General features: G+C 34.8%; 51 protein-coding genes. 23 read left to right on the plus strand and 28 right to left on the minus strand.

Going from position 1 to position 40,839, the window contains the following annotated elements; genetic code table 11:
• The coding region (locus tag ABX784_RS03740) for a hypothetical protein (RefSeq protein ID WP_372652727.1) at positions 1–1,530 on the minus strand (1,530 nt) is incomplete at its 3' end.
• A 173-nt stretch (positions 1,531–1,703) separates the two neighbouring features.
• Here ABX784_RS03740 and ABX784_RS03745 point away from each other — a divergent pair.
• The gene (locus ABX784_RS03745; RefSeq protein ID WP_372652729.1) at positions 1,704–2,735 is read left to right on the plus strand and encodes a serine/threonine protein kinase; all 1,032 of its coding nucleotides are present in this window, start codon (positions 1,704–1,706) and stop codon (positions 2,733–2,735) included.
• On the opposite strand, the gene ABX784_RS03750 is transcribed toward ABX784_RS03745, so the two are convergent.
• Positions 2,732–3,754, minus strand: a complete 1,023-nt coding sequence (locus ABX784_RS03750) for a hypothetical protein (RefSeq protein ID WP_372652731.1) — start codon at positions 3,752–3,754, stop codon at positions 2,732–2,734. The genes ABX784_RS03745 and ABX784_RS03750 overlap by 4 nt on opposite strands.
• A gap of 89 nt (positions 3,755–3,843) precedes the next feature.
• Between ABX784_RS03750 and ABX784_RS03755 the strand changes: the two genes are divergently transcribed.
• Entirely contained in the window at positions 3,844–4,296 is a 453-nt protein-coding gene (locus tag ABX784_RS03755; RefSeq protein ID WP_372652734.1) for a GNAT family N-acetyltransferase, read from the plus strand.
• Between the two features lie 22 nt (positions 4,297–4,318).
• On the opposite strand, the gene ABX784_RS03760 is transcribed toward ABX784_RS03755, so the two are convergent.
• Positions 4,319–4,879, minus strand: coding sequence for a peptidylprolyl isomerase (locus tag ABX784_RS03760; protein WP_372652736.1), 561 nt, complete (start codon positions 4,877–4,879; stop codon positions 4,319–4,321).
• 11 nt (positions 4,880–4,890) lie between these two features.
• A complete protein-coding gene (locus tag ABX784_RS03765; protein ID WP_372652738.1) occupies positions 4,891–5,526 on the minus strand; it encodes a 2-hydroxychromene-2-carboxylate isomerase in 636 nt (211 codons plus the stop codon).
• 209 nt (positions 5,527–5,735) lie between these two features.
• On the opposite strand from ABX784_RS03765, the gene ABX784_RS03770 reads away from it, so the two are divergent.
• Complete coding sequence (locus ABX784_RS03770; RefSeq protein ID WP_372652741.1) at positions 5,736–6,632, plus strand: HD-GYP domain-containing protein; 897 nt, start codon at positions 5,736–5,738, stop codon at positions 6,630–6,632.
• The gene (locus tag ABX784_RS03775; RefSeq protein ID WP_372652745.1) at positions 6,622–6,930 is read left to right on the plus strand and encodes a hypothetical protein; all 309 of its coding nucleotides are present in this window, start codon (positions 6,622–6,624) and stop codon (positions 6,928–6,930) included. Before ABX784_RS03770 ends, ABX784_RS03775 begins: the two co-directional genes overlap by 11 nt.
• Here ABX784_RS03775 and rapA read toward each other — a convergent pair.
• Genes rapA through ABX784_RS03795 form a run of 4 tightly spaced genes read right to left on the minus strand, consistent with a single transcriptional unit; the run spans position 6,920 to position 11,271 of the window.
• A complete protein-coding gene (gene rapA / locus ABX784_RS03780) occupies positions 6,920–9,625 on the minus strand; it encodes an RNA polymerase-associated protein RapA (RefSeq protein ID WP_372652747.1) in 2,706 nt (901 codons plus the stop codon). The two genes, ABX784_RS03775 and rapA, sit on opposite strands and share 11 nt — an antisense overlap.
• 18 nt (positions 9,626–9,643) lie before the next feature.
• Positions 9,644–9,802 carry a hypothetical protein gene (locus ABX784_RS03785; RefSeq protein WP_372652750.1) on the minus strand — a complete coding sequence of 53 codons (159 nt, stop codon included), beginning with the start codon at positions 9,800–9,802 and terminating at the stop codon, positions 9,644–9,646.
• 18 nt (positions 9,803–9,820) lie between these two features.
• A complete protein-coding gene (locus ABX784_RS03790; RefSeq protein ID WP_372652753.1) occupies positions 9,821–10,186 on the minus strand; it encodes a hypothetical protein in 366 nt (121 codons plus the stop codon).
• Positions 10,177–11,271, minus strand: coding sequence for a ParA family protein (locus tag ABX784_RS03795; RefSeq protein ID WP_372652757.1), 1,095 nt, complete (start codon positions 11,269–11,271; stop codon positions 10,177–10,179). Before ABX784_RS03795 ends, ABX784_RS03790 begins: the two co-directional genes overlap by 10 nt.
• 169 nt (positions 11,272–11,440) lie before the next feature.
• Between ABX784_RS03795 and ABX784_RS03800 the strand changes: the two genes are divergently transcribed.
• The 3 genes from ABX784_RS03800 (at position 11,441) to ABX784_RS03810 (ending at position 13,136) form a co-directional block, all read left to right on the plus strand.
• Entirely contained in the window at positions 11,441–12,052 is a 612-nt protein-coding gene (locus tag ABX784_RS03800; RefSeq protein ID WP_372652759.1) for a zinc-dependent peptidase, read from the plus strand.
• 32 nt (positions 12,053–12,084) lie between these two features.
• Entirely contained in the window at positions 12,085–12,597 is a 513-nt protein-coding gene (locus tag ABX784_RS03805; RefSeq protein WP_372652761.1) for a GNAT family N-acetyltransferase, read from the plus strand.
• 80 nt (positions 12,598–12,677) lie between these two features.
• A complete protein-coding gene (locus ABX784_RS03810) occupies positions 12,678–13,136 on the plus strand; it encodes a M23 family metallopeptidase (protein WP_372652763.1) in 459 nt (152 codons plus the stop codon).
• Here the strand turns inward: ABX784_RS03810 and ABX784_RS03815 are convergent.
• Positions 13,100–13,261: a hypothetical protein gene (locus tag ABX784_RS03815; protein WP_372652766.1), complete on the minus strand. Its 162-nt coding sequence runs from the start codon at positions 13,259–13,261 to the stop codon at positions 13,100–13,102. The two genes, ABX784_RS03810 and ABX784_RS03815, sit on opposite strands and share 37 nt — an antisense overlap.
• Positions 13,262–13,358: 97 nt before the next feature.
• Here ABX784_RS03815 and ABX784_RS03820 point away from each other — a divergent pair, with 97 nt between their 5' ends.
• Positions 13,359–14,087, plus strand: a complete 729-nt coding sequence (locus tag ABX784_RS03820) for a hypothetical protein (protein ID WP_372652770.1) — start codon at positions 13,359–13,361, stop codon at positions 14,085–14,087.
• On the opposite strand, the gene ABX784_RS03825 is transcribed toward ABX784_RS03820, so the two are convergent.
• A complete protein-coding gene (locus ABX784_RS03825; RefSeq protein WP_372652772.1) occupies positions 14,079–14,720 on the minus strand; it encodes a response regulator in 642 nt (213 codons plus the stop codon). The genes ABX784_RS03820 and ABX784_RS03825 overlap by 9 nt on opposite strands.
• Positions 14,721–14,808: 88 nt before the next feature.
• Positions 14,809–16,077 carry a serine--tRNA ligase gene (gene serS / locus ABX784_RS03830; protein ID WP_372652775.1) on the minus strand — a complete coding sequence of 423 codons (1,269 nt, stop codon included), beginning with the start codon at positions 16,075–16,077 and terminating at the stop codon, positions 14,809–14,811.
• A 133-nt stretch (positions 16,078–16,210) separates the two neighbouring features.
• Here serS and ABX784_RS03835 point away from each other — a divergent pair, with 133 nt between their 5' ends.
• The 3 genes from ABX784_RS03835 (at position 16,211) to ABX784_RS03845 (ending at position 17,520) form a co-directional block, all read left to right on the plus strand.
• A complete protein-coding gene (locus tag ABX784_RS03835) occupies positions 16,211–16,558 on the plus strand; it encodes a response regulator (RefSeq protein ID WP_372652777.1) in 348 nt (115 codons plus the stop codon).
• Positions 16,559–16,566: 8 nt separating this feature from the next.
• Positions 16,567–16,770: a hypothetical protein gene (locus ABX784_RS03840; RefSeq protein ID WP_372652779.1), complete on the plus strand. Its 204-nt coding sequence runs from the start codon at positions 16,567–16,569 to the stop codon at positions 16,768–16,770.
• Between the two features lie 78 nt (positions 16,771–16,848).
• Positions 16,849–17,520 carry a hypothetical protein gene (locus ABX784_RS03845; RefSeq protein ID WP_372652782.1) on the plus strand — a complete coding sequence of 224 codons (672 nt, stop codon included), beginning with the start codon at positions 16,849–16,851 and terminating at the stop codon, positions 17,518–17,520.
• Here ABX784_RS03845 and ABX784_RS03850 read toward each other — a convergent pair.
• Positions 17,517–18,524 carry an AI-2E family transporter gene (locus tag ABX784_RS03850; RefSeq protein ID WP_372652785.1) on the minus strand — a complete coding sequence of 336 codons (1,008 nt, stop codon included), beginning with the start codon at positions 18,522–18,524 and terminating at the stop codon, positions 17,517–17,519. The genes ABX784_RS03845 and ABX784_RS03850 overlap by 4 nt on opposite strands.
• A gap of 126 nt (positions 18,525–18,650) precedes the next feature.
• Here ABX784_RS03850 and ABX784_RS03855 point away from each other — a divergent pair, with 126 nt between their 5' ends.
• A complete protein-coding gene (locus ABX784_RS03855) occupies positions 18,651–20,360 on the plus strand; it encodes a hypothetical protein (RefSeq protein ID WP_372652788.1) in 1,710 nt (569 codons plus the stop codon).
• Here the strand turns inward: ABX784_RS03855 and lgt are convergent.
• Genes lgt through ABX784_RS03870 form a run of 3 tightly spaced genes read right to left on the minus strand, consistent with a single transcriptional unit; the run spans position 20,352 to position 22,556 of the window.
• Complete coding sequence (gene lgt, locus ABX784_RS03860) at positions 20,352–21,143, minus strand: prolipoprotein diacylglyceryl transferase (RefSeq protein ID WP_372652791.1); 792 nt, start codon at positions 21,141–21,143, stop codon at positions 20,352–20,354. The genes ABX784_RS03855 and lgt overlap by 9 nt on opposite strands.
• Positions 21,144–21,171: 28 nt before the next feature.
• Positions 21,172–21,636: a DUF2489 domain-containing protein gene (locus tag ABX784_RS03865; protein WP_372652794.1), complete on the minus strand. Its 465-nt coding sequence runs from the start codon at positions 21,634–21,636 to the stop codon at positions 21,172–21,174.
• Between the two features lie 11 nt (positions 21,637–21,647).
• Positions 21,648–22,556, minus strand: coding sequence for a radical SAM protein (locus tag ABX784_RS03870; protein WP_372652797.1), 909 nt, complete (start codon positions 22,554–22,556; stop codon positions 21,648–21,650).
• Positions 22,557–22,608: 52 nt separating this feature from the next.
• Here ABX784_RS03870 and ABX784_RS03875 point away from each other — a divergent pair, with 52 nt between their 5' ends.
• Together ABX784_RS03875 and ABX784_RS03880 are read left to right on the plus strand one after the other, a co-directional pair.
• Positions 22,609–22,902, plus strand: a complete 294-nt coding sequence (locus ABX784_RS03875) for a hypothetical protein (protein WP_372652800.1) — start codon at positions 22,609–22,611, stop codon at positions 22,900–22,902.
• Complete coding sequence (locus ABX784_RS03880; protein ID WP_372652803.1) at positions 22,902–23,729, plus strand: pseudouridine synthase; 828 nt, start codon at positions 22,902–22,904, stop codon at positions 23,727–23,729. Before ABX784_RS03875 ends, ABX784_RS03880 begins: the two co-directional genes overlap by 1 nt.
• On the opposite strand, the gene ABX784_RS03885 is transcribed toward ABX784_RS03880, so the two are convergent.
• Positions 23,715–23,873: a hypothetical protein gene (locus ABX784_RS03885; protein ID WP_372652806.1), complete on the minus strand. Its 159-nt coding sequence runs from the start codon at positions 23,871–23,873 to the stop codon at positions 23,715–23,717. The genes ABX784_RS03880 and ABX784_RS03885 overlap by 15 nt on opposite strands.
• Positions 23,874–23,949: 76 nt before the next feature.
• Positions 23,950–24,405, minus strand: a complete 456-nt coding sequence (locus tag ABX784_RS03890) for a methylglyoxal synthase (RefSeq protein WP_372652809.1) — start codon at positions 24,403–24,405, stop codon at positions 23,950–23,952.
• A gap of 131 nt (positions 24,406–24,536) precedes the next feature.
• Here ABX784_RS03890 and ABX784_RS03895 point away from each other — a divergent pair, with 131 nt between their 5' ends.
• The 3 genes from ABX784_RS03895 to ABX784_RS03905 are packed head-to-tail and all read left to right on the plus strand — an operon-like array spanning position 24,537 to position 26,621.
• A complete protein-coding gene (locus ABX784_RS03895; RefSeq protein WP_372652811.1) occupies positions 24,537–25,556 on the plus strand; it encodes an NAD(P)/FAD-dependent oxidoreductase in 1,020 nt (339 codons plus the stop codon).
• A gap of 13 nt (positions 25,557–25,569) precedes the next feature.
• The gene (locus ABX784_RS03900) at positions 25,570–25,998 is read left to right on the plus strand and encodes a hypothetical protein (protein WP_372652814.1); all 429 of its coding nucleotides are present in this window, start codon (positions 25,570–25,572) and stop codon (positions 25,996–25,998) included.
• Complete coding sequence (locus tag ABX784_RS03905; RefSeq protein WP_372652816.1) at positions 25,998–26,621, plus strand: HAD family hydrolase; 624 nt, start codon at positions 25,998–26,000, stop codon at positions 26,619–26,621. The genes ABX784_RS03900 and ABX784_RS03905 overlap by 1 nt, the downstream gene beginning before the upstream one ends.
• Here the strand turns inward: ABX784_RS03905 and ABX784_RS03910 are convergent, their stop codons facing one another.
• The 3 genes from ABX784_RS03910 to ABX784_RS03920 form a co-directional block, all read right to left on the minus strand.
• Entirely contained in the window at positions 26,622–27,518 is an 897-nt protein-coding gene (locus tag ABX784_RS03910; RefSeq protein WP_372652819.1) for an alpha/beta hydrolase, read from the minus strand.
• 159 nt (positions 27,519–27,677) lie between these two features.
• The gene (locus ABX784_RS03915; RefSeq protein ID WP_372652821.1) at positions 27,678–28,379 is read right to left on the minus strand and encodes a response regulator; all 702 of its coding nucleotides are present in this window, start codon (positions 28,377–28,379) and stop codon (positions 27,678–27,680) included.
• A gap of 12 nt (positions 28,380–28,391) precedes the next feature.
• Positions 28,392–28,850, minus strand: coding sequence for a CBS domain-containing protein (locus ABX784_RS03920; RefSeq protein WP_372652824.1), 459 nt, complete (start codon positions 28,848–28,850; stop codon positions 28,392–28,394).
• A 112-nt stretch (positions 28,851–28,962) separates the two neighbouring features.
• Between ABX784_RS03920 and ABX784_RS03925 the strand changes: the two genes are divergently transcribed.
• The gene (locus ABX784_RS03925) at positions 28,963–29,358 is read left to right on the plus strand and encodes a hypothetical protein (protein ID WP_372652827.1); all 396 of its coding nucleotides are present in this window, start codon (positions 28,963–28,965) and stop codon (positions 29,356–29,358) included.
• Here the strand turns inward: ABX784_RS03925 and ABX784_RS03930 are convergent.
• Positions 29,355–29,597, minus strand: coding sequence for a hypothetical protein (locus ABX784_RS03930; RefSeq protein ID WP_372652829.1), 243 nt, complete (start codon positions 29,595–29,597; stop codon positions 29,355–29,357). The two genes, ABX784_RS03925 and ABX784_RS03930, sit on opposite strands and share 4 nt — an antisense overlap.
• A gap of 175 nt (positions 29,598–29,772) precedes the next feature.
• Here ABX784_RS03930 and ABX784_RS03935 point away from each other — a divergent pair, with 175 nt between their 5' ends.
• On the plus strand, positions 29,773–31,128 hold the full coding sequence (locus tag ABX784_RS03935) for a M14 family zinc carboxypeptidase (RefSeq protein ID WP_372652831.1): 1,356 nt from the start codon (positions 29,773–29,775) through the stop codon (positions 31,126–31,128).
• 100 nt (positions 31,129–31,228) lie between these two features.
• A complete protein-coding gene (locus ABX784_RS03940) occupies positions 31,229–32,140 on the plus strand; it encodes a RimK family alpha-L-glutamate ligase (RefSeq protein WP_372652833.1) in 912 nt (303 codons plus the stop codon).
• 1 nt (position 32,141) lies between these two features.
• Here ABX784_RS03940 and ABX784_RS03945 read toward each other — a convergent pair whose 3' ends face one another.
• Entirely contained in the window at positions 32,142–32,681 is a 540-nt protein-coding gene (locus ABX784_RS03945) for a YceI family protein (protein WP_372652837.1), read from the minus strand.
• 198 nt (positions 32,682–32,879) lie between these two features.
• Between ABX784_RS03945 and ABX784_RS03950 the strand changes: the two genes are divergently transcribed.
• Both ABX784_RS03950 and ABX784_RS03955 read left to right on the plus strand, forming a co-directional pair.
• Complete coding sequence (locus ABX784_RS03950; protein WP_372652855.1) at positions 32,880–34,370, plus strand: SulP family inorganic anion transporter; 1,491 nt, start codon at positions 32,880–32,882, stop codon at positions 34,368–34,370.
• Between the two features lie 148 nt (positions 34,371–34,518).
• Positions 34,519–34,815, plus strand: a complete 297-nt coding sequence (locus ABX784_RS03955; RefSeq protein ID WP_372652839.1) for a hypothetical protein — start codon at positions 34,519–34,521, stop codon at positions 34,813–34,815.
• A 30-nt stretch (positions 34,816–34,845) separates the two neighbouring features.
• Here the strand turns inward: ABX784_RS03955 and ABX784_RS03960 are convergent, their stop codons facing one another.
• The 6 genes from ABX784_RS03960 to ABX784_RS03985 are packed head-to-tail and all read right to left on the minus strand — an operon-like array spanning position 34,846 to position 38,702.
• Complete coding sequence (locus ABX784_RS03960) at positions 34,846–35,559, minus strand: Bax inhibitor-1 family protein (protein WP_372652841.1); 714 nt, start codon at positions 35,557–35,559, stop codon at positions 34,846–34,848.
• 9 nt (positions 35,560–35,568) lie between these two features.
• Positions 35,569–36,186, minus strand: a complete 618-nt coding sequence (locus tag ABX784_RS03965) for a TPM domain-containing protein (protein WP_372652843.1) — start codon at positions 36,184–36,186, stop codon at positions 35,569–35,571.
• Positions 36,186–36,905, minus strand: a complete 720-nt coding sequence (locus tag ABX784_RS03970) for a YgcG family protein (protein ID WP_372652845.1) — start codon at positions 36,903–36,905, stop codon at positions 36,186–36,188. Before ABX784_RS03970 ends, ABX784_RS03965 begins: the two co-directional genes overlap by 1 nt.
• Complete coding sequence (locus ABX784_RS03975; RefSeq protein ID WP_372652847.1) at positions 36,906–37,481, minus strand: LemA family protein; 576 nt, start codon at positions 37,479–37,481, stop codon at positions 36,906–36,908.
• Between the two features lie 24 nt (positions 37,482–37,505).
• Entirely contained in the window at positions 37,506–37,949 is a 444-nt protein-coding gene (locus tag ABX784_RS03980; RefSeq protein ID WP_372652849.1) for a GyrI-like domain-containing protein, read from the minus strand.
• A 21-nt stretch (positions 37,950–37,970) separates the two neighbouring features.
• Positions 37,971–38,702, minus strand: a complete 732-nt coding sequence (locus tag ABX784_RS03985) for a YebC/PmpR family DNA-binding transcriptional regulator (protein WP_372652851.1) — start codon at positions 38,700–38,702, stop codon at positions 37,971–37,973.
• Between the two features lie 439 nt (positions 38,703–39,141).
• On the opposite strand from ABX784_RS03985, the gene ABX784_RS03990 reads away from it, so the two are divergent.
• Positions 39,142–40,674, plus strand: coding sequence for a GH3 auxin-responsive promoter family protein (locus ABX784_RS03990; protein WP_372652853.1), 1,533 nt, complete (start codon positions 39,142–39,144; stop codon positions 40,672–40,674).
• The last annotated feature ends 165 nt before the right edge of the window (positions 40,675–40,839 follow it).

Genomic DNA, 40,839 nt, shown 5'->3' on the forward strand with positions numbered 1-40,839 from the left:
ACAAAGTTGTTCATAATTTTTCTGAAAGCTTGTAATCATTTTTCTTCTATGAGGAGTCATAATAAGGTCATCCTCTGTAGCATAAGAAGATTTAATAACTTCTATAAAGTCTTCATATGAAAGGTACTTCCCTCCTCTTGCGAGAAGAAGTTGAGGAAGCTCTCTTAAGATATCTCTCATGCAAAATATTGCGGACCAATTTATTCCATCTGCAACTTCGTGTACACCTTCTTTAGACTTTGATCTCTCAAAATAAGAAAATGCTTTAAGGTATTTTTCTACCGCCTTATGCTCATTCTCTATTAAATACTGAACATCAACTCTTTTAAATCCTGTTTTAAAAAGAAGATTCTCTAACTTTTTTTCAACAAAGACCTTATCAAAGTTCTTAACTGCAGATGACTTTGCAAACTTTCGAATAGACTTTCTCTCTCCAGTTTTTAAGAAGTCTACAAGTTGAGCAAATGTTTGAACTGTGTACTTTGCTTTATTACGCTGCTCTAAAATACTTGTAGAGTATCTTTCGACGTCATCATACCTATAATCACTATGAAATAGACCGAACTGCCGAATTGAGCCATAGTCAATAATTCCACCATTCATTAGAATGTTATCTCCATCCCAATCTAGCCAACAAAAGATATACTCATCTTCTAGCCTGGCAGACATACTAGCAAAAATCTCAGATTGCTTAGTTAGGAAGTAATCTAATCTCTTTGCTCGTGTTTTTGGAACATCAGTAAAGACACCATTACTCTCTTCACGGTCAATATAGTAGTTTACTATTTTTTCAAGATTTTCAAAATCACCTTGCTTTAAATAGTTAAACATATGAGAAGGTCTCAAAAGATTCTTCTGAGCTCTAATATTTATAGCTATACCTTTTTGAAACTCTATAATTCCAAGAACTCTCTCTGTCTCAATATGGTTTTTATGAAATATTTCACTAAAAAATAAAGTTCCCATTCCCTCATCAATTTCAGAATAGCCGCATCCATATGAAATTGTAGGGTCACCTGTTTCCCAGAATTTCCCATAGATGTGAGTTGCAGGACTTAAACATGTCGCACCTGTACCAGAGCTTGAGATATCCCACCTCTGCCCCTTATTGGAGATAGAACCATTCCAAATACTTCTTCCATCCCCTGAGGTCTTACCTTGTTTATTTGGATGTTGTAATTGAAGATACCTAGTGGCCATATACTTATGAGGTTTTATTTCTTCTTCTGGATATTCAATCTCATTAATTATATCAAACTCATTAATGATAACGAGGCTAAATGTCTCAAGAATCTTTTCCTGTAATTCATCAGTCATCTCATCTGGATGACTCTTAGAAATGAGTCCCATATCTCTAGCTAGATCGAAATTAAAAAAAGAGACCTTTCCGCCCTTTCTAGTTCTAACTGCATAATTGACAGTTGAGTCAGGGACTTCTTTTTGTAAAGGATGCCTTCCATCAATTTGATTGAACTTCTTATAATTAAATTCTGTGGAATCATTCTTTTTTATTTTCTTTATACTTGTCATAATTCGCCTAGCTTCTTGCCTGATGACAAAAGTTTTGTTGACTAAATTATATCAAATTACCATAACCACCTATTTTTAAAGGACAATTTTTCCGATAGCTGGAGTATTAATAAAGGACAAGTACTTAATTTCAGGGTAAAATCGACCAAACCGATCAACTAAAGAGAGATGAAATGGCCACACATACTTGGGGTGATAAAGAGACTCAATTTTTTTATGAACTCAGTCCTGAGAAGATTCTCTCGTGTGTAGATAAGCTTGGCTTTAAAACAACCGGTCGCGCGATGGTTCTAAACTCAATGGAAAATAGAGTTTACGAAATTGAAATCTATACAGATTCACCTAATCCTTCAGAGCACTTTCTCATAACAAAGTTCTATAGGCCTGGAAGATGGTCTAAAGATCAAATTCAAGATGAGCATGACTTTCTATTAGAGTTAGCTGAAAATGAGATACCTGTAATAGCTCCCATTGTTGTAAATGGAGAAACAGTCTTTTTGGATGAGAATTCTGGACTACTCTACTGCCTTTTTCCTAAAAAAGGAGGAAGAGCTCCAGATGAAATGAATATAGATGACCTTGAGATACTTGGTCGTACACTTGCTAGAATGCACTCTGTAGGGGCCTCTAAAAAGGCCGAGCATAGACTGCATATAACTCCTGAAGTTTATGGCAGACAAAATTTGAATTATCTACTTAACTCTAAAGTTATCCCTTCTCATTTAGAGAGTACCTATAGAGATCTTGTAAATGAGGTCTGTGATATTAGTGAGCCTCACTTCAAAGACAATAAATTCATAAGAATTCACGGAGACTGTCACCTAGGTAACATTATAAGAAGAGGAGACGCTTCTTTTCATTTAATTGATTTAGACGATATGGTAATGGGACCAGAGGTTCAAGATATATGGTTAGCAATTCCAGGTAATGATCAATATGCAATTCAGGATAGGGCCATTCTACTAGAGGCCTATGAGACGATGAGACCTTTTCCAAGAGAGCAACTAAAGCTTATCGAGTCTCTTCGTACCCTAAGATTCATACACTTTAGTGCTTGGATTTCAAAGAGATGGGAAGACCCGGCCTTTAAGCTTCACTTTCCACAATTTTCTGAGCACCACTACTGGGAGATTCAAATTCAAGACCTAAGGACTCAGTTAATTCTTATTAAAAATGCTCTTAACCCTGTAGAAGAGTACTATTAATCAAGCTCTAATATATCATTCAAAGAAACATTCCCTCTTCGGTCATCTATTTCAATTACACAAAGATGGCCGTGAATTTCAAGTTCATTTTCTATAGAGGGAGCAAGCTCTAAGCACTCCATTAATTTATCAAGTAGTATTCTTTGTCCTTCTTGATTCTTATCTTCTCTCATAGAAATACAACCGGATGTTGTAACAAACGGATAGTACTTGGTATAGAACTTTCTATTCTTCATACCTGTTCCATGAATTCTTAGAAGTGATCTAGAGAGCTCATAGGCAATTACACCATTCTTCCACCAGTGGTGTTCAATCAGTGTTTGGTCAAAGCTATTTAATATTTCTTCTTTAGATACGAAGTCTATTTTCAACCTTCTATGCTTTCCAAAAAGATTTTGCTGATCTGCTTTTGGCATAACAGAGTCAATTGAATAGAAACCAGTAGGAGTATCTCCGTTTGGAAGATAGAATTTCTTATTCACTCTCCCCTTTGCCAGCGCTTCAACTGACCATACTAAATTATTTTCAGTGACCAAGTTCCCCTCATCACTTAATAGACATAGACGTCCTTTATATTGACGATCTTTTCTAACAAAGAGTACGGCCTTCACACCTTTAAAGTTCAATAGATTTTTCTTTAGTGTTTTCCAATGATTCTTATTAAAGCTTGTAAAGTCTTGTCCTAACTCAGCAAATTTCCATCTATCAATTAACTTATCTCCAGCAGATGACTTTAATAGTTCAATGAACTTATCTGAGAAAAACTCTTTAAAGTAAAAAATTAGATAGAGTTCGGATTCATCAAAATCATCATCTTGAAAAGACTTTAACAGTTTTACTTCGGAATCAAGTAGCTCAGATGTAGATAAGTTATAAATATGTGCAAGAATAAAGTATTTAAGAAGGTCTTCATTTGAAGAAATTTTAGGATAGATTTCTTTTAATAAGTACCTACGCTTAGAGGACTCTATTACACCAGTTCTCCAATTATCTTCCCACATTTTATTTAGTTCTTTCATAACTCGCTGCTCTCACCTTAACAAATACTTACGACTTCAATTATACTAGAGTCTACATATGATACAAGTAACAGTCAGGATATTTTTTTATGATTATTGAACAAGCTAATATTGAAAATCACTTAGACATAATTGCGTCCTTTCAAGTTGAAATGGCAAAAGAAACAGAAAATCTAGACCTAGACCTTGCAACAGTACAAAGAGGAGTTAGAGCCGTCTTTGAAGACCCTAGCAAGGGGAAGTACTTTGTTGCTTTAAATGAAAAAAGAGAATGCGTCGCCTCTCTCTTAACTGTAAATGAATGGAGTGATTGGCGTTGTCAAAATGTTCTATGGATTCATTCTGTCTTCGTTATTTCTGAAATGAGAGGAAAGAAGGTTTTTAAAGAAATGTATAACTACCTTAAAGGCCTAGTAAATAATAGCGATGACTTGGCAGGACTGAGACTTTATGTAGATAAGACAAATATAAGTGCTCAAAATGTATATGATAAATTAGGAATGACAAAAGAACACTATGATTTATACGAGTGGTTAAAGTAGGCCCTGTGAAGGGCCTTTTAGATTACTTTTTTCTGTAAACTTTTTTAATTATAATATTCTCTACAGGAACATCACTTAAGTGACCTTTACGAGTTGTGCTTACTTTTTTCATTTTATTCACAATACTCATACCTTTAACAATACTACCAAATACTGCGTACCCATACTCACTATCAGAAGTACCTCTATGGTTTAAGAAGTTATTATCATTTACATTAATAAAGAATTGAGCAGTTGCAGAGTTAACAACATTTGTTCTTGCCATTGCTATCGTACCAGTGGAGTTTGATATCCTATTTGTCGCTTCGTTTTTAATACCTGCATGAGTGTCTTTTTTCTTAAGATTGATATCAAATCCTCCACCTTGAACCATGAAGTTATCGATTACTCTATGAAAGACAGTTCCCTCATAAAACTTTTCATCTACATAAGTTAAGAAGTTTTTTACTGAAATTGGAGCAGACTCATCAAAGAGCTTTATTTCTAAATTTCCCATAGATGTCTCCATAACAACTACAGTATTTTTCTTAGCAAATGAATTTAAACTAAAAAGTGTAAGCATTGTAATCAAAATGTATTTCATAATTCCCTCAATTAGTTAAATGGATGTTCTTTTAAAAAATTCTCATATTTATTCTGATCTAATGGATCTTTATTAGCAATAAATAATTCTAGATACTTTGTAGAATCATTCCCCCAGAAAAGCTCTTCTTTATGAATAAATGTCGGAAGCCCAAAGACTCCTTTATCTATTGCCGAACGTAGGACCTCTTTAAGCTTCTTTCTGACTTCTTTAGAAGTTGTCTCTTCCATAAGAGATTCAGGTAGATTAATTTCTCTTAGAACTTCTAGTAGGTCTTCTTCCTCACCTATTTCCTCTCCTCTGGCCCAACCTTTATTAAAAATTGAGTCAATGAGTTCAAATTTTTTACTCTCCTCACATGCCAGAACAAGTCTCAACGCGTAAAGAGAATTAAATGGAAGAGTTTTAGGTGTATTGAATTCAATATTATTCATATTTGAATAACGAACACAGTCCTTAAATAAGTAGTCTCGCTTACTTTTTATTTCGGCAGGACCTTTTGTTTCATAGCTATGAATAAGCTTACTTAAAATAGTCGGATGGTATCGAACTTCAATATTCAAGCTCTTTAGAAGAGTTCTGTTCTTCTTAATCCATTGAAAAGCAAGGTAAGAATAAGGTGATAAAAAATCAAAGTAAAAGTCCATTAGTAACCTATTTATAGAGAGTTATTTTTTATAATTTTAACAAAGAATACTCCCTAAGAGAACTCTTTTGCTCGGGTAACAAGATAGGTAAATAAAAAAATTGATGCATTTTATTCAATTCATTCATAAAATATAGGAAACCAAAACGACTGAGAATATATATGGCCTACACTCCTCTAAGAATAAGTACAATCAAACCAAATCGTAAATTGACATTTACGCTTTTTATTCACTTTAAGGAGCAGTACATCACCTACGCGCAGGTTGGTTCTGAAATAGAAGAAGAAAAATATAAGAAATTAAAAAAACAAAAAATAGCAAAATTTTATATCGATGAAAAAGATGAATTAAATTATCAAAGTTTTCTAGATGCACTACTACAAGATACAATGTCTTCTTCTACGGCGACAACAGAAGAGAAAGTTAATATTGTAGAGGGAGCATGCGGGTCTGCAATTGAAAGAATGCAGCAGGACCCAAGTAGTGAATCTTCATATAAAATGACAGAAAACGCAGCAAGAACACTTAGACAGTGTATCTCAGAAAATCCGGATGCCATGAAAGAGCTTTTTGGTAAGTCAGTTGAAAAACATGAGCTCATAGTAAAACACTCACTCAATGTCAGTGCCCTTGCTACAAAACTTGGTCAAAAAATGAAACTCTCTGAAGAACAACTTGATGAACTAGCTGTCGCTGGACTCCTTCACGATATAGGTTTAATGCAGTTGAGTGAAGAAACTAGAAATCTTTTTAGTAAGAATCGTAAAGACTTTACCAAGGAAGAGTTAACTGCTTATAACGCTCACGTGCAAGACTCTATATCTATTCTCATTGAAAAGCCCTACGTGAATCAAAACACAATGGAGCTCATTACAAATCATGAAGAATTAAAGTCTGGGTATGGACCAAATAAAAAAACAAAGCTTTCTCTTAGTGAGTACATTATCTCACTTGTGAATATTTATGATAAAACAATCATCACTACAGACTTAACACCGAAGCAAGCAATCAAAGAAATTCTTATTGATCAGATGGGAAATTTTGAACTTGATTTATTAAATAAGCTAAAAGAAGTTTTAACAGAAGAAGGTTTACTTGAACTTTAAATATCTATTATTAATTTCAATCCCATTCTTACTACTCTCTTGTAGTAAAACAGATTACACAAAAAATGAATGCGAAGATCTCTCTATAAAGAAATTCAAAGGCTATCAAACAGAATCATATAAATTTGATAACTACTGTATGCAATACAACTTGCATTACACTCAGTCTCGATGTAAGAAGGCCCTAAATCAATTAATTCTAGGTGCAAGTTTAGATAAACTCACCGCTGCTCATGGAGTGAGAATTAGTGAGTGTTTTACAAAGAATGACTTAAAGAAGTTTGGATCTAAAGAATAACTCTAAAGCTATCAAGCCTAACACTAGACTGCTCTAAAATTAGGAGTAGTTCATCCCTCTTCATCTCTAACCACTGTAGCTCTTCATCTTTAACTGCAGAGTTTATAGTCTTTAAGTAAGTTAACCTTGCTACATCAGTTGATATAGATTGAATTAGGTTTTCTTTAAAGTTCTCTTTTTCTGATAGAGCAATATTTGAAGCAATATTGTTTGCAGAAGTGATAATTTTGGAGATACCTGCTTTAGGAAACTTAGACACTTTTACGATATCTTCTTTGCTTGCTCCATTAACTTTAGAGTCAAGGAAGCTCTTATCCCATTTTGAAGAAAAGTCTTCACCTTTATTATCAAGGAGCACCCTTATAATTTTTGGAGGAAAGTACTTACTCGACTCAAGCTCTTGATTGTGAACTGTTTCAAAAACAAAGAAGAATTCAAAGAATATTTTATTCCCTTTAGACTCTCTTCTTTTGGCCACACTATATGATCCTAGTCCCTCACTAATAATGAGATCACTAATTCCTTGAACCATTGGATGGTCCCAAGTTAGGAAGCCAAATTCTTCCCTCTCAAGGGCCATTAATCGATTAAAGGTATAAGTTTTTCCTTCTTTATCTAGTTCTGGAAAATGAGGAAGAAGCATATTATCTGTAGGTATTAAAAAGAGAGTATCTTCATTAATATCATCAGAATCAACACCTAAATGATGAAAGACTGAATCTAGGTAGTTTCTAAGCTCTCTTGAGTTATCAATCTCTCTTATCTCAGATCTAATTTTAAAAGCTACACTTTCTTTATAAGAGTTCTTTTCAATTAAGACATCACGCCCCTCTTCTAACTCTTTAGTAACAAGCTTATACTCTTTTTGAGTACTTGAGATTAGCTCTTCAATATCTACATTCTCTATATCTTCTACACTTTCTTTATACTTTCTAAATAAAGTTCCTCCGCATTTAGCAGAGTCTGTAAATGCATTAAAACCTTCTTGATACCATCTAAAGAGAAGATGCTCACTTGAGTTTTCAACAAGTGGAACATGAATCTGAATATCTCTCTTTTGCCCTATTCTATCTAGACGCCCAATTCTTTGCTCTAGGTAATCAGGATTAGATGGAAGATCAAAGAGAATTAAGTTTGATGCAAACTCAAAGTTTCTCCCCTCTGAACCAATTTCAGTACAAAGTAAGATTTGAGCTCCTTGAGGTTCAGCAAAGTAAGCCGCTTGCCTGTCTCTCGCCATTAGAGTTAAGTCTGAATGAAATACGGCAGTATTTGTACTAACAGCATTTTCTCTAATAAATTTCTCTAGAGCTAGAACCTTTGCCTTAGACTTACAGATAAGGAGTGCTTTATCACCTTTTAAATCTTCAAGCTTTTCGAGTAACCAAAATGCTTTTGATCTGAAAATATTAACATCTAAATTATCAGTCTTATTATCTAAATCAATAATGGCTTCATTGAGAATTCTCTTTGGAAAGAAGTCAAAAACCTCTCTCATTCTCTCTCTAGTATTTCTAATATAAATACGTCCAGTACCATGTCTGTCTAAGAGATCTGTAATGATTTCTTCTTTATCTTTATTCGCGTCGATATCAACAGACGCTAAAAGCTCTCTCTCTTCAACGTCTAGCTCTGTATCAGATTCAATTTTTCTTACAATACTAGCAAAGTGCTCGAAGCCTTCATGCTCTTTAACAAAATCAATATATGAAAAGAACCTATCTGGATCTAGTAACTTCAAGCGACTAAAGTGGCCTTCTAGACCAAGCTGCTCAGGAGTTGCTGTTAAAAGTAAGACGCCATTTATTCTTGAAGCAAGACCCTCTACTAGATCATACTCAACAGATGATTTCTCTTGAGTCCATTTCAAGTGGTGGGCTTCGTCAACGACAAGCATATCAAAGTCTGCTTGATCTAAAAGCTCTCTAGCTTTCTCTGCACCTCTTAAGAGTCCTAGAGAAACAATAACGTTCTCACTATCTAAGAATGGATTTGTTCCAGCAATTAATTCAGTCTCTTGATTTACGACAGTAAATGATAAGGCAAACTTTCTATGTAATTCAATAAACCATTGAAAAACTAATGAGTCAGGAACAACAATCAGTATTCGTTGTGCTCTTTTAGTAATAAGCATCTGATGAATAATCATCGCTGCTTCAATTGTTTTACCTAGGCCAACTTCATCAGCAAGAAGAACTCTAGGGATTGGCCTATTAAAAACTTCCTTGGCGACATAGAGTTGATGAGGAATTAAGCTCACTCTTGGTCCAAGAAGCCCCTTAACATCTAAGGCGCTGTATTCATTTTTATATTTAATTGTTTCGTATCTAAGTTGAAAATGTTCGTGCGGGTCACAAAGGCCATTGAACAGTTTATCTTCAGGCTTATTAAATGACATTAAATCACTTAGGTCTAATTCAGAGATAATTCTTTCACCTGATAGGTAAAAGGCTAAACCATCTTGCTCGGTCACTTTATCAACAATTAACTTCTCACCTTCATCAATGAGGATTTCATCACCCTCAGAAAATAGAACTCTTTTAATTGGACAAGTTTTAATCCCATAATTTCTCTCAACTCCACTAGCTGAGAATATAATAGAGACAGTCTTATCAGTTAATTTGTTTAGTATCCCGAGACCTAGCTCTGGTTCCGCTTCACTGATCCATCTTTGACCAATAGTAAATTTACTCATTTAATTTGTTCCTAGAATTTAATTTCCGAGACCATAGAACAGTATTCCACAACCTGCAATAATCATTGCAAAAAGAATATATAGATTTGTCTTTCCTCTCTTGAGGTCAGTAGCTGTAGCTTTACTTGATAAAGGTTTTTTATTAGTTTTTGGCTTTCTAACTTTATTCTTACCCATCTTATCTCCCTAAACCTGCTAAGATTTAAACATTTCCTTAAAGAAAGAAATGACACCTGGCTTCGTATTAATTTTCTTCATCTCAGATGAAAGCTCTTTTATTTCTTGATCCAACTGAATCTGTTTATTATCAACAAAGTTATCCCAGTCTCTAGCTTTTTCAACTTCTACGAAACCTTCTCTAAGCTTATTGACGAGATCATTATTCTCTTGAACTTTACGCCTCGCATTCTTCACAGCTTCTCTTGCTGAGATAGTACGAGTCTGGGCACCTAGCTTATCAAACGTCTCCCATGGTCTAAGAACCCTTTGCTCTTCTACTTCTAGTGACTTTGCTTTAGTAGCTTTGTTCTTTGCCGTTACATCATTGAGTCTTAGCGCCATACATGTTCCTGCCCAGAAGTATTTTGAATGCGGTGACTGTTATGAATAAGTTGTTCGGTGTCATTTGTATCAATTAAATTATCAATTCTTTCATGAATCTCAACAAGTACCGAAGTCATCTCATCAGCAACATTTTTTCCAGGACAATGTTCAATTAAAGACTTATTCATTGCTGTCGCCTCTTCACCAGAGACACTCTCTCGAATAGCTCCAGAGATACAACCGTCAACATTTCCTCTGTACCACTCTAGAATATCCTGGCTTAGCTTTCTATTTAAACTATATTTTGTAGGAACAAAGATAGATTCAAAGTTCATTCTCATTTCACTTTTAAATTCATCTAAGAATGTAGAGAACACTTTGAAGTTTCTAAAATTATTAATCTTACACTCTAATGGTGAAACAAGGGCATCACATGCTACTAGAGCATTTGTAGTAAGTTTATTCCAATTTGGAGAACAGTCCATGATCACTAAGTCAAAATGCTGCTTAAGTGGATCAACGACTTTTTCTTTTAGCCAGAACTCTCTTCTATTAATATTACTTAATGAATCATTTAATGCTACGAGTTCAGGAGTCTCAGGAATTAAGAATAAATTTTCATTATCTGTAGAAACAATCGTATCATTTAATCTTACAGAGTTTGAAAATACGTCTGATAGACCTTTAGTACGGTTCAGCTTTTCTAGGATGTAATTTAAATCACTAGAGTCCTCAATTCCATCATCAAAACCAAGAGCAGTAGTAACATCACCTTGAATATCTAGGCCTACAACACATGTTTTTATTCCATGTAGAGCTGCTGTTCTTGCAAGATTTAAAGCGAGAGTACTTTTTAAAACACCACCTTTAGTAGTGAATACGCAAATGCTTACGGGACGTGAAAATTTCTTAAAAAAGCCAATCTTCTCACCTATTAATGGTAGATCGCTTTCTTTAAAGCCTTTTCTGTATAAAGCTCCAGATCTATATTTTTCTTGAGCAGGGATTGAGCCAGACGCTTCCAGTCTAGTAATCTCATCCTTGAGCTCTGGACCACCAAATATCGCGGCCACTTTCTTTAGAGAGTAGTATGTCTCGTTCACTCTTATCTTCCTGTTTTGAGTATCTTAAAATTATAGAAAACAAAGGGATAGAGTGTCAAAGTTTGTTCAAACTAATTCGGTCATATAATAAGACCACCAGTGTCATAGATAAGAAACTCTCCCAACTTTATAAAAGAATTGCTATTATCCATTCTAACCAGGAATAAATATGCACGCATCAGTTATCTTCGGGACAGTAGTTTGCCTTGCAATCTTTTTTTTAATTGCAAAGATTTTATATAATCTATTCACTAACTCTCATTTTTTAAAATATGAATTTCCATCAGGCTGGAGAAAAAATATAGAAGATAGATACCCTATATTTCAAAAACTTAGCGAAGAAGAGCAAGTGAGTATTTGTAAAAAAACTCAAATATTAGTAGCTCAAAAGAAAGTGAAAGGAATAGAAGGTCTTGAAATTAAAATAAACCTTAGGCTCTCACTTGCTTATGAAATCTCATTTTTAAATCAACTTAAGAAATCTGCTAATCTTTATAGTAAAATTTCACCAATAAGTGTGCTTCCATTCTCAAAGTATAATGAATTTAAGAATAGGAATGCCTTCACTCTCTACTGGGATGAAGAATTGAGTCGAATATACCTAGAAACACCTGAAAATGAGCTCTTAGAGAGTTCATACTACTTATGGCTTAAAGTAGATAAGAGATTTTCAGAGTTTAATGATCAGCAACTCCTAGAGATCCATAAAGAGCTGTCATCTGGAGTATGGCCTATCTCAAATGAAGAAGCACACAAAATTCTAAACAATAAATTATTGTGAGCTGAAACGACTTACGTGGTATATTTATACTCGTGATAGAGATAAAGTCCAAAAGTGGCGATCCTTACATTCTAAGACCATTAACAAAAGATGATAAAATCAACTTAGTTGAAGGTCTAAAGAAAATGTCCTCAGAGTCCATCTATAATCGCTTTCATGGCTTTAAAAAAGAATTTAATGAAAAAGAACTTACTTCCCTAACAGACCTTGATGGTGTGAATAGATTTGCTTTCGCAATCATTCAAGTCAAAGAGAATAATGAACTAGAGGGTGTCGGAATTGCTAGATACCATCGTACTCCAGAGTCCGATAGAGCTGAGTTTGCTATAACATTAATAGATAGAGTACAGGGACAAGGCCTAGCAAAAGTTGTGATCCTAGAGCTCATAAAAGTAGCAAAGGGACATAATATTAAGTTTTTTGATGGAACTCTCGAAAACACTAATATAAAAATGATTAACCTTATCCACAAGCTTGATGGATTCACAACCAAACGTCTCAGTGGAAACCTTCTTACCATGGAGGGGGATTTATCCTCCTACTAACCCTTCTATCAAGTATAAGCTTAGCCAATTGTTACTATTCACTTCCTTACAACCACGGTTCTTCCTATAGACTACTGCAGGTGTGGAACGGAAAGTATAGCCACAAACCTCCCCTAGAGTATGGGTTAGACTTTGACCTTAAGGTAGGAACTCCTATTCGAGCTGCTCGAAAAGGTATTGTCTTCAAAGTAAAGAGTGATTCTAATAAGTCTGGAGCTGATAGGTCTTACTTAAAAGACGCAAATTATATAAAGATAAAACATAGTGATAATACCTACGCTCTCTACGCCCATCTAAAATATCAAGGTGTAATTGTTAAAGAGAATCAAAAGGTAGAAGAGAATGAATTAATAGGATACTCAGGAAATACGGGCTTCAGTGACTCCCCTCACTTACACTTTGAAATCTATCAGGACGATGAAAACAAGTATAAAAGAAGGTCACTTCCTGTGACCATAGCGACACATATTGGGCCGCTTCTTGGCCTAGAACTCGCAAAAAGCTATAGGGCCGTTAAAAACGATAAGCCTTGCCCATGAACTACAACATTTAGTAATCCAAAAGGCAGCGCAACCGAAAAAGTAACAGGAATAAATATTCCCATTCCGATCCCTACTGCAAACGCCATCCATAGCATCTTCAAAAACTGAAGAATTGACTTCATTAACGACTCCATCCATTAATTAAATTGTTCTATATTATAATGGTAATGAAGTTACATTTACTTGTCATCAATACCTTTCTTAAATAGTATGTCATCTATGAGTATAAAATCTATTGATAAAATTGCCGTGATCGGTGCAGGATGGCTTGGTGGCCAAGTTAGTGATTATTTAAATTCGTTAGGACTAGATGTTCTAAGAACAAATACCACAAGTAAAAGTACTGATAACCATTCTAAGGTTCTTAGATTTCCAACTGACGATTACTCCTCAGTATCAGAAGCAAGTACATTTATAGTAAATATTCCTCCTTCAAAAATTGAGGAGAAAGACTTCCAAGACTTTAGGAACTTCTTTAAAGATAAAAGATTTATTTTTATAAGCAGTACATCTGTATTTGATAAATCTCAAGGAGAGGTCAATGAACAAACAGCTCCTAAACCTAGTACAGAACGAGGAAAAAAGAACTTACGCCTTGAAGAGATATTTAAAGATGACTGTATTATTCGTTGTGGAGGACTAATTGGTCCTAACCGTCATCCAGTGAAGAGCTTAGTAAATAAATCAATAGAGGGTGGCCACTATATTAACCTTATTCACAGTGAAGACGTTATCCAGATAATAAAGCTCTCTTTAGAAAAGAATTATAAAGGTATTATCCATGCGAGTTTTCCAAGTAGCATGACTAAAAAAGAATATTATCAAAAGTATGCTCAGAAATATGATTTAGTATCACCAAAGTTTCTGCACAGTGAAAATTGTGGTTTAAAAATTAATTCTGTTGTTTTAGAAGATTGGAATTATAAGTATAGAAATGATTTATTTTAATTTTACCATTTTTAAGTTATCAGCATAGCTCTCTCTTTTGACAGAACTCTCTGTTGAAACTCTTTCTATTTTTCTAACAATATCAGCAATTCTTTCGAGGGCATCGCTTACTTTATCGAGGTTATCTAACTCTCCAGTAAGCTCACATTTTTGGATATAACCCATAGCTATTGTAAGGGGGTTATTAATCTCATGGTTATAAGTAACAATCATAGCATTCGCAGTTTCAAGCTCACTCTTTTCCATATTCTCGATATTAAGGTCTTTAATCGAAAGATGAGTTTTCATCCTTGCTTCTAAAATATCCATATTAATAGGTTTCATGACATAATCATTAGCACCTAACTTAAGAGCGGAAACAATATCAGATGTCTCCTTCATAGAAGTTGTCATAATGATAGGAAGATCAACTCTAGAGTGGACCTTTCTAATCTCACTCATCACTTCGAGCCCACTAAGGTCTGGCATGATAATATCTAGAAGAATTAAATCAAATCTGTGGGTATTACTATTTACTAATTTTAAACAGTCTGCTCCACAATGAACGACAGAAGATTGGAAACCTCTTTTAAGAAGTCTCTTTTCAATTAATTTGGAAGTAATTTCATCATCGTCAACAATTAGGATATTCAAGATATTCTCCAGTTTGAACCAGAGAAATTATCTCAAATTAAGAAATCTTTAGTAAGGGGGAAGGAAATCCCCCTCTATCATTAGAAAATTACTTCCCAAGGTATTCTTGACCACCAAGGTAAGGTCTAAGCTTAACTGGAACCTTAATTCTTCCATCTGCTTGTTGATGACATTCTAAAAATGGCACTAAAGTTCTAGGAGTTGCTACAGCTGTGTTATTTAAAGTATGAACAAATTGAACTTTCCCATCAGCGTCTCTATATCTAGTGTTTGTTCTTCTCGATTGCCAATCGTGCAATTGAGAGCAACTATGAGTCTCTCTATACTTTTCTTCAGATGGAACCCAGCACTCAATATCGAACATACGAACTTTCCCAGTCCCCATGTCACCTGTACAGCATTCAACAATTCTATAAGGTAATTCAAAATCTTGAACAATTTCCTCAGAAGTTTCTAGAAGTATTTTATGCCACTTATCTGACTCTTCTGGTGAGTTTTTACAAATAACATATTGTTCAACTTTCATAAATTGGTGAACTCTAATTAAACCTCTAACATCTCTACCATAACTTCCGGCTTCTCTTCTAAAGCATGGAGAATATCCAGCATAAAGAATTGGAAGTTTATCTTCTGATAAAATATCTTTTGAATGTAGAGAATTAAGTTGGACCTCAGCAGTTCCTGATAAGTAGAGATCATCTTCTGGTAAGTAGTAAACTTGATCCTTTCCTCCAGGAAAGTGACCTGTTCCAACGAGGGCCTCTTCTCTTGCAAGCGAAGGAGTAGAAACTAAAGTAAAGCCTTTGCTCTGTAATTTCTCTAGAGCATATCTATGCATGGCCATCTCAAGAAGAACCATATCATTTCTTAAAGAGTAACTTCTTGAACCACTAACTGCTGCAATTTTTTCAAATTCTGCCCAGTTTTGTTTTTCTAAAATCTCAACATGATCAAGTGGCTTAAAGTCAAAATTAGGAAGTTCTCCAAACTTTTTTACTTCAACATTATCATTTTCATCATTACCAATAGGAGCTTGAGGAGATGGAATCATAGGAGCAGTTAAAAGAAGGTTTCTTAGCTCTGCTTCTTTTTCAACTAGAGAAGGTTTCATTGAGTCTAGCTCAGTACCAATAACTCTTCCCTCTTCTATTAATGCAGGTCTTTCCTCTGCAGTAGCTTTAGGAATCTTTTTAGAATGGCTATTTCTCTTCTCTTGTAACTCTTGAACTTTAACTTTTAAATCAGAGATATCCTTATCTAGACTTAATAATTGGTCAAAATCAAAAGCAATTTTTTTTACTTCTGCAGCCTTTTTAACTGTATCTAGATTTTCTCTAATGAACTTAATATCTAACATTTAAGGTACCTCTATTTTCATAATAAATTATATGATTCAATTTATTATAAAATTCCCTAATAATCAAAGGTTGGCACAGTACGCACACAGTCAAAGTAGTTGCAAAATCGCATACTCATGTAATAATAACTTTATGAAAAGAATCTTAATAGTTGATGATGAAGAAGTATTGGCAGATTGCCTCCGAGAAGAGTTTGAATTTCTTGGTCACTCTGTAGTTGTTGTTAATGAATCAAGTGATGCACCCGTCCAGATATTCTCAGATACCTTTGATATCATCTTACTTGATATAAAAATGCCAAAGGTCAATGGAGTTGAACTTTTTGAGCAGATTAGGCCTCATACAGATGCAAAAATAGTATTTCTTTCAGCAATTAGCGACTTAATGAGTCATGATCCTGTTCTAATGAAGGCAGATATGATACTAGAGAAGCCATTCTCTGTAGAAGATATAAGAAAGATTGTAGATTTAGCAAAATAGGATAAATAATGGCAAATTGTAAATTTTGTAGCAAAGATATAACTTGGTTAAAAGATGGAAGAAAGTTTACTCCTGTAGAAGGAGACGGAACGGTTCATAAATGTGACCAAATGATGAATTCAATGAAAAGTATCAAAAGTATGGAAAGATCATCTCTATCTCCAGAAGAGATCAAAAAATACGAAGAAGCAATCAATAAGAAGAAGAAGTAAGTCTTCTAACCTACCGTTAATACGGCCCTTCAACATTTTTGCCCTCTAGAGTCCAGTGTTCATGGTACGATATAGTGTATGAGCAACCTGGAGGCGCCTATTTATCGCTATTCACACCTCATCATTCTATTTGCCTTAAGCTTGAGTAGCTTCTCAAGAGAAATAGCTGAGCAGCAAGAAACTAAGTCACTACACTTTCAATGTATTCAAAAGATTTTAAACCACCAATTTACAAAAACTCATTACCCCAATCTCACAACAGATCAAACATCAAGTATGTATTATGAATTCCTCACCGAGATAGACACCTTTTGTAACTGTCAAAGCACAATAGAGAAAAATGAAAATAGAGAAAAAAGTAGAGACTTCTTCAGTTGGAGTTTTAAAGATAAGAGAGTTACATTTGAAAGAGAAGATCAGTGTATTTTAAAAAACTTTTCAGACCATGCTATTCATACAATTTATACTATCGCTTTAGACACTAGGCTCAGAAAGCATCTAAATCTGAGAATTAAGCATAGACTTCCAAATTCGGTTCATCACCTGGCCGCTGATGGTTCAGTAGAGGTAAAGTTAAACTGTATTGAGGAGAAGATACTAAGAAGGTGCTCTAAAATTAAGAGCTTGAGAACAACTTATAGCTGTATTCAAAGCTCTACAGACAGTCATATAGAGTTTAATTACTTTGAGCGCCAATGTCCTCAATTTCAAAATGAACACCAGCTAACTCAAACGGTTGAATTTATCTAAAGGTTTGCAGGTAACTTGCCACCTAAAAGCTCAGCTAATGTTTTAGTTGTCTCAATCTTAGAGAGTACAATTTTCATAACAGCTGTCATCGGTACTGCTAGGAACATTCCAGGAATCCCCCAAACAAGCCCCCAAAATAATAAGAAAAGTAAAATAACAATGGGATGAAGACCTAAGTTCTCCCCCATAATCTTTGGTTCAATTACGTTTCCAATGCAGAATTGAATAGCACAAGATATACTCATAACTGTTACCAGTTCCCAACCAGGCCCAAACTGAAGAAATAGAACGGGAAATGGTATTAAGACAGCAATGATAGATCCAACACTAGGAATAAAGTTTAATAGGAAAGTTAAAATAACAAACATAAATGCTAAATCTACTTTTAAACTAAATAATAAAATCCCTACTAGAACTGCTGTTGTCAAAGACATGAAAAACTTCGTCGCAACATATTTAGAAATTTTATAATGAACTTGTTTAACCATATTATTTTTTATTTTAGTAACCCCCTCTCCAGCAATTAGAAAGAGAACCATTATAATAATTAAAACTGTATTTGATAGGAATGTCATAATTCCACCAGAAAACTTCTTCACTATTGATAAGACGGGAATATTATTAATTGTAGTTTTAATCATCTCAGGATTAATTTCTATATTGTAAGAATTTAAAAAAGAGACGACAGACTCTAATGCAAGAGTAAAGCGAAGATGATAATCCCCTATTCCATCAATAAAAGTATTTAAACTTTTTGCAATAAAGAGACTTACAACTACAGATATAATAATAAAAATTCCCATAGTTAAAATGACGGACAAAAACCTTGGTGCCTTAATTTTAACTTCAAACCAATCAATAACTGGCCCAGAAACTGAGAATATAAAAAGAGAAATAACAAATGGAATAAGGATAGACTTTGTATAAATCAGAGCACCAGTAACAGCTATGAAAGTTAAAATAACCAAGCAAACATTGTTAATACGATCGTATGTATCTTTCAAGGAGACCTCCATTTATTGATCAATAAATAGTAGCGGTAATATTCTAGAAGTACAATACCTCTTAAAAAACAATAACTTACTAACAGACGTTAAAGTTTCTCCTTCGAATACCCGACAAGATAAGTTATGAAAAAGTATACTTATATAATTCTATTATCTCTACTCGTCTCTTGTTCAAGCACAACGATGAATACAGCTTTCAGGACCCCTGCAAGTACTGTAGAGGATAAAAATTGCAGCAATGTCGTTAGAAATTTTATTACAAAAGATTATGATGAAGTACTTTTAAAAGAAATTGAAAAAAAAGAGCTCATAAGTAGATCCACAAATAAAATGCAAATCCGACTTCCTAAACGGAGCTGGTGGAATAGGTTCAAAGACTCTTGGACTCATACATTTAAGAACTGGAACGACAATAAATATGTATCATTCTATATGTATGATGAAGAAGAAACAGTAGCAAGTGCAGCAGCCTATGCAAAAATATTAAACAAAACATTAGATAACGTAGAAACATCAAAAGACGAGCTAGATGTCCTAAAAACGATCGATACTTGGTTTGGAAAATATACAAACTATGAAAAAGAATTAAATGATCTCATCAATGAAAGAGTATCTACAATGTACAATAGAAACATTCTTAAGAAGTATCACTTTGAAGGAAATCGTGCTGAAGTAGAATTAACTTTTATAAAAGGTGGTAAAGAGATCCAAGAAAAGATGGTTTTTTACAAAGATGATAAGAACCTTCAGTATTACATCAAACAACTAGATAAAAGAATTACACAACTTGATGGTGGAATGTTTGATTGGTGGTTTGACGAGGGGCTTATCAAACAAAGAATTATTCAACAGGCAATGCTCCAAGACAAGTTAATTATTGCACACAGAGAGTTAGAGTACTTCATAAACAATACAGATGGACTAACAGATTCAGCAACAAAAGCTCTAACTCTTAAACTTAAAGAGTTTGAAGGTGCAATTGAAAAGGCAGATTTCAAACCTTCAAGATATGGAATAAATAAAGTAACAAATAAAGCAATTCAAAAAGAGCTAATGGCACTGCCTAAGACTGTAAACTCATATAAAAAACTGCAAGACGGTAAAAAGGTTATGAATGAACTCTTGTCTGACCAAGATAAGGATAGACTTAAGTTCTTTTCAAATGGCTACGCAAGAGTTTTCCAAGGAACTGCACTTGGTGCATTTGCGACAGGATCAGGAACTTCTATATGGTTAGGTCTAAAAGATTACTTTATGTGGGGGGAAAATAAGAAATACGCCTGTGTAAAGCTTACTCAAGAAAAAGAGTTTTTAGATTGTGTTCAACAGTATATTGAGGATAGATATCCTGTCCTCTTCCAGGCCTCTGTATTAAGTGCAAACTTTAACCCTTTTGATTATGAAAATATTCCAGCTGATCAAAAAGAGGAATACATGGAAGAACTCGAGCACATAAAAAGACTACGAGTGACTTTTAAAATACTAGAAGCTAGAAAAAAGAAGACTCAAGAAGATTTAGCAGAGTCCATAAAGACAATGTACGACTCTATTGTTATCAATGAAGAAGAGTTAAATTCATGTGCAAGACTAACACTGGAACTCTTCCCAGGGTGTATGATTGACTACCTTATGGGTAAATTCCCAGGAGTTTTCTCAAGTTATCAAGAAGGTGATTTAAAAGGTGGAGTCATTGATATTTATGACTTCAGTTCTATCCCAGAAAAGTATAGAGAGCTCTACAAGGTAGAAGTAAACCGTATCAGTGCACAAAGAGCAACTTACGAAGACTTCTATAGTGACTTCTCTAAAGATGCCATTTTCTTATTAGAGTGATAGTTTCCTATCACTCTTAAAGATTAAGACTAGACCAGCTAGAACCATCAAAGAACATAGTATTTGTCCCATGGTAAAGGCATTAAAATAAAGACCTATTTGTGGGTCTGGGTTTCTAAAGAATTCAATAAAGAATCGAAAGACTCCATAGAGAGATACGAATAGACCTGTACAAAATCCTAGGGAGTTTATCTTTTTTCTTCCATAAAAATATAAAATTAAAAATAGGACTAAACCTTCTAGTAGCGCCTCATAAATTTGAGATGGATGTCGAGGTTCACTATTATAGAATTTAGGAAAAACTACTGCCCAGGCCACATCTGTAACTCTTCCGGCCAGTTCTCCATTTATAAAGTTAGAAATTCGTCCCAAGAAAATGCCAATGGGTGCAAAAATACTTATAGCATCAGTGAATCTAAGAAAAGGTATCTTTTGTTTTTTAGATTGGTAAAGAGTGAATAAACCAATACCTATAATGGCCCCGTGAAAACTCATTCCTCCTTCCCATATAGCAAATATTTTTGCAGGATCTTCCAGGTAGTAATTTAAGTTATAAATAAGAATATAACCAAATCTTCCACCAAGAAGGAGAGAGAGAAATCCCATTGAAAGGTAATCGTGAATTGTTCTCTTACTTAGTTGAATATGTCCTGCAGAAGAAAACTTCATAAGGCCTAGGTAGACTATAAAAAAGCCTGCAATATAAGCAAGCCAGTACCATGGGAGAATAAACCAGCCCCACTCTATGGCCATAGGGGATAAATTATGTACGTAGTGATTCATGTCACTATCATATCATAATACTTTCTAACTAAAGAAGTTCTTTTACATCGTCGTGAAGAACCTTAACGGTACTTAAGAATTCGACTTGATACTTCTCTTCAACTTTAAAGCGTTTGATATCTTCATTCATTCTCTCTTGCTTTGAGAGACTATTTCTTTTCTCATGAGTTTTAAACTCTTTAAGCTCATCATACATATTAAAAAATAGTGTATACTCACTCTTTTTAGAATCTAGCATTTTAGAGTTATCTAATAACATTCTGATTCTAATACTTCCCTCAGAAATTTCACACTGCTCTTGAAGAACGGCCTTACAGATAATATCTAAGCTCTCTAAAATAAACTTTTCTTTCTCTCTAGTTTTTTTAATACTTTCTTTTATAACTCCGTTCTCTTTTTGAATCTTCTTTGCAAGAAAATAGATAAGAGTACCAAGTAATGAAATTGTGAATATTAAAGTTACAAGAATTTCAAAAAAATATTTATCTAACAAAATAACTACCTCTACAACATATGTGCTGGAACGTTTGGATATACACCATCGGGAATCTGCTCAATCCACTGATCCAGAGTTCTTAATATTGAATCTGTATCACAACTTAAACGTCCACCCAAAGGAAATTGATTAGACACATGGTTTGCTCTAAACAATATTTCTCCACGCTGGGGCTTAATTAGTGACAAAATACCTCTCATCTCTACAGTTAGCTCTTTAGAGGTTAGTAGTTCAAAGTTACCTTTATCGACCATTTTTCGAAGAGGAGTTCCCGATACAGCAACAGTGGTAAGTAATGAGAAAAATTTTGGAGAAATTCTACTGATTAGCTTTCCAGTCTCCTCTACGTGCTCATCACTAAACTTTCTTCCTCCAATTCCTAACATCCCGATAATTGAGATATCCCAACCTGAGTCATGTAACCTGTCACAGCCCTCAATCATGTCCTGAGCGGTATTCCCCTTAACTATTCGGTGCAATACTTTATCAGAGCCACTCTCAAGGCCTAAATAAGCAATACTTAGCTTGTGTGCCTTCAGTAGCCGTAACTCTTCAGGTGTCTTTTCTAGCATATTCTGAGCAGTGGCATAAATTCCCACTCTCTCAACACTTGGAAAGTACTTCTCAAGTAGTTTTAAAGAGCCAACCAGTAAATCTGTACTTGCCCCCAGAGCGTCCCCATCACAGAAGAAGACCCTCTTAGGAAGATGCTTAAGTCTTTGAAAGTATTGACTAGTCTTAATGAGCTCTGACTCAATTTCCTCTAAGCTCCTTTCTCGGTACTGCTTAGACCTGTACATATTGCAGTAAGTGCAAAGGTTGTGGGAGCAGCCTATAGTCACCTGTAAAAGGAAGCTTCTTCCCTCTGATGGAGGTCTAAATACTGGCTCATCGTACTCTATAGGAAAGTCATACATAGTTTTATCTCATCTCATTATATGGTATGTAGTCATGATGAATACCATAAACATGAATTTTAGAACAGACGAAAAAGAATATTGGATTACTTCTATAAGTAATGAGAAGCATATTATTGTTTTTGAAAATAAAGAAGAAGGACACCAATTTAAGCTATCTCTACTACTTGGAACTATTGATCCGCCATGGGAATCTCCTATGGACTATACTTTTATTAAAGACCAAGACGGTAAGTCATTTTATAAAGTAAAAGATAATATTGAAAAGAATGATGACTGGAAAGAAGAAGCCTGTTGTCAGTCAGGTTGTCCAGGTTGTCCTTGGACAATTTCGCAAGGACTCTAATGGAAATTAAAAAGTTTTCCTTCAGAGGAAAAATTAAAGATAAAGAAAACATCACACTTGTAGACTTCTTGGCTGAAGTTACACCACTCTCAAAGTCACTAATTAAAAAGCACGCAAATAATGGCGGGGTGTGGATCAAGAAAAGAGGTCTTGGCCCATTAAATAGAATAAGAAGAGTTAAGACAGTTCTTACTCCTGATGACTATATTGAATGTCACTACGACCCAAACTTACCAGAAGTAGATATGAGTTTAGTTGCTCAAATTCATGAAACAAAGGACTGGGGAATATGGTATAAGCCAGCTGGAATCCTTACAGAGGGAACAAAGTATGGTGATCAGGCCTCAATGATTAGGCACATAGAAAAAATCAAGCCTCATGCCTACCCCATTCAAAGACTTGACCGTGAAACATCAGGCTTAATGATAGTTGCCTATAAAGAAAAGGTGTCTAGAATTTTCACAAAATCTACAAAGAGTGGTTTGATTACAAAATCCTTTCAAGCAGAAGTGCTAGGTCAGTTAAGATCTTCAGAGGGAGATATATCTTTCAATATAGATGGTAGAAGTGCAAAAACAATTTATAAAGTTCACCAAGAACTAGAGTTTAGCTCTTTAATTGAAATAGAAATGCCCACTTCAAGGTTTCATCAGGCAAGACAACACCTTGCAAAGATTAAACACCCTATAATTGGGGACCCAAAGTATGGAAGACATAATAAGAATGATGATGGTTTGAAACTAGTTGCTCATAAGATAGAACTTAAGGATCCAATTTCAAAAAAGGATCACTTATTTGTTCTATCTGATGAATTAAGACTTTTTTGACTTTTTACTGAGTCCAGTGACTCTAATTCTTTTATTCTTAGGGGCCGCCTTTAGTGGTCCCACTTTTAAAATACCTTTTTGAACTGGATATAAAATCCCTTGTCCCACTAAAAATGCTCTTCCAACTTTTGCGATATGTGCCAAAATTACTCCGTGCTGTTTATTAAAGGTACGTTGTAGGCCCAAACACTTCATATTTCCATACGCTCCACATCAATGTCTAAGAGTCAGAAACAAGAATTTTTCTCCCCTTCTTATAGCGTTCTAAATGGTCTAGATCTCTATCATAGTCTTTATCCATAAGTGGAGATGATATTAAAAAATCTGCGGAAGTTTGATTACAAGCTAAAGGAATATTCCACACTGTCGCCAATCTAAGTAGTGCCTTCACATCGGGATCATGTGGCATACTCTCTAAAGGGTCCCAAAAGAAAATAAGTAAATCAATCTTTCCCTCAGAGATTTTAGCTCCAATTTGTTGGTCCCCACCAAGAGGTCCGGAGATAAACTTGGTGACTTTCAGTCCTAATTCTTTCTCTATCAGAGTTCCAGTTGTACCCGTTGTTGTGAGCTTATGTTTTTTTAATATTTCTATATTCTCACGACACCACTTAACGAGATTCGGCTTTTTCGAGTCATGCGCGACGAGAGCTATATTTTTTGTTACCTTTATCATTGTAATTCTCCATTATTTATTCACTCTATCTTAGCAAATAATCAAGTATTTAACTAATCTATCCACTCATAGACAATAACTATTAGATAGACAGCATTGATTGAAATAAACTATTTAAAAAGGAGTTATCTATGAATGACAAAATATATGAAACAACTGTTATAGGTGGTGGTTCTGCAGGAATTATGGCCACTTTAAGATCCGTATTAAATAATGATGAAACTCTATTCTTTCCCGGTAATCAAAAAGACAAAAAGAAGTCTCGTGCCATGTGGGTTAGAAAAGTAGAAAACATACCTGGATTTTTAGATTTTAAACAAGGTATTAATAATCCAAATAAGCAGGCCTATGACTACCTCTCTCAAGAGAAGTATGCTCATGCATTCTTTCCTCAAAAAAATATAGGCATTTCTAAAATAGAAAAAGATCAAGATGGGATTTTCAATTTAACTGACTCAAATGGAGATATTTGGAAAACTAAATACGTCATTCTTACTACAGGAATGATGGACGTTCAGCCATTTATAGAAAATGACATAAGAGCTATTTTTCCATTTGCCAATAGTCAAGCAATTGAATATTGCGTTCGCTGTGATGGACACCACACTAACGACAATGAGATAGCTGTAATAGGACACACAAGCTCTGCTGCATGGGTCGCTATTATGATAAACGAGAGATACAAAATACCAAACCTCACAATTATGACAAATGGTAAGACTCCTGAGTTTGATGATGAAACCAAAGAGCTAATTGAGTTATATAAAATCAATGTCGAAACAAAAGAGATTGTAGACTTTCTTGGAGATAAAAAAGAAGGAATTCTTGAGGGGTTTATCCTGGATGATGGGAGCATTATTCATGCTCAAAATGCCTTTGTTTCACTAGGAGTCATCGTCTATAACGAACTTGCTCTTCAGCTTAATGCAGAAGTTGATAAGAGAGGCTTTGTAGTGACCAATGAAAAGGGTCAATCATCTGTTGAGAACTTCTATATAGCTGGAGACTTGAGGGCCGGTATAAAAAAACAAATTTACACTGCTTGGGATTCAGCAGTAGATAGTGCAGACGATATAAATGCAAAAATTAGAAGAGAAAGAAGGCAAAAACAGCTTCTAGAGTTTAGAGAGAAAAAAGGAGATAATAAGTAGAAAAGGATACATTATGATTAGCGAAAGTAAATTTCAGATGTGGCGTGGAACCATAGCTCTTGTTCAAGTAGACAATATAGTGACGCGTGAAGAAAAGCTATGGCTTGATGAACATTTAAAAAAGATTCCTTTCACTCAAGAGCAAAAGGAAATACTTAAACGAGATTTTTCTGATGGTATTAAAATAGACGATCTTCTTCTTAGTTCAATTGAGCCAAGAGAACGTGGTATGCTTGTGAGTTTTGCTAATACTATATTCAGACGAGATGGACTTGCAGAATCAGAAAAGGAAGTTCTAGAGGAATTAACAGAGAAGATTCTTGGCGATTTAAATATGAACGAAATTATTGAAGAAGTAGAAATACTCGAAGAATCAATTCCTTATGAAGGCGAAGGAAATATATTTAAGAAGTTACTAACGATTGTAACGTCTATTATCTAGTGCATATTATAAAAATAATTCCAACATTAGAGGATATTAAGGCGATCACAAGTGCTAGAAGTATCCTCTTTGATATGGATGGTACACTTGTAAATACAGAACCTCTACATGCCAAGGCCTTACTAAATACATTACAAGAGCTCTCTCCCAAAAGAAATTTCATTATAGAAGAACTCCATCAAATGTTCCATGGTCAAGGCGACAACGATGTATACAAAGCTTTAGAGACTGAACTCTCTGTTTCTTTTGATGATTTCTTAACTATTAAAAATAAGTACTTCATTAAAAGTATTTCTGAATCAGAAAGAATATTAAGGCCTGAAATCACATCGCTACTAGAACAATTAAAAAAAGAAAGCTATAAAATTGCCCTAGTCACTGCATCTGAAAAAAGTGCTGCCCTTTGCATATTAGAGAAAGAAAATCTCAAAAAATATTTTGATATCATACTCACGCGAGAAGATAGTAGTGAAACAAAACCAAGCCCACGCCCCTATCTAGATGCAATTGAAAAACTGAATATAAAAAAAGAAGATGCTTTTATTTTCGAAGATAGTGAGACAGGAATTCAAGCTGCAATTGAAAGTAAAATAAACTATGCAGTTGCAAACTGGTTTATATAATTAATTCTTAAAATAATATGTATTATGTTTAACGTCATAAACACCATCTCTACTATTTAAGTAAGGGGCGCGCCCTTTAATTATTTGAGAAAATAGGTTCTTCAGTTCAATATTCTTCTTCTTATCATCCACTAAGAAATGCCTATGTCCTGTAAATGTCATTTTTGAAAGGTTTAGATATTTTGCGTTTTGAGATAGGTAACGAACCTTTCCCTTTGTCACTTTCTCTAGATCTTTACCTAACCTGGTTCCTTCGTATTCTTCATATTCATCGTTAAAACGATCTAATTGCTCACTACCAAATAGAACAATATCATTGTCATTATAAGTTACAAAATTCTGGGTAGAAAAATCAATTCGATCAACCCATTGCTTATGTTCTTTTGCTGGGACATCAGCAGCATTTAGAACAAGACTAGAAAATAAATTACGATTAAATTCTCCTGAGTGATAATAATTTTCTAACATTTCTTTGAAAACAATATTCCCCATACTGTGTACTAATAAGCTTAGCTTTACTCCAAGCATTCTATTTGGATACATTCTTACATATGAGTTAAGAGCACTTAAAAATCTAGAAAGGTCTTCAGCTGCGCCCACAGCATTTCCTACAGGTCTCTCCATTGCTGACTTCCAAGATGGCCAATGAAACATTATGGATTTAACACCATAAGTTTTCTCAACCTCGTTCATAACTCCAAAGCCTTTCTCAGGGTGTTTTCCCCTACCGTGAACGAATACATTAATATGTCCTACTTCTCCCTTAGAGAAGATCTCGGCCATAGCAGCACTCACATCTAAAGTCTCATAGCGCTTACCAGAAGATAGGTATATTCCAGTCTCAGCAAAGATAGATAAGCTAAAAATAAAAAAGATAAATGCCAGAAAGGACTTCACCAATAAGCTCCAAATAAAGTTATTGATCCTTTCTCGACTTAAGAGTCGTAAGACTTTAAAAATAATCGGAAAATTTTTCTGTAAATTATTAAAACTAGAGCATTTCTGACAGGTTAGACATCTTACCCGACTGTTTAGATATAATTTTAAAAGCGAAAGCTAAGCGGCCTCTCCCTCATGGAGAAACCCCTCTAATGCTCTTTGGTTGACTCTATTGAGATCGAAGAATTCTATTTTAAAGTACTTCTCGCTTAAACCAAGCTGTCTCTTAACTCTCCCCTTAATCTTTAGATCCTGTTGATTAGGAAGAGATATTATACAATCTACGACCTCATCTTTCTCACAATCAAAGATTAAATGAGGATCGTGAACAGTGACACCATAAAGATCAAGGTCAACAGCATGAACGATATCTACAAACTTTGATCCAATAATATCAACTCTTACGTCACGGATTGATAAGTGGCTATCTTCATCCTCATTCTCTAATGACTCGCAGAGGTCTGTGATGATGTAGACGAGGTCTTCATAGAAGTCATCCTTTGGAAGAAATTTAACACTCTCCAGTCCCTTAGGGGGTGGGCCATCTTCAATATAGGCAGAGAGAATTACAACTTCCTTTGGAAGATGAGACTTATCAAGCGTCTTTAGAGATTTAATTAATTCAATCCCATTTATCACAGGCATAGAGAAGTCAGTAATGAGTAAATCAATCTTCTTCTCTCTTATGATACTTAGTGCCTCATAGCCATTATTTGCATGAATCAGATTGGTTTCATATTCAAGAGATTCAATTCTTAACTTGAGCAATGAATAAAAATCTACATTATCATCAGCTACTAAAATATTTAACGCTCTCATAAAACCTCACTATCACCAAGATGTTTCATCAAGATCAGAAATTGATTTAAGAATTTTTTGTCTTGAAATTGTTCCAATAACTCTTCCCTCCTCTACTACGGGATAGATTTGAAAGCTATTTCGTAGAAATAATTCAATAACTGAAGTTAAACTATCATTTGGAGATATGGTCATAACTTGTGTAGACATATAATGAGTTACAGTTGAAGGAGCATGGTTATAATACTTAGAATCTAAAACAAACTTTAAACAGTCTTTCTCAGATAAAAAACCTATCATATTTCCGTGCTTATCAACTACCGGAGCTCCAGATAAATCTAAATTAAGTAACATTTCTGAAGCCTCAAGAATCGTTAGCTTCTCACTTATGGTTTCAAAGTTTTCAACCATGTACTCTCTAACTTTATTTCCGGGAGCAACACTATCTTTGTACTCTTCTTTCCCCATCACAGCAGGCGTGTAGTTAACCATTTGAACCTCCTTATAAGTTGTGGAAATTATAACAAGGTACTGTAAATAAAATAACTATAACTAGAATAATCTCTTCACACTTTATTAACACTTCACAACTATAATTATTTCTATGAGTAGAGTATTTCACCACGACAATATTTTAATTCTATCAAATAATGAGCAAGCTCAGACAAGGTTGTCCTATGAGTTATCTCATAATGATTGTGAGATCAGACAAGCGTATAGTTTAAATGAGCTAGAAGATATTGTGGGTGAATCACCAACACTCTGCTTGGTCGTCTACCTTGATAGTTTAGACCCAAGCCTATACGACTTAGATATTTATAAAGAATTAGCAGATCAATTCTTTTTAATTATCGTTGATGCACTAGGTGCTAGCTTACCTATTGATGATCTCTATGAAATTCCTTTTACTGAAGTGATCAGTAAGGATGATGAAGCTTCTCTATATGATATTAACTCTTTTATAGATGAGTACTACGGAGAGAGTAAGGCCGCTGCTTAGTCTTTAACTTCAAATATACATCTATACCAACAGACATCAACTAAACCTTCTAATTCCTCAATACTTCTATATTTCTTAACCTCTCCAGCAGGTGATCTCTCTACTTTACTCTCCATCACAACTTCTACATGGCCCTCTTCAATATTCATTGCTGGCCAATAAATCTCTCCCATATCTTCGTAGATAATTGAGTTTCCACTCGAGACTTGAATATAAAGAAGTAGAGAAATCATAAACACAGTAGCTCCTTACTTTATAATATTTATTGTATACCTTAAGTATTAATAAATTAATAAACGCTAACCTATTGTTTTTAATAATCCATAGTTCCTTTAAACTATAACTTTTTTTCAACAATATTGCGCCGCACACATTATAAATGTAAGTTAGTCCATCTCATTTAAAAGGTACTCTATGAACACATTGATTTACATCTCTCTAGTCTTAGCATCAATTTCTACTTATGCTCAGTCACACAATAATGTTCAAACAGGATACTTTGTTAGTGACGGCTCTAAGAAGCTAATCCAAAAAATTCATCAGCAAAGAAAATTCACGATCGACCACCCAACAAGTAAGGGTTACGAAGTTTATGGTCCAAAAGAGTTGAAGGATTGGTTAACATTAAACTCTCCTTACCCATTTCATACGCTTGATACTCAAGAAAAAGAAAAGTCTCTCTCCACATACCCTTCACCTGAAGAGATTGAAGAAAAGCTAAAAGTTTTGGCCAAGAATAACCCAGGTATATTCAAATTATTTAGCATTGGAAAAACTGAAGAAAATAGAGATCTCTGGGTAATGAAAGTTTCAGATAATGTTGAAGTAGATGAAATAGAGCCAGAATTTAAATACGTTGGAAATATGCATGGAGATGAAATAGTAGGAAGAGAGATGCTCGTTTCCCTTCTAGATGAAATAGCATTGAACTATAGAAATGGTGATAAAGAAACTTTAGACTTAGTTAACAATACTGAGATTTATATTATGCCCTCGCTGAACCCTGATGGAGCAGCTGGAAAGAGAAGAGGAAATGGAAACTGGAGAGATCTAAACAGAGACTTTCCAGATGTAGTAAGAGATGCAAAGTCTTACCTTTCAATGCAAAGTATATTTGATAATGCTTACCGCGATCACCAGAAAGAAACACTGGCCATGATGGACTTTCAAAGTAAGCGCCACTTTGCTCTCTCGGCGAACTTCCATGGCGGAACAGAAGTTGTAAACTACCCGTGGGACACGCAAAGAGATGACTTTCCATACAAGGATCTAGTTGTAGATCTTTCAAGAGAGTATGCTGTAAAGATTCCTTCAATGAGAGACAATAGAGAATTTGTAGACGGTATTGTAAACGGGTATGAGTGGTATGAAATAAATGGAGGCATGCAAGATTGGAGCTATCATTGGCACCAAGACCTTCAAGTAACGATTGAACTTTCTCATTCCAAATGGCCTACCTATGATGTAGTCCCATCATACTATGATAAGAACAGAGACTCTCTATTTGATTATATGAAGAGTGTTCACCAAGGTTTTGGAGTTTCTTTAAAAGGCGTAGAAAAGTTCACCGTTAAAATTAGTAGAGTCCAAGACAATAAGGTGAGCTTAATTGACACTATTTCTATTACTGGAAATGAATTTTATAAAGTGCTTTCAAAAGGACAGTATAGAGTTCAGGTCATAGCGAACGGTGTAAATAAAATAGTAGATATCAATGTTAAGAAAGATAAAATCTCACCAAATGGAAACTTTATTACTCTAGTTAAGTAATAATTACCAATAGATGGAGCAATAACCTTACAAGTATTCACTCAAGCTTATTGCTCTTAAATCCGAGAAGTTCATACAAATAATTAAACAGGTGGTAAAGATGGAAGGCTGGCTTCTCTATAAAGAAGATTCAAAGTTCTTAAAGAAATCGTATGCAGTTTCAAGACTAATGGAAACAGCTAAAAAAGAAGGCATCAACTTAAAGGTTGTTAGCCCTAAAGATGTCGATATTACCGTGACCTGGGAAAATAGAAAATCAATACATTTAAATGGGGAGCTCGTCCCTCTTCCTGATTTTATCATTCCAAGAATGGGCGCTTACACTACTTACTTTGACCTAGCTGTCATACGTCACTTAGAGAGACTCGGAGTAAGGTCTTATAACACATCAGAGAGTATTGAGATTGTTAAAGATAAGCTCTACTCTCATCAGATCCTTGCAGAATACAATATGCCTGTTCCAAAAACAATGCTGGTTAAGTTTCCAGTTGATATTGAATTCATTGAAAAGAATTTAGGGTTTCCAGTCATTGTTAAAACACTAAGTGGATCACAAGGTGTTGGAGTGTTTCTGTGTGAAACAAAGAAGAACCTTGCAGATATGATGCAACTTGTGGAATCAACAAATATAAATGCCAATATAATACTTCAAGAATTTATAGAATCCAGTAAAGGAAGAGACCTAAGAGTCTTCACTCTCGGGGGAAGAGTTCTAGGATGTGTAGAAAGAGTTGCTAAAGAAGGAGACTTCAAAGCTAACTTCTCCCAGGGTGGACAAGTGAGAGCATTTGAATTAACACCTGAAATAGAATGGCTCGCACTAGAGGTCTCAAGGGCCTTTAACTTGGATATAGCGGGGATCGACCTACTCTTTGATGGCTCACACTTTAAAGTGTGTGAAGCGAATTCAGCTCCAGGCTTTGAGACTATCGAGCAATGTTTAGAGATGGATGTTGCGAAGGAAATATTTCACTTCCTCCGCGTTAGACTAGGTATTTTTGCTAAGAAGTAATCTACTTACAGCTTTTAAATTCTGCATTTATACCAATGGCAACATCACTCCATGTCTTACCTTGGTGAAGAGCATAACAAGCTTTATTTAAAGCGCTTAACTCATCGTTCATTGCAAAATCAAATACATCAATTACACCTTTTGCACTAAGTTTTTGACTCTTGTATTCATAGCTTAGTGGTACATCTAAAGTCTTTCCGTTCATTGTGATTGCTACAGTAATTGTTTTTGCAGATACCTTTTTTACAACTCCAGAAATCTCACTTCCACCGTCAAGTGTTGAGAAGAAAAACTTAGCAATCTTAAGGTCTCTTCCCTTGTCTTTAGTTGAAACAGTTGAAGCATCGATTTTAAAAGTAGCACCAGTTAACATTTCACTGATAGACTCACCTTTATTACTAGTAAAGCTAACTCCCTTAAAAGTTCCACCTACTGCAGCTTTAGTTGGAGTTTTATATGCACTCCAATCAATTGTAGCGTCTTTAAAACAAGCGCCATAAGACAGAGAAGAAAATAAAAAGAACGATAAAATAAATTTCATAGAAAACCTCTATATTAAATGATTAATAATTTTTACTAATTCTAAGTTATCTCTTCAAAGAAATACAGTAGATCATTACTGAAATTCGCTTAAGTGCTTAAACAGAAAACAACTCAGCGCAAAAACAAAAAATAGGTTTGAGTATTTACCTTTTTGAAGCTATCTTCTATATACAATTTTACAAAAGGAATAAACTTGATTTTCAAACTCATCTCTAACACTAGGGAAACACTAAAGAATGACCTTCTATCTGGACTAACAGTTTCATTGGCACTTGTTCCAGAAGCTGTAGCTTTCTCATTTGTTGCTGGAGTAGATCCACTTGTTGGTCTATATGCAGCATTTATGGTTGGATTAGTAACTTCTATTTTTGGTGGTAGACCTGGAATGATCTCAGGTGCAACAGGAGCACTAGCTGTTGTTATGGTGAGTCTAGTTGCTGATCATGGCGTTGAGTATCTATTTGCAACAGTAGTTCTTATGGGTATTATTCAAATGCTAGCTGGAGTCTTTAAATTAGGAAAGTTCGTAAGACTGATACCGCATTCAGTTATGCTTGGTTTTGTTAATGGACTGGCAATTATCATATTCCTTGCTCAATTATCACAATTTAAATTTACAGATGCTACAGGTGTAAGCCACTGGCTTCATACAAATGATATGATGGTCATGTTAGGACTAGTCTTACTGACAATGGTTATTATTCACTTCCTTCCAAAACTGACTAAAGCAATTCCTTCTTCACTTGCAGCAATATTAGCAGTAACAGGAATCGTTCACTTAATAGGAATTGATACAAGAACAGTAATTGACCTTGCATCAGTTGGAGGAGGCTTCCCTACTCTTCACATTCCTCAAGTACCTTTCTCAATGGAAACATTTAATATTATATTTCCATACTCATGTATCCTAGCTGCAATTGGTTTAATAGAATCTTTAATGACTCTTCAACTTGTTGATGAAGTAACAGAAACAAGAGGAAGTACAAACAGAGAATGTCTTGGCCAGGGTCTTGCAAATATCTTCACAGGTTTCTTCGGTGGAATGGGTGGTTGTGCAATGATTGGTCAGAGTATGATCAATGTAAATTCTGGAGGACGAGGACGTGCTTCAGGAATCAGTGCTGCATTATTTCTTCTATTCTTCATTGTTATTGGATCTAAGTTTATTGAATTGATCCCACTTGCAGCTCTAGTTGGTGTAATGTTCATGGTTGTTATTGGAACATTCGAATGGTCTAGCTTTAGAGTTATTGGAAAAATTCCAAAGTCTGATGCATTTGTTATTTTACTAGTATCTATCGTAACAATCTTCACAGACCTTGCAATTGCAGTATTCTGTGGTGTTATTGTTTCAGCACTTGTATTTGCTTGGAAGAAATCAGAGAGAATCAAAGCAGAGATTTATACAGATGATAAAGGTGGAAAACATTATAAACTTAATGGACCATTATTCTTTGGATCAGTTCAAAGTTTTCAGGCCCTCTTTAATCCAAAAGAAGATCCTGACAATATTTACTTAGACTTTGAGAACTCAAGAGTTTGTGACTTCTCAAGTATTGAAGTAATTAACAATATTGTTGAAAAGTATAGCCGTCTTAACAAAGAGGTCTATATCACTAATCTAAGCCCTGACTGTGCCAGCGTTATCAATAAGGCCGGCCATATCTCAAAGGCAAAAAGAATATAATTTAAAGTCATTTAGGGACCAGGTTTGGTCCCTTTTTTTATATCTAAAGTACTGATTTTACAATCTTACAAACTCCCTAACAAAATCCTCAATTGACTATAGGCCCCAAAGCTGAGAAGTAAGCTAAAAATAATCTTTAGGAGTCTATATGAAAGCTTTAATTTCACTACTTTTTGTCGTTTCACTATCAATAACTTCAACATACGCTGATGAGTGTAGAGATGCAGTAGAGTATCAATCAATGGATATTCTTGCTCATGACTTAGGTGTTAGCTACGACGAAGTTTATAACGAATATCAGATTATGCTAACTAAGACTCAAGAGCTTACAGATGGTGTTGAAAAGTATGAGGCATACTTCAATACATACTCAGGTGTATTTACAGTAAGAATGGATGTTAACTACTTCTGTGATGTTATAGAGTCAGAAACAACTCCAAATTAATTAAATATCTTAGGACCTTTATTAAAGGTCCTATTTTCTTCTATTCCCCATCAGTCTTAGAATAGAAAGAAAGAGATTTATAAAATCTAGATAAAGAGTTAGAGCACCAAAGATAGTTTCTTTCTTATCTTCTTCTGTCCCCTCATTTCCAATGATATTTGAACTTTTAATCTTTTGAGTGTCATAAGCAGTGAGACCAGAAAATATAACAACACCACAAATGCCGTAGATCTTACTGGCACCAGTACTCATAAGACTAGGAAAGAACATCGTCAGAATTCCAAAGCCTATCATTCCCCAAAGCGCCATATGACAAAATGTTCCAATAGGTCCTAAGTCTCTCTTAGTTATATATCCAAATGCACTTAGCCCAGCAAATGAGAATGAAGTCAAAATAAAAGCAGACTGAATACTCTCGCTTGTATAAACAACGAAGATAACAGACAGTGTAAGTCCAGTCAGAGCAGCGTAGAGCAAGTAAACACATGTAGCTGCTGTAGCAGAGATGGTTTTGATTTTAGCTGATAGAAAGAATACAGCTCCTAATTGAGCAATTATTAGTCCATAGAATACAATTTTATTTCCTAAAATCATTTCTAGAAGATCTCTAGATTGTGAAACGTAGAATGAAATAAAAGCAGTAAGCATAATTCCAAATGTCATCCATTTATAGACTCCACTCATAAATCTCGCATTCTCTTCACTAATACTTATTTCACTTCTATAACTAGCTGTTGTATTCAAGGTAACTCCTTACAAGTCTGTTATGAGCTCATCACAAATTTCATTTTCATCATCATGCTCAATTGGAAAATATTCTACTAACTTCCCACCACATTCAGAAATAGATTCACTCAACCCTTTAACAGTCTGACCTAATCTAATATTTACAATTAATTTTGAAACGATATCTTGCCAGTAATCCTTTGGAAGCTTACTAGAGATACCTATATCGGCCATTACTTCGACTCTCTTTTCTAATAGAGAAATGAAAATCATTATACCTGTTCTATCTTTTGTCTTAGACACATTACTTTCATGAAAGACCTCTAGCGCCCTTTGATACACTTCTTCTTGCAACTCATTAGCTGTACTCGCAAACCTCTTTAGAAGAGGAATATAAGCAAGTAAGTACCCAAGAATCATCCCAGGGATCTGCGCCCAAATAATTACAATAGGATCATCAAAGTCATAGTAATTATATGTTAGAACACCAACGAGTAGTCCAAAAAATAAAGCAAGCCTGAAGTGAGCTGCTGGGTAAAAATCAGATTTAGACAAAATAACTGGAACAATTTCTCCAGAAGTTTTCAATTCTGTCTCTCTAATTACATTCTTAATAAATTCTTTATCTTTATTAGTTAAATTCATTACCAGCCTCCACTAGCGCCACCGCCAGAGAATCCTCCGCCGCCGCCAAATCCGCCACCGCCGCTGCCACCAAAGCCGCCACCATGACTAGATCCACGCCCGCCCATGGCACTTCCAATAAGAAGGCCTGCGAGTACTCCACCACCACGACCACCACGACCGAATACGCTAGCGATAAAAATGATGATGATTAAACTTAAAATAGAAGAAGCTCCGTTAGACTTTCTTCCGCTCACTCTTGGGGTATTTCTTAACTCTCCACCAGTGAATTTAACAATTTGACTGACACCTACAATAATCCCTGATTGATAATCATTCTTTTTAAAGTATGGAGTCATTGCTCTAATTATTCTCCCAGCAGTTATATCTGGAAGAGAGCCCTCAAGACCTTGACCAACTTCGATACGAACCTTTCTATCCTTCAATGAAACAAGAAGTAGTACACCGTTATCTGTTTTACTTTGTCCTAGTTTCCACTGGTCAGTAACTTTAATGGCATATTCCTCTATCGATTCTCCTTCAAGAGAATCAACAGTAAGAATTGCGATTTCATTTGTAGTTTGTTTTTTGATATCAACTAAAGCAGCTGTAAGACCAGAGACTGCTCTTTGAGATAAGAGACCTGCTTGATCAACAACAGGTCTCAAAGTTGGAACATCTTTAGCAAATGAACTAGTTATTAAAAGTGAAAATAATAATACCTTTATTACTTTCAACATTTAGAATTGCACCTTTGGAGCATTTTGAACTTCCTGAAGGTTTTCTACTTGAAATTGTGGTTTCTTTTCATGCTTTAGAAACATTGAATTATACCAAGATGTTGGTGGTACAGTAATTAAGTTGTTAAATGCTTTGATTGAACCAATATATCTATTTCTAGCAACAGTGATACGGTTCTCTGTTCCCTCGAGCTGTACTTGAAGGTCTCTAAAGTTTGTATTTGCTTTTAAATCAGGGTATTTCTCAACCACAACCATCAACCTTCCAAGAGCTGAAGATAGCCCACTCTGCGCTTTAGAGAATTTCCCTAAGGTTTCAGCGTTAAGGTTTTCTGGATTAACATTTACAGAAGTTGCCTTAGCTCTCGCCTCAACTACCGCCTGTAGAGTTTCCTTCTCGTGACTAGCATAACCCTTAACTGTAGATACCAAGTTTGGAATTAAGTCACTTCTTCTCTTATATTGATTTTGTACTTCTGCCCATTGAGCATCCACTTCATTCAATGCTGTAGGGATACTTTGCATTCCACATGAAGTGAAAAAAATCATTAGTAAACCTAAAGTTAAAATCTTCATTTATTCTCCTTAATAGATATTGATCTATTTTATTCCTATATATACTTCAACCCTTGAAGGTCCTATATATTTTTCAAAATCAGTTTTATATTCTCGAGTGAAAAGACACTCGTCACTTTTAAAGTATTCCCAAATCTCTACCCATGCTTCAATCACAGCGTTAGGCATTTCTCCGTCTTGTACAAAGACAAGATATTTTCCAGACTCAACGTCCAAAGTTTCTGTTCCTTCGCAATTATTGAGCCCATCTGTCGTAGCAAAGATATCAAACTCACCAGAATCATCAGACTCATAGTTTGTATAAACTCCGTAGATGTTAGATTTTGTATCAAACTTAGGAGTTAGTTCATCGAAGAATTTCTTCCATAGTGTTGGAATTTTCCCAGTACTAGGGTCAGACTCCAGCTCATTCTTAGTTCTTACAGAGAACCCTCTAACTTTGAACCCTTGAACGTTGACAACTTCCATATCTCACTCCTAGTAGACATACTATAAATCGTTAAAGTGCTCACTGAACTGTATATTATGATAAACAGTAACAACGTCATCATCAGCTTCTAACTTCTCTATTAGTTTCATATTATTTAAATAAGACTCATCAGAAATTTCTTTGAAGGTTGTAGGAATTTGTTGAAGTCCTGCCTCTTCCGGCTCTAACTCCATCTCTTCTAACTTTTTAGAGATTGCACCAAACACTTCCATTGGTCCACTTACTTCAAATATACCATCTTCGAGCTCTATCTCTTCAGCACCACAGTCAATCATCTCAAGGGTGAAGTCATCTTCATCTAGGTCACCTTGTGGAACCTCAAAGACGGCCTTACGAGTGAAAATGAATTGAAGAGTTCCAGTTGTACCTAGAGACCCTCCTGCCTTATTAAAATATGATCTAACATTAGCTACTGTTCTAGTTGTATTATTAGTTGAAGTTTCAACAAAGATTGCAACACCATCAAGTCCATAACCTTCATAAGTTACTTCCTCATAACCATCGTCATCTCCACCGAGACCTTTTTTAATTGCTCTATCGATATTATCTTTAGGTACGTTATTTTTTTTACATTTCTCTAAAGCAATTCTAAGAAGAAAGTTTGTACTAGCATCGTCTCCACCAGATTTAACGGCTTTTTGAACTTCAAAAAGTATCTTAGTATAAATTTGCCCTCTTAATTTATCGGCCGCGCCTTTTTTCTTTTCAATATTGGCCCATTTTCTTCCCATATTCACCTCTGTCGTTATTTACGTATTACTTTTTATCTCTAGCCAAAGTTCTGGAAAGACAAGTCTCATTAACGCTCGCTTTGTCTCTTATAATTTGGAAAATAAAGATAGAGCAATTATAAAACTCAGAATTCGATTTGCAAAGGAAGGACTAGTGATAACAGCTATATCTAGTTTAGAATTAAGCGTTTTAACATTATTTTAAAGCTGCAGTTTTGAGACGCACAGCATATACACCACTTCGCAGTAATATTAGTGAGTATTTCTTTCATGATTATTAAAAAATACCACATTAGTCTTAGACAGAAATAACCAATTATTGTCAAGAATCAAGCTTTTTGACAGAAATCGCTAAAATCTGTTCATACAAAAAATATCTTTTTTACTTCTAGGTGTTACAAGTTGCTCACAAATTCAATCACGAATAGGAGCAAAAGAAATGAAAAATTTAAAAGCAAAAGTCGCGGATTTATATTTGAGTACACTCTACAAGAAATTAGCTGTGGATCAAAATAGTGTTACAGAGTTACAAAATAAAAACTTCAAAAAATTAAATAAAACCCTAGCAGGAACAAAGATTTTTAGAAAGACAGGACTTAATAACCTCAACAGCTATAAAGAGTTTTCAGAACACTTTGAAGTAAGAGAATACAACGACTTTAAGCCCTATATAGATGCTCACGTACATGGAGCAAAAAATATTCTTTCAAAAAGAGATGTGAAGTATTTTGGATTAACTTCTGGAACTTCAGGTAAAGACTCTAAGAAGGTTCCTTATAATAAAGATATGATTTCATCATTTCAGTCAGCACAAAAGTACCTTGCATCTGTCATTACAAACGAAGTTAAAGATTTAAACCTACTGACAGCCTCAAGACTGTCGTATGGATCAACACCTACCACATATGAAGAAGATGGTGTGAGTTTTGGATATATCTCAGGAATTCTAACAGCGAAAACACCAAGGTCGCTAAAAAAGGTCACTTACCCTTCTTTAGATACTTTATCTATAGAAAACTGGGATACAAAGATGACTGAAATTCTAAATCAAACAATTCATCAAGATATAAAAGTGGCCTCAGGAATTCCAACTTATCTTATTTCAATATTCGAATATGTTTTAGAAAAAACAGGTAAGCAATTTATAAGTGAAGTATGGCCAAATTTTAAAACAGTAATCTATGGAGCAACAACAATTGATCAGTATAGAGATAGATTAAACGAGCTTGTTGGAAGGAAACTAAATTACTTTGGAATCTATGCTTCAACAGAGGCTCCAATTGGTATAGGTATAAACAATGCTCGAGATGGTAAGCAACTATATGCATTTCACCCTGATATTATATTCACATTTAATAGTGTCGACTCATTTGAACAATGTGGTGTTGAGGGGTTAAAAGTAAACCAGGATTACTTTATAAATACGACAACACCAAACGGTATGATTAATTATGCGATGAAAGATATAATTAGGATAAAGAGTGTTTCACCAATGTTAACTTTTGAAGTACTTGGAAGAGAAGGGAGTGGGATAAACCTAGCCGCAGAAAAAACAACAGACGAGCAAGTGCTAGATACAGTAGTAGAGCTTAGTAAAAAAATTGGAACAAATGTAGATCATTACTTCCTCTCCCCTACAGTAAAAGATAATAAGCCTTGCTATTGTTGGACTATATTTTCTGATGAACTTTCAAAATCAAGCAATACAGGAAACATTGAAAAGATAGTTGATGAGCTACTTTCAAAATATAATAATGATTACGAGGATTGTAGAGAAGATAATATTATTGGGTCACCAGTTGTAAATATCGCTCCCTCTAACTTTATCAAGACATACTTTGATCTTTACAAGAACAAAGGGCAATTCAAGATGAAGACTGTATTTGGTTCTAATGATGATTTTCAAGACTTTTTGAATAAATCAATTCCTTCACTACAGAATTTTCTTGGAGAAGTTTCATGTCAATTCTAATTCAGTCAATATTTGCAATATCATTTGGATTACTATCAACACTTCCACTTGGTCCTAGTGGAGTATCTATTGTTTCTTCGTTTGGGCTAAATGGTACGAAGAAAGGTTTTATTGCTCTAAGTGCACTGGCCCTTGCTGAGCTATTATATCTAGCTATAGCTTTGA

This window comes from Halobacteriovorax sp., assembly GCF_041587335.1.
Lineage (GTDB): Bacteria > Bdellovibrionota > Bacteriovoracia > Bacteriovoracales > Bacteriovoracaceae > Halobacteriovorax.

Excerpts from the sequence above, each read along its gene's own strand:
- ABX784_RS03745 (WP_372652729.1), top strand. The coding sequence starts at position 1,704 with ATGGCCACACATACTTGGGGTGATAAAGAGACTCAATTTTTTTATGAA.
- ABX784_RS03750 (WP_372652731.1), bottom strand. The coding sequence starts at position 3,754 with ATGAAAGAACTAAATAAAATGTGGGAAGATAATTGGAGAACTGGTGTA.
- ABX784_RS03755 (WP_372652734.1), top strand. The coding sequence starts at position 3,844 with ATGATTATTGAACAAGCTAATATTGAAAATCACTTAGACATAATTGCG.
- ABX784_RS03760 (WP_372652736.1), bottom strand. The coding sequence starts at position 4,879 with ATGAAATACATTTTGATTACAATGCTTACACTTTTTAGTTTAAATTCA.
- ABX784_RS03765 (WP_372652738.1), bottom strand. The coding sequence starts at position 5,526 with ATGGACTTTTACTTTGATTTTTTATCACCTTATTCTTACCTTGCTTTT.
- rapA (WP_372652747.1), bottom strand. The coding sequence starts at position 9,625 with ATGAGTAAATTTACTATTGGTCAAAGATGGATCAGTGAAGCGGAACCA.
- ABX784_RS03785 (WP_372652750.1), bottom strand. The coding sequence starts at position 9,802 with ATGGGTAAGAATAAAGTTAGAAAGCCAAAAACTAATAAAAAACCTTTA.
- ABX784_RS03790 (WP_372652753.1), bottom strand. The coding sequence starts at position 10,186 with ATGGCGCTAAGACTCAATGATGTAACGGCAAAGAACAAAGCTACTAAA.
- ABX784_RS03800 (WP_372652759.1), top strand. The coding sequence starts at position 11,441 with ATGCACGCATCAGTTATCTTCGGGACAGTAGTTTGCCTTGCAATCTTT.
- ABX784_RS03815 (WP_372652766.1), bottom strand. The coding sequence starts at position 13,261 with ATGAAGTCAATTCTTCAGTTTTTGAAGATGCTATGGATGGCGTTTGCA.
- ABX784_RS03820 (WP_372652770.1), top strand. The coding sequence starts at position 13,359 with ATGAGTATAAAATCTATTGATAAAATTGCCGTGATCGGTGCAGGATGG.
- serS (WP_372652775.1), bottom strand. The coding sequence starts at position 16,077 with ATGTTAGATATTAAGTTCATTAGAGAAAATCTAGATACAGTTAAAAAG.
- ABX784_RS03835 (WP_372652777.1), top strand. The coding sequence starts at position 16,211 with ATGAAAAGAATCTTAATAGTTGATGATGAAGAAGTATTGGCAGATTGC.
- ABX784_RS03840 (WP_372652779.1), top strand. The coding sequence starts at position 16,567 with ATGGCAAATTGTAAATTTTGTAGCAAAGATATAACTTGGTTAAAAGAT.
- ABX784_RS03845 (WP_372652782.1), top strand. The coding sequence starts at position 16,849 with ATGAGCAACCTGGAGGCGCCTATTTATCGCTATTCACACCTCATCATT.
- ABX784_RS03855 (WP_372652788.1), top strand. The coding sequence starts at position 18,651 with ATGAAAAAGTATACTTATATAATTCTATTATCTCTACTCGTCTCTTGT.
- lgt (WP_372652791.1), bottom strand. The coding sequence starts at position 21,143 with ATGAATCACTACGTACATAATTTATCCCCTATGGCCATAGAGTGGGGC.
- ABX784_RS03870 (WP_372652797.1), bottom strand. The coding sequence starts at position 22,556 with ATGTATGACTTTCCTATAGAGTACGATGAGCCAGTATTTAGACCTCCA.
- ABX784_RS03875 (WP_372652800.1), top strand. The coding sequence starts at position 22,609 with ATGAATTTTAGAACAGACGAAAAAGAATATTGGATTACTTCTATAAGT.
- ABX784_RS03880 (WP_372652803.1), top strand. The coding sequence starts at position 22,902 with ATGGAAATTAAAAAGTTTTCCTTCAGAGGAAAAATTAAAGATAAAGAA.
- ABX784_RS03890 (WP_372652809.1), bottom strand. The coding sequence starts at position 24,405 with ATGATAAAGGTAACAAAAAATATAGCTCTCGTCGCGCATGACTCGAAA.
- ABX784_RS03895 (WP_372652811.1), top strand. The coding sequence starts at position 24,537 with ATGAATGACAAAATATATGAAACAACTGTTATAGGTGGTGGTTCTGCA.
- ABX784_RS03900 (WP_372652814.1), top strand. The coding sequence starts at position 25,570 with ATGATTAGCGAAAGTAAATTTCAGATGTGGCGTGGAACCATAGCTCTT.
- ABX784_RS03915 (WP_372652821.1), bottom strand. The coding sequence starts at position 28,379 with ATGAGAGCGTTAAATATTTTAGTAGCTGATGATAATGTAGATTTTTAT.
- ABX784_RS03920 (WP_372652824.1), bottom strand. The coding sequence starts at position 28,850 with ATGGTTAACTACACGCCTGCTGTGATGGGGAAAGAAGAGTACAAAGAT.
- ABX784_RS03925 (WP_372652827.1), top strand. The coding sequence starts at position 28,963 with ATGAGTAGAGTATTTCACCACGACAATATTTTAATTCTATCAAATAAT.
- ABX784_RS03935 (WP_372652831.1), top strand. The coding sequence starts at position 29,773 with ATGAACACATTGATTTACATCTCTCTAGTCTTAGCATCAATTTCTACT.
- ABX784_RS03940 (WP_372652833.1), top strand. The coding sequence starts at position 31,229 with ATGGAAGGCTGGCTTCTCTATAAAGAAGATTCAAAGTTCTTAAAGAAA.
- ABX784_RS03945 (WP_372652837.1), bottom strand. The coding sequence starts at position 32,681 with ATGAAATTTATTTTATCGTTCTTTTTATTTTCTTCTCTGTCTTATGGC.
- ABX784_RS03955 (WP_372652839.1), top strand. The coding sequence starts at position 34,519 with ATGAAAGCTTTAATTTCACTACTTTTTGTCGTTTCACTATCAATAACT.
- ABX784_RS03965 (WP_372652843.1), bottom strand. The coding sequence starts at position 36,186 with ATGAATTTAACTAATAAAGATAAAGAATTTATTAAGAATGTAATTAGA.
- ABX784_RS03970 (WP_372652845.1), bottom strand. The coding sequence starts at position 36,905 with ATGTTGAAAGTAATAAAGGTATTATTATTTTCACTTTTAATAACTAGT.
- ABX784_RS03975 (WP_372652847.1), bottom strand. The coding sequence starts at position 37,481 with ATGAAGATTTTAACTTTAGGTTTACTAATGATTTTTTTCACTTCATGT.
- ABX784_RS03980 (WP_372652849.1), bottom strand. The coding sequence starts at position 37,949 with ATGGAAGTTGTCAACGTTCAAGGGTTCAAAGTTAGAGGGTTCTCTGTA.
- ABX784_RS03985 (WP_372652851.1), bottom strand. The coding sequence starts at position 38,702 with ATGGGAAGAAAATGGGCCAATATTGAAAAGAAAAAAGGCGCGGCCGAT.
- ABX784_RS03990 (WP_372652853.1), top strand. The coding sequence starts at position 39,142 with ATGAAAAATTTAAAAGCAAAAGTCGCGGATTTATATTTGAGTACACTC.